Annotated in this window: 59 protein-coding genes (2 of these 59 running past the window's edge); 28 read left to right on the forward strand and 31 right to left on the reverse strand. The window is 68.1% G+C overall.

The features are described from left to right. From ngg to H9Q09_RS03005, 3 genes are all read left to right on the forward strand, one after another. On the forward strand, nucleotides 1-932 hold the 3' portion of the coding sequence (gene ngg / locus H9Q09_RS02995) for an N-acetylglutaminylglutamine synthetase (protein WP_187389848.1). It extends 880 nt beyond the left edge of the window; 932 of the gene's 1,812 nt are visible here — the last part of the coding sequence; its start codon lies beyond the left edge, outside the window; it ends in the stop codon at nucleotides 930-932. After that, entirely contained in the window at nucleotides 932-2,086 is a 1,155-nt protein-coding gene (locus H9Q09_RS03000) for an osmoprotectant NAGGN system M42 family peptidase (protein WP_024349608.1), read from the forward strand. Before ngg ends, H9Q09_RS03000 begins: the two co-directional genes overlap by 1 nt. 102 nt (nucleotides 2,087-2,188) lie before the next feature. After that, a complete protein-coding gene (locus H9Q09_RS03005) occupies nucleotides 2,189-2,623 on the forward strand; it encodes a hypothetical protein (RefSeq protein WP_187389849.1) in 435 nt (144 codons plus the stop codon). A gap of 21 nt (nucleotides 2,624-2,644) precedes the next feature. Here H9Q09_RS03005 and H9Q09_RS03010 read toward each other — a convergent pair whose 3' ends face one another. From H9Q09_RS03010 to H9Q09_RS03020, 3 genes are all read right to left on the reverse strand, one after another. After that, nucleotides 2,645-3,505 carry a polysaccharide deacetylase family protein gene (locus H9Q09_RS03010; RefSeq protein WP_024349606.1) on the reverse strand — a complete coding sequence of 287 codons (861 nt, stop codon included), beginning with the start codon at nucleotides 3,503-3,505 and terminating at the stop codon, nucleotides 2,645-2,647. A gap of 92 nt (nucleotides 3,506-3,597) precedes the next feature. Next, nucleotides 3,598-4,458 carry a formate dehydrogenase accessory sulfurtransferase FdhD gene (gene fdhD / locus H9Q09_RS03015; protein ID WP_187389850.1) on the reverse strand — a complete coding sequence of 287 codons (861 nt, stop codon included), beginning with the start codon at nucleotides 4,456-4,458 and terminating at the stop codon, nucleotides 3,598-3,600. A 105-nt stretch (nucleotides 4,459-4,563) separates the two neighbouring features. Continuing rightward, on the reverse strand, nucleotides 4,564-5,448 hold the full coding sequence (locus tag H9Q09_RS03020; protein ID WP_187389851.1) for a LysR family transcriptional regulator: 885 nt from the start codon (nucleotides 5,446-5,448) through the stop codon (nucleotides 4,564-4,566). Between the two features lie 108 nt (nucleotides 5,449-5,556). On the opposite strand from H9Q09_RS03020, the gene queF reads away from it, so the two are divergent. From queF to H9Q09_RS03040, 4 genes are all read left to right on the forward strand, one after another. Next, nucleotides 5,557-6,018, forward strand: a complete 462-nt coding sequence (gene queF, locus H9Q09_RS03025; protein ID WP_024349603.1) for a preQ(1) synthase — start codon at nucleotides 5,557-5,559, stop codon at nucleotides 6,016-6,018. Between the two features lie 165 nt (nucleotides 6,019-6,183). Then, a complete protein-coding gene (ribB, locus tag H9Q09_RS03030) occupies nucleotides 6,184-7,311 on the forward strand; it encodes a 3,4-dihydroxy-2-butanone-4-phosphate synthase (protein ID WP_187389852.1) in 1,128 nt (375 codons plus the stop codon). Nucleotides 7,312-7,612: 301 nt separating this feature from the next. Next, entirely contained in the window at nucleotides 7,613-7,918 is a 306-nt protein-coding gene (locus H9Q09_RS03035; protein WP_187389853.1) for a hypothetical protein, read from the forward strand. A 72-nt stretch (nucleotides 7,919-7,990) separates the two neighbouring features. Further along, nucleotides 7,991-8,410 carry a hypothetical protein gene (locus H9Q09_RS03040; protein ID WP_024349600.1) on the forward strand — a complete coding sequence of 140 codons (420 nt, stop codon included), beginning with the start codon at nucleotides 7,991-7,993 and terminating at the stop codon, nucleotides 8,408-8,410. Here the strand turns inward: H9Q09_RS03040 and H9Q09_RS03045 are convergent. Next, entirely contained in the window at nucleotides 8,391-9,005 is a 615-nt protein-coding gene (locus tag H9Q09_RS03045) for a hypothetical protein (RefSeq protein WP_187389854.1), read from the reverse strand. The two genes, H9Q09_RS03040 and H9Q09_RS03045, sit on opposite strands and share 20 nt — an antisense overlap. Nucleotides 9,006-9,123: 118 nt before the next feature. Continuing rightward, on the reverse strand, nucleotides 9,124-10,047 hold the full coding sequence (pcaQ, locus tag H9Q09_RS03050; protein WP_187389855.1) for a pca operon transcription factor PcaQ: 924 nt from the start codon (nucleotides 10,045-10,047) through the stop codon (nucleotides 9,124-9,126). 98 nt (nucleotides 10,048-10,145) lie between these two features. Between pcaQ and pcaC the strand changes: the two genes are divergently transcribed. Genes pcaC through pobA form a run of 6 tightly spaced genes read left to right on the forward strand, consistent with a single transcriptional unit; the run spans nucleotide 10,146 to nucleotide 14,733 of the window. Continuing rightward, nucleotides 10,146-10,553, forward strand: a complete 408-nt coding sequence (gene pcaC, locus H9Q09_RS03055; protein ID WP_024349597.1) for a 4-carboxymuconolactone decarboxylase — start codon at nucleotides 10,146-10,148, stop codon at nucleotides 10,551-10,553. Further along, on the forward strand, nucleotides 10,550-11,272 hold the full coding sequence (gene pcaH, locus H9Q09_RS03060) for a protocatechuate 3,4-dioxygenase subunit beta (protein WP_187389856.1): 723 nt from the start codon (nucleotides 10,550-10,552) through the stop codon (nucleotides 11,270-11,272). The genes pcaC and pcaH overlap by 4 nt, the downstream gene beginning before the upstream one ends. Next, entirely contained in the window at nucleotides 11,272-11,898 is a 627-nt protein-coding gene (gene pcaG, locus H9Q09_RS03065) for a protocatechuate 3,4-dioxygenase subunit alpha (protein WP_187389857.1), read from the forward strand. The genes pcaH and pcaG overlap by 1 nt, the downstream gene beginning before the upstream one ends. Before the next feature lie 17 nt (nucleotides 11,899-11,915). Then, nucleotides 11,916-12,773: a CoA transferase subunit A gene (locus H9Q09_RS03070; protein WP_187389858.1), complete on the forward strand. Its 858-nt coding sequence runs from the start codon at nucleotides 11,916-11,918 to the stop codon at nucleotides 12,771-12,773. Further along, nucleotides 12,773-13,555 (forward strand): CoA-transferase subunit beta, encoded by a 783-nt coding sequence (locus H9Q09_RS03075; protein WP_187389859.1) that lies wholly within the window; start codon nucleotides 12,773-12,775, stop codon nucleotides 13,553-13,555. The genes H9Q09_RS03070 and H9Q09_RS03075 overlap by 1 nt, the downstream gene beginning before the upstream one ends. Further along, nucleotides 13,552-14,733 carry a 4-hydroxybenzoate 3-monooxygenase gene (gene pobA / locus H9Q09_RS03080; RefSeq protein WP_187389860.1) on the forward strand — a complete coding sequence of 394 codons (1,182 nt, stop codon included), beginning with the start codon at nucleotides 13,552-13,554 and terminating at the stop codon, nucleotides 14,731-14,733. Before H9Q09_RS03075 ends, pobA begins: the two co-directional genes overlap by 4 nt. 15 nt (nucleotides 14,734-14,748) lie before the next feature. Here pobA and H9Q09_RS03085 read toward each other — a convergent pair whose 3' ends face one another. After that, nucleotides 14,749-15,636 (reverse strand): rhodanese-related sulfurtransferase, encoded by an 888-nt coding sequence (locus tag H9Q09_RS03085; RefSeq protein ID WP_187389861.1) that lies wholly within the window; start codon nucleotides 15,634-15,636, stop codon nucleotides 14,749-14,751. 176 nt (nucleotides 15,637-15,812) lie between these two features. Between H9Q09_RS03085 and H9Q09_RS03090 the strand changes: the two genes are divergently transcribed. The 3 genes from H9Q09_RS03090 to H9Q09_RS03100 all read left to right on the forward strand — a co-directional run bounded on the left by H9Q09_RS03090 (nucleotide 15,813) and on the right by H9Q09_RS03100 (nucleotide 19,530). Beyond that, nucleotides 15,813-17,195 carry a hypothetical protein gene (locus H9Q09_RS03090; protein ID WP_246715981.1) on the forward strand — a complete coding sequence of 461 codons (1,383 nt, stop codon included), beginning with the start codon at nucleotides 15,813-15,815 and terminating at the stop codon, nucleotides 17,193-17,195. A gap of 192 nt (nucleotides 17,196-17,387) precedes the next feature. Next, complete coding sequence (locus H9Q09_RS03095; protein WP_187389862.1) at nucleotides 17,388-18,920, forward strand: YifB family Mg chelatase-like AAA ATPase; 1,533 nt, start codon at nucleotides 17,388-17,390, stop codon at nucleotides 18,918-18,920. Nucleotides 18,921-18,927: 7 nt separating this feature from the next. Further along, nucleotides 18,928-19,530: a class I SAM-dependent methyltransferase gene (locus H9Q09_RS03100; protein ID WP_187389863.1), complete on the forward strand. Its 603-nt coding sequence runs from the start codon at nucleotides 18,928-18,930 to the stop codon at nucleotides 19,528-19,530. Between the two features lie 329 nt (nucleotides 19,531-19,859). Here the strand turns inward: H9Q09_RS03100 and pheT are convergent, their stop codons facing one another. The 5 genes from pheT to rpmI form a co-directional block, all read right to left on the reverse strand. Beyond that, on the reverse strand, nucleotides 19,860-22,274 hold the full coding sequence (gene pheT / locus H9Q09_RS03105) for a phenylalanine--tRNA ligase subunit beta (protein WP_187389864.1): 2,415 nt from the start codon (nucleotides 22,272-22,274) through the stop codon (nucleotides 19,860-19,862). 120 nt (nucleotides 22,275-22,394) lie between these two features. Next, on the reverse strand, nucleotides 22,395-22,808 hold the full coding sequence (locus H9Q09_RS03110) for a hypothetical protein (protein WP_187389865.1): 414 nt from the start codon (nucleotides 22,806-22,808) through the stop codon (nucleotides 22,395-22,397). A gap of 85 nt (nucleotides 22,809-22,893) precedes the next feature. After that, on the reverse strand, nucleotides 22,894-23,979 hold the full coding sequence (pheS, locus tag H9Q09_RS03115; protein ID WP_024349586.1) for a phenylalanine--tRNA ligase subunit alpha: 1,086 nt from the start codon (nucleotides 23,977-23,979) through the stop codon (nucleotides 22,894-22,896). Between the two features lie 157 nt (nucleotides 23,980-24,136). Beyond that, nucleotides 24,137-24,556, reverse strand: a complete 420-nt coding sequence (gene rplT / locus H9Q09_RS03120) for a 50S ribosomal protein L20 (RefSeq protein WP_009210961.1) — start codon at nucleotides 24,554-24,556, stop codon at nucleotides 24,137-24,139. Nucleotides 24,557-24,594: 38 nt separating this feature from the next. After that, on the reverse strand, nucleotides 24,595-24,795 hold the full coding sequence (gene rpmI, locus H9Q09_RS03125; protein WP_009210962.1) for a 50S ribosomal protein L35: 201 nt from the start codon (nucleotides 24,793-24,795) through the stop codon (nucleotides 24,595-24,597). A gap of 251 nt (nucleotides 24,796-25,046) precedes the next feature. Between rpmI and H9Q09_RS03130 the strand changes: the two genes are divergently transcribed. Next, nucleotides 25,047-26,033, forward strand: coding sequence for a hypothetical protein (locus tag H9Q09_RS03130; RefSeq protein ID WP_187389866.1), 987 nt, complete (start codon nucleotides 25,047-25,049; stop codon nucleotides 26,031-26,033). A 116-nt stretch (nucleotides 26,034-26,149) separates the two neighbouring features. On the opposite strand, the gene infC is transcribed toward H9Q09_RS03130, so the two are convergent. Next, nucleotides 26,150-26,689, reverse strand: coding sequence for a translation initiation factor IF-3 (infC, locus tag H9Q09_RS03135; protein WP_024349584.1), 540 nt, complete (start codon nucleotides 26,687-26,689; stop codon nucleotides 26,150-26,152). Between the two features lie 238 nt (nucleotides 26,690-26,927). On the opposite strand from infC, the gene H9Q09_RS03140 reads away from it, so the two are divergent. Next, nucleotides 26,928-27,728, forward strand: a complete 801-nt coding sequence (locus H9Q09_RS03140) for an alpha/beta hydrolase (RefSeq protein WP_187389867.1) — start codon at nucleotides 26,928-26,930, stop codon at nucleotides 27,726-27,728. A 351-nt stretch (nucleotides 27,729-28,079) separates the two neighbouring features. Then, nucleotides 28,080-28,646 (forward strand): transglutaminase-like cysteine peptidase, encoded by a 567-nt coding sequence (locus H9Q09_RS03145; RefSeq protein WP_246715982.1) that lies wholly within the window; start codon nucleotides 28,080-28,082, stop codon nucleotides 28,644-28,646. A 57-nt stretch (nucleotides 28,647-28,703) separates the two neighbouring features. On the opposite strand, the gene yacG is transcribed toward H9Q09_RS03145, so the two are convergent. The 9 genes from yacG to H9Q09_RS03190 form a co-directional block, all read right to left on the reverse strand. Continuing rightward, a complete protein-coding gene (gene yacG / locus H9Q09_RS03150) occupies nucleotides 28,704-28,907 on the reverse strand; it encodes a DNA gyrase inhibitor YacG (RefSeq protein WP_024349581.1) in 204 nt (67 codons plus the stop codon). Then, nucleotides 28,904-29,554: a Maf-like protein gene (locus H9Q09_RS03155; RefSeq protein ID WP_029702811.1), complete on the reverse strand. Its 651-nt coding sequence runs from the start codon at nucleotides 29,552-29,554 to the stop codon at nucleotides 28,904-28,906. Before H9Q09_RS03155 ends, yacG begins: the two co-directional genes overlap by 4 nt. 12 nt (nucleotides 29,555-29,566) lie before the next feature. Continuing rightward, on the reverse strand, nucleotides 29,567-29,785 hold the full coding sequence (gene infA / locus H9Q09_RS03160; protein WP_024349579.1) for a translation initiation factor IF-1: 219 nt from the start codon (nucleotides 29,783-29,785) through the stop codon (nucleotides 29,567-29,569). Between the two features lie 204 nt (nucleotides 29,786-29,989). Next, nucleotides 29,990-31,282: a UDP-N-acetylglucosamine 1-carboxyvinyltransferase gene (gene murA, locus H9Q09_RS03165; RefSeq protein WP_187389869.1), complete on the reverse strand. Its 1,293-nt coding sequence runs from the start codon at nucleotides 31,280-31,282 to the stop codon at nucleotides 29,990-29,992. Nucleotides 31,283-31,383: 101 nt separating this feature from the next. Next, on the reverse strand, nucleotides 31,384-32,781 hold the full coding sequence (lpdA, locus tag H9Q09_RS03170; RefSeq protein ID WP_187389870.1) for a dihydrolipoyl dehydrogenase: 1,398 nt from the start codon (nucleotides 32,779-32,781) through the stop codon (nucleotides 31,384-31,386). Next, complete coding sequence (locus tag H9Q09_RS03175) at nucleotides 32,778-34,169, reverse strand: dihydrolipoamide acetyltransferase family protein (protein ID WP_187389871.1); 1,392 nt, start codon at nucleotides 34,167-34,169, stop codon at nucleotides 32,778-32,780. The genes lpdA and H9Q09_RS03175 overlap by 4 nt, the downstream gene beginning before the upstream one ends. Before the next feature lie 2 nt (nucleotides 34,170-34,171). Beyond that, a complete protein-coding gene (locus H9Q09_RS03180) occupies nucleotides 34,172-35,185 on the reverse strand; it encodes an alpha-ketoacid dehydrogenase subunit beta (RefSeq protein ID WP_024349575.1) in 1,014 nt (337 codons plus the stop codon). A gap of 69 nt (nucleotides 35,186-35,254) precedes the next feature. Then, nucleotides 35,255-36,487 (reverse strand): 3-methyl-2-oxobutanoate dehydrogenase (2-methylpropanoyl-transferring) subunit alpha, encoded by a 1,233-nt coding sequence (locus H9Q09_RS03185; RefSeq protein ID WP_187389872.1) that lies wholly within the window; start codon nucleotides 36,485-36,487, stop codon nucleotides 35,255-35,257. A gap of 117 nt (nucleotides 36,488-36,604) precedes the next feature. Further along, nucleotides 36,605-36,763 carry a hypothetical protein gene (locus H9Q09_RS03190; RefSeq protein ID WP_169513616.1) on the reverse strand — a complete coding sequence of 53 codons (159 nt, stop codon included), beginning with the start codon at nucleotides 36,761-36,763 and terminating at the stop codon, nucleotides 36,605-36,607. Nucleotides 36,764-37,000: 237 nt separating this feature from the next. On the opposite strand from H9Q09_RS03190, the gene H9Q09_RS03195 reads away from it, so the two are divergent. Next, the gene (locus H9Q09_RS03195) at nucleotides 37,001-39,220 is read left to right on the forward strand and encodes a methyl-accepting chemotaxis protein (protein WP_187389873.1); all 2,220 of its coding nucleotides are present in this window, start codon (nucleotides 37,001-37,003) and stop codon (nucleotides 39,218-39,220) included. 150 nt (nucleotides 39,221-39,370) lie between these two features. Here H9Q09_RS03195 and H9Q09_RS03200 read toward each other — a convergent pair whose 3' ends face one another. The 3 genes from H9Q09_RS03200 to betB form a co-directional block, all read right to left on the reverse strand. Then, nucleotides 39,371-40,099, reverse strand: a complete 729-nt coding sequence (locus H9Q09_RS03200) for an anti-sigma factor (protein ID WP_187389874.1) — start codon at nucleotides 40,097-40,099, stop codon at nucleotides 39,371-39,373. After that, nucleotides 40,096-40,629 (reverse strand): sigma-70 family RNA polymerase sigma factor, encoded by a 534-nt coding sequence (locus H9Q09_RS03205; protein WP_348646266.1) that lies wholly within the window; start codon nucleotides 40,627-40,629, stop codon nucleotides 40,096-40,098. Before H9Q09_RS03205 ends, H9Q09_RS03200 begins: the two co-directional genes overlap by 4 nt. Nucleotides 40,630-40,764: 135 nt before the next feature. After that, complete coding sequence (gene betB / locus H9Q09_RS03210) at nucleotides 40,765-42,228, reverse strand: betaine-aldehyde dehydrogenase (protein WP_187389875.1); 1,464 nt, start codon at nucleotides 42,226-42,228, stop codon at nucleotides 40,765-40,767. 293 nt (nucleotides 42,229-42,521) lie between these two features. On the opposite strand from betB, the gene H9Q09_RS03215 reads away from it, so the two are divergent. Further along, the gene (locus H9Q09_RS03215) at nucleotides 42,522-42,953 is read left to right on the forward strand and encodes a glyoxalase superfamily protein (RefSeq protein ID WP_230789837.1); all 432 of its coding nucleotides are present in this window, start codon (nucleotides 42,522-42,524) and stop codon (nucleotides 42,951-42,953) included. Between the two features lie 130 nt (nucleotides 42,954-43,083). Then, nucleotides 43,084-43,449 carry a DUF427 domain-containing protein gene (locus H9Q09_RS03220; RefSeq protein WP_187389877.1) on the forward strand — a complete coding sequence of 122 codons (366 nt, stop codon included), beginning with the start codon at nucleotides 43,084-43,086 and terminating at the stop codon, nucleotides 43,447-43,449. 48 nt (nucleotides 43,450-43,497) lie between these two features. On the opposite strand, the gene H9Q09_RS03225 is transcribed toward H9Q09_RS03220, so the two are convergent. Then, on the reverse strand, nucleotides 43,498-43,785 hold the full coding sequence (locus H9Q09_RS03225; RefSeq protein ID WP_187389878.1) for a SelT/SelW/SelH family protein: 288 nt from the start codon (nucleotides 43,783-43,785) through the stop codon (nucleotides 43,498-43,500). Between the two features lie 99 nt (nucleotides 43,786-43,884). Between H9Q09_RS03225 and H9Q09_RS03230 the strand changes: the two genes are divergently transcribed. The 6 genes from H9Q09_RS03230 to H9Q09_RS03255 all read left to right on the forward strand — a co-directional run bounded on the left by H9Q09_RS03230 (nucleotide 43,885) and on the right by H9Q09_RS03255 (nucleotide 48,170). Continuing rightward, entirely contained in the window at nucleotides 43,885-44,703 is an 819-nt protein-coding gene (locus H9Q09_RS03230; RefSeq protein ID WP_187389879.1) for a potassium channel family protein, read from the forward strand. Between the two features lie 99 nt (nucleotides 44,704-44,802). Next, entirely contained in the window at nucleotides 44,803-45,153 is a 351-nt protein-coding gene (locus tag H9Q09_RS03235) for a metalloregulator ArsR/SmtB family transcription factor (RefSeq protein ID WP_187389880.1), read from the forward strand. Continuing rightward, nucleotides 45,150-45,689 (forward strand): arsenate reductase ArsC, encoded by a 540-nt coding sequence (locus tag H9Q09_RS03240; RefSeq protein WP_024349565.1) that lies wholly within the window; start codon nucleotides 45,150-45,152, stop codon nucleotides 45,687-45,689. The genes H9Q09_RS03235 and H9Q09_RS03240 overlap by 4 nt, the downstream gene beginning before the upstream one ends. Then, on the forward strand, nucleotides 45,686-46,111 hold the full coding sequence (gene arsC / locus H9Q09_RS03245; RefSeq protein ID WP_187389881.1) for an arsenate reductase (glutaredoxin): 426 nt from the start codon (nucleotides 45,686-45,688) through the stop codon (nucleotides 46,109-46,111). The genes H9Q09_RS03240 and arsC overlap by 4 nt, the downstream gene beginning before the upstream one ends. Next, nucleotides 46,101-46,832, forward strand: coding sequence for an arsenical resistance protein ArsH (arsH, locus tag H9Q09_RS03250; protein ID WP_187389882.1), 732 nt, complete (start codon nucleotides 46,101-46,103; stop codon nucleotides 46,830-46,832). Before arsC ends, arsH begins: the two co-directional genes overlap by 11 nt. Before the next feature lie 30 nt (nucleotides 46,833-46,862). After that, entirely contained in the window at nucleotides 46,863-48,170 is a 1,308-nt protein-coding gene (locus tag H9Q09_RS03255; RefSeq protein ID WP_187389883.1) for an arsenic transporter, read from the forward strand. 6 nt (nucleotides 48,171-48,176) lie between these two features. On the opposite strand, the gene gndA is transcribed toward H9Q09_RS03255, so the two are convergent. The 6 genes from gndA to gyrB all read right to left on the reverse strand — a co-directional run. Then, nucleotides 48,177-49,601 carry an NADP-dependent phosphogluconate dehydrogenase gene (gene gndA / locus H9Q09_RS03260; protein ID WP_024349561.1) on the reverse strand — a complete coding sequence of 475 codons (1,425 nt, stop codon included), beginning with the start codon at nucleotides 49,599-49,601 and terminating at the stop codon, nucleotides 48,177-48,179. Between the two features lie 87 nt (nucleotides 49,602-49,688). After that, nucleotides 49,689-50,450, reverse strand: coding sequence for an ABC transporter permease (locus tag H9Q09_RS03265; RefSeq protein ID WP_024349560.1), 762 nt, complete (start codon nucleotides 50,448-50,450; stop codon nucleotides 49,689-49,691). After that, complete coding sequence (locus tag H9Q09_RS03270) at nucleotides 50,447-51,373, reverse strand: ABC transporter ATP-binding protein (RefSeq protein ID WP_187389884.1); 927 nt, start codon at nucleotides 51,371-51,373, stop codon at nucleotides 50,447-50,449. Before H9Q09_RS03270 ends, H9Q09_RS03265 begins: the two co-directional genes overlap by 4 nt. A gap of 262 nt (nucleotides 51,374-51,635) precedes the next feature. After that, nucleotides 51,636-51,794, reverse strand: a complete 159-nt coding sequence (locus tag H9Q09_RS03275; RefSeq protein WP_081651831.1) for a DUF3563 family protein — start codon at nucleotides 51,792-51,794, stop codon at nucleotides 51,636-51,638. A 148-nt stretch (nucleotides 51,795-51,942) separates the two neighbouring features. Next, nucleotides 51,943-52,419, reverse strand: coding sequence for a GreA/GreB family elongation factor (locus tag H9Q09_RS03280; protein WP_187389885.1), 477 nt, complete (start codon nucleotides 52,417-52,419; stop codon nucleotides 51,943-51,945). Between the two features lie 170 nt (nucleotides 52,420-52,589). Then, nucleotides 52,590-53,997, reverse strand: the 3' portion of a protein-coding gene (gyrB, locus tag H9Q09_RS03285) for a DNA topoisomerase (ATP-hydrolyzing) subunit B (protein ID WP_187389886.1). Its footprint extends 1,028 nt past the window's final position; the window shows 1,408 of its 2,436 coding nt (coding positions 1,029-2,436); its start codon lies off the right edge, out of view; the stop codon is at nucleotides 52,590-52,592.

Consider the following 53,997-nt stretch of genomic DNA (forward strand, 5'->3'; position numbering starts at 1 on the left):
GCATCCATGCCGAGGTCACCGACGCGCCGGGCGGCTTCTTCCGCCTGACCCAGGGCGGCCGCACGATCCATTGCCGCGAGAGCCTGTCGGAGCTCACCTCGGCCATCGCCATGTCGATCTGCGACGACAAGTCGGTCACCCGGCGCACGGTCGAGGCGGCCGGCGTCAAGGTGCCCGAACAGATGGACGCCGATGTCGGCGACGAGGCCATTGCCGCCTTCATCGAGACCCATGGCAGCATCGTGGTGAAGCCGGCGCGCGGCGAACAGGGCCGCGGCATCGCCGTCGGCATCGACAATCTGGAGGACGCGAAGACCGCCATCGCGGCGGCCCGCCAGCAATCCGACCGGGTGCTGCTGGAAGCCTGCTTCAACGGCGAGGATCTGCGGCTCATCGTTATCGACTACCGGCTGGTGGCCGCCGCGCTGCGCCGTCCGCCGCACATCACCGGCGACGGCCGCTCCAGCGTGCGCGAGCTGATCGAGCATCTGTCGCGTCGCCGCGCCGCCGCGACCGGCGGCGAAAGCCGCATTCCCGACGACGCCGAGACGGCGCGCTGCGTGAAGAATGCCGGCTACGACATGGATTCCGTCCTGCCCAAGGGCGAATGGATCGCCGTGCGCAAGACGGCCAATCTGCACACCGGCGGCACCATCCACGACGTCACCGGCGAGGTCCATCCGACGCTGGTCCAGGCGGCCATCGCCGCGGCCCGCGCGATCGAGATCCCGGTGACCGGCATCGACCTGATGGTCAAGGATCCGCGCCGTCCCGACTACGTCTTCATCGAGGCCAATGAGCGGCCGGGTCTGGCCAATCACGAGCCGCAGCCGACGGCCGAGCGTTTCATCGACCTCTTGTTTCCCCTGTCGATACCGTTTTCAGTGCGCGCAGCCAGGAACCAGCAGCAGAAATCACGGAAGGACGAATAGTGCCGCGGCTTGCCATCGATGCCCAGTATCTGACGGACCAGCTCAAGGCGCTGCTCACCATCCCCAGTCCGACCGGTTACACGGACACCATCGTGCGCCATGTCGCCAAGGAGCTGGAGCGCCTCGGCCTGACCGCCGAACTGACCCGCCGCGGCGCCATCTCGGCCGTCCGCCAGGGCTCGCGCCGGGCCTCGGCCCGCGCCATCGTCAGCCATCTCGACACGCTCGGCGCCCAGGTGAAGCAGCTCAAGGACAATGGCCGGCTGGAACTGGTGCCGATCGGCATGTGGTCGGCGCGCTTTGCCGAAGGCGCCCGCGCGACGCTGTTCACCGAGGCCGGCACCTATCGCGGCACCATCCTGCCGCTGAAGGCCTCGGGCCATACCTACAACATGGAAATCGACACCATGCCGGTGGGCTGGGACTATGTCGAAATGCGCGTCGACGCCCTGTCGCGCAATCGCGAGGAGCTCGACAAGCTGAAGATCGAGATCGGCGACACGGTCGCCATCGATCCGCAGCCCGAATTCATGGAAAACGGCTTCATCGTCTCGCGCCATCTCGACAACAAGGCCGGCGTCGCGGTGATGCTGGCAGCGATCGAGGCGATGGAGCGCGAGGGCGTCTCGACGCCGGTGGACATCCACTGGCTGTTCACCATCGCCGAGGAGGTGGGCGTCGGCGCCGCCTCAATCCTCACCCCCGACGTCGCCTCGATGATCGCCGTCGACAACGGCACTTCGGCGCCCGGCCAGAACTCGTCGGAATTCGGCGTGACCATCGGCATGTCCGACCAGTCCGGCCCGTTCGACTTCCATCTGACCAAGAAGCTGGTGCGGCTCTGCATCGACGAGGACATCAGCTACCAGAAGGACATCTTCAAGTTCTACCGCTCGGATTCGGCCTCGGCGATCGAGGCCGGCCACGACGTGCGCACCGCCCTCATCACCTTCGGCGTCGATGCCTCGCATGGCTACGAGCGCATCCACATGCACGCCCTGCGCTCGCTGTCGGAGCTGATCACCGCCTATGCCACCTCGCCGGTGGAGATCGAGCGCGACCGCAACCAACATGCCGGCATCAAGGGCTTCACCCGCCAGCCGGCGATCGAGGCGGAACAGGAACTGGCCGAGGATTCCGAACCGGCGGAGTGACCCAGGCGGACAGTCCGGGCGACCGTCAAATCCCCTCCCCTTGCCCCTCGGGCGGGCTAGGATGATCCTGCCCGCACAGGAGCGGCACGACGGGGGAGCAGCGTGACGGCGCAGGCATCGATGGCGGTCGCGATGGAATGGTGGGACGCGTGGATCGCGATCGCGACGCGCCAGCCGGTCATCGCCGCCGCGGGACTGGCGCTGGCGCTGCTGTCGCTGATCCTGACGCGCAGCGTCGTCATCTTCCTGGCGGCGGTGTTCCTCGCCCTGATCGCCGTCCTCGCCACCGCGCCGGTGGACGATCCGCTGCAGCGCCAGGTCCTCGCCTATGGGTGCCTCGCCGTGATCCTCGCGGTCTCGCTGGTCGCCATGGCCCTGCGCGTGCAGCTGCGCGACACGCGGGACCGCTTGCGCCAGTCGCAGGCCCGCGAGGCCGAACTCCAGGATATCTATGACAGCGAGGTGCGGTGGCGCCAGGCCGCCGGCGATCGGCGCGCGACGCTGCCCCCGGGGCAGAGCGAGACATCCGGGGCCTGAGCCCCGGCGCCTCGCCGCCCGTCAGAAGCTCGCGTCGGACAGGAGCATCGGTCCGGACGGACGGCCAGCCGGCACCAGCCGCACCACCTTGAAGCCGCGCTCCTGCAGCGCCTGCAGGAAGTCCGGCAGCATCGCCGCCGTGCGCGACTGGATGTCGTGGAACAGCACGATACCGCGGCCGTGCTTTTCCAGCGACAGCAGGGTGCGGTCGCGCACGATCGACGGCGCGTCGCGGAAATAGTCCTTGGAGTCGATGTCGACGTCGATCGCCACGACGCCCTCGCCCGACAGGCGCTCGCGCAGCGGGCGCGTGTCGGCCAGATAGGGAAAGCGGAAGAACGGTGCCGGACGCCGGCCAATCGGCGCCAGCGCCGCCGAGACGCTGCGCTGGCCGCGGTGGATTTCGGCGATGGCCGCGTCGGCGCTGAGGGTGCGCAGATTGGCGTGCCCCTCGGTGTGGGTGCCGATGGTGTGACCGTGCAGCGCCACGTCCTGGGCGATCTTCGGATAGGCGCGGGCCATCTGGCCGACCATCAGGAAGGTCGCGCCGACGCCGTATTCGTCGAGAGCCCGCAGGATCTTGTGGGTCTTCCCCGGAATCGGGCCGTCATCGAAGGTGAGCACCACCTCCTTGGGTTGCAGAACGATGTCGGAGATGTGGCTGACTTCCAGCGTGCGACCGTTCAACGGCGAGGACGAGACCGGCGCAAAGGACTGGAACAGCGGGAAGGCGCCGTCCGAAGCATCGGGCGCGAAACCGAGCGCGGCGACCGAAGTCGTGGCGGTCGGGCCCTTCATCGCAAGGCTTCTCGCCTCGTTATGGCCGCAGCCGGCAATGAGGGCGAGCGCCAGAATGGCGGCCCCGGCACGAAACAGTTTCATGACAGCGATCCGAGAGTTTCGACGCTCCGGTTGTATCGCGCCATGGTTAACGCCCGGTTGCGCGCCTTCCCGTTTCGATCCACCGGGCGGGGTCAGGCGCTCCGGGGTCGGGCCTCACCACCGGCGCGATGATCAGCTGACGCTGTGTCGGCGCCCGCGATCCGCGTCGGATGGCTGAAGATCTCGAAACCCTCGCCGCGCACCACCGCCACCAGCGTGATGCCCGCGGCCTGCGCCTCCGCGATGGCGAGTTCGGTGGGCGCCGAGATCGCCGCGATCAGGCCGCAGCCCATCACCGCCGCCTTCTGGATCAGCTCCACCGAGACCCGGCTGGTGATGGTCAGGAAGCCGGTCGCGGGATCGATGCCGGCCCCGGCCAGATGCCCGGCCACCTTGTCCAGCGCATTGTGCCGGCCGACATCCTCGCGCAGCACCAACATGTCACCACCCGGCCGGTGAAACGCCGCCGCGTGGACGGCCCGCGTCAGCCGCGTCAGCTCCTGCTGCCGAGCCATATTGGCCACCGCATCGGTCAGTTCGGCGGGCGCGACGGAGAATTCTGCCGCATCAACACTCGGCAGGTCGCGGCCGGCGAGCTCCAGCGATTCCACGCCGCACAGGCCACAGCCCACCGGCCCGGTCATCTGGCGTCGGCGGGCGGTGTAGGTCGCGGCGCGGGCCTCGCTCAGCCATAGCCGGCAGTCGATGCCGAGGTCGCTCTCGACGATCTCCATCCGCTCGATCTCGTCGGGACGGGTGACGATGCGCTCGTTCAACGCCAGGCCGATGCCGAGGTCCCGGATATGGGAGGGCGTCGCCATCATCACCGCATGGGTCGAGCCATTGACCGAGATGGCGACGGCGGTCTCCGCCGGCACCTGGCGCGTCGCCGATGCGAAGGCGCCGTCCCGAAAGACGATGCTCTGCGTGCCCGTCGACGGGTTGCGGGTCATGCCAGATCCTTCTTGCGGCAGGGGCGCCGATCGCCGTCCACGCCGGTCCCCGGCCAAGTGGAGCAGACCGGCGTCGCCGCAAGCACCCTCGTCGCAGCGACGTGTTCAGGCCGCGTCCGGCAGCGCGCTTTCCTCCCAGAAGGCGGTCAGGATCGGCGGACGCGGATCGCGCCGGGCGGTGACCAGACCGATGCGGTAGCTGACGTCGCCATCGGTGATGGGGATCGCCACCATCGGCTCTGCCAGCCCCAGCGTGCCGGCAAAGGGACAGGGCATGATCGTCGCCAGGTCCGCGGCCCGCACCTGCGCCAGGAGCGCGATCATCGAGTTCGATTCCATCACCGCCCGGAATGCTCGCCCCTCGGCCCCCAGATGCCGGTTGAGGATCTGCCGGTTCTGCATGTCGCCCGACAGGAGGCAGAGCGGGATCGCGGCCGCCTCCTCCCAGGTCACGCTGGCCTTGTCGGCCAGGCAGCTGCCGCGGGTCGTCACCAGGCAGTAGCGCTCGGCATAGAGCGGCCTTGTATCCAGCCGGCGCAGGCGCTCGTCGTCGAGATAGGTCAGGGCGACGTCGATCTCGAAATTCTCGACGCCCTGCACGAGCTCGGTCGAGGTGTGCGACATGACCTCGAAGGACACATCGGCATGCCGCGCCAGGAAGGGCGTCGTCAGCCGCGCCACCACCGGCAGCGCCGTCGGCACCGCGCCGATCCGCAGATGGCCGGAAAGGCCGGACCGGACGGTGCGGATCTCCTCGCGCATGGTGCGCAGATCGTCGGTGATCCGCCGCGCCCAGACGAGGACGCGCTCGCCCTCCTCGGTCATGCCCTGGAACCGCGAGCCGCGATTGACCAGCGTCACCTCGAGCCGCTCCTCCAGCTGGCGGAGGCCCGCCGACAGCGTCGGCTGGGTGATGCCCAGCCGTTCGGCGGCGCGGCCGAAATGCTTCTCGCCGGCCAGCATGATGAGATATTCGAGCTTGTCGATCATCGCGGCACCCTATCAATCGCCGGCCCACGCTCCTACATGCAACGGCTTCGCGCCGCCGCTGTCCCCAGGAAGCGGCGCAGTCCTTCCGACGGCTTTACGGACGCTTCCATGGTTTCTCCCGACGATCTCTCCCAACTCGGCCGCGACGCCCGTCCCGCCGCCTCGCCCGAAGAGGCGGTGCTGGAAACGGTGCCCTACACGCGCGGCGACGGCGCCCCGGCCATCGTGCGCTTCACCTGCCCGGAATTCACCTCGCTCTGCCCGGTGACCGGCCAGCCCGACTTCGCCCATCTCGTCATCGACTACGCGCCGGACGAGCGGCTGGTGGAATCGAAGTCGCTGAAGCTGTTCCTGACCAGCTTCCGCAATCACGGCGCCTTCCACGAGGATTGCACGGTCTCGGTCGGCCGGCGCATCGTCGCCGCGACCAAGCCCCTGTGGCTGCGCATCGGCGGCTACTGGTATCCGCGCGGCGGCATCCCGATCGACGTGTTCTGGCAGACCGGCCCGGCCCCCGAGGGCGCCTGGGTCCCGGAGACCGGCGTACCGCCCTATCGCGGTCGCGGCTGACCACTGCGTTCGGGGCGGCCGCATTGATCGCCGGCCACCCCGCGCCTAAAGCATCGAGGAAGCAAGCGCGACGGCGCGGCGACGGCCCTTGTGGTCGGCCGGCCGCGGGTCGCGGAGACGAGGCGGCATGCCGGGGCGCATGACCTGCAATCGGAGCGGACGGACATGACGGACCAGGACACGCAGCTCGACAGCATCGAATCGGCCATCGCGGCCATCGCCGAGGGCGAACTCGTCGTCGTCGTCGACGACACCGACCGCGAGAACGAGGGCGACCTGATCATGGCCGCGTCGAAGGCGACGCCGGAAAAGATGGCCTTCATGATCCGCCACACCAGCGGCATCATCTGCGTGCCGATGACCGCCGACCGCGCCGACCGGCTGAACCTGCCGCCGATGGTCGCCAACAATCTCGACCCGATGCGCACCGCCTTCACCGTGTCCGTCGACTACAAGGTCGGCATGACCACCGGCATCTCCGCCGAGGAACGCACCAACACGGTGCGGGCGCTGGCCAACGACAATTGCTCGGGCTCCGACTTCCTGAAGCCGGGCCACATTTTTCCGCTGATCGCCCGCGATGGCGGCGTCCTCACCCGCTCCGGCCACACCGAGGCGGGCACCGATCTCGCCAAGCTGGCCGGGCTGGAGCCGGCCGGCGTCCTGGCCGAGATCGTCAATGACGACGGCACGGTGAAGCGGCTGCCGGAGCTGCTGGTCTTCGCCCGCGAGCACGGCCTGAAGATCATCTCCATCGAGGACCTGATCTCCCACCGCATCAGGCGCGAATCCTTCGTCACCTGCGTGCGCGAGGAGCCGATGAAGGTGGGCGGCGTGGATGCCATGCTGCGCATCTACGAGACGCCCTTCGACCAGATGCAGCACGTGGTGGCGGTGTTCGGCGACGTGCGCGACGGCGAGAAGGTGCCGACCCGCATCCATCGCGAGCAGCCGGTGCTCGACCTGTTCGGCCGCACGCGGGAGACCAAGACCTGGGTGGAGATCGCCGTCGACCGGCTGAAGAGCCACGGCTCGGGCGTCCTGATGCTGCTGCGCACGCCCAATGTCGACGATTTCGAGACCGGCGAGACGGTCGCCGACCATGCCGACGGCGAACGCCACGGCAGTGCCCTGAAGCGCCAGCAGCGCTGGCGGGAGATCGGCGTCGGCGCACAGATCCTGCGCGATCTCGGCGTGCGCTCGATCTCGGTCGTGGCGACCCATGAGCGCGCCTATGTCGGCCTCACCGGCTTCGGCATCGAGGTCGCCGGGACCATTCTCGTCGAGGACTGAGACAGGGCGGCGTCAACCGCCGGCAGCGCGCCGCGCATGGCGGCTGCCGCTCCGTCTTAACCCGACGGCAACCACAGGTCATACCGCAGAGGAACATGCGGGGATTTCCTCTGCCTTATGAACAACATGGGTCAGATGCGCCGTCCGTCGCGCCATAACAGCACAGATTTTGTCTCAACTTGGCACAACTCGCGCGGCGAAGCAAAAACTTCCCCTAAGTCAGCATAATCCTGTTGATATTCGTCAGATATGATTCAATCCTCCCCTTGCGCTACATCAAAACAACGGAGGCGTTTTTTCCATGCGCAAGGTCCTGCTTAGCATTTCCGCTATCGCTGCGGTGCTCGCGTTTTCGGCGACCGCCGAAGCCAAAACATACAAGCGGCATATCGCCGAAAACAACGAGAAGGCATATTGCGTCGAGTACGTGCCTTCCACCTACATCTACAATACCCGTGGCAAGAAGGTCGTCGGCGAGAGCCGCTCCTGGGTCGGCGACTTCGTCGACGGCGCTACCATCGTCAAGCGCCGCAATCCGGCCGTGTACAAGACCACGCGGAAGCTCGTCGAGCAGGATCACTACACGCTCGTCGAAGGCGCCTGCTGACATCGCACGAAGGGGGAGCGAACCGATGTGCCCGCTCCCCCTTCACCCTTGCCACGGAAGGAGCGGACGCCGATGACCGTCACCGCCAGCTTCACGGCAGCACTCGTCCTGGCCGCCGGCCTGACCATTCCCTTCGGGGAGAAATCTCCCCCCGCCACCGCGCCCGCTCCGCTGCCGGAATACGGGCTCGCCTTCGAATTCGTCGAAGAGGAGCGTGGCTATACGCTGAACGCCCTCGTCCAGGATCGCGCCACCCGCAAGGTGGAGAGCACCACCATCAACCGGTGCGATGCGATCGACATCGAGTCCTTTTCCGAAGGCCTGTTCGGAAGCCCCGTGCGTTGCGACGGGGTGAACTACGTTTTCGAGACCGAGGGCACGGCGATCGTCGTCGAATCCTCCGACACCAAGCCGTCGCGACGGGTCAAGATCCTGCCCCCCGGCCACGCCATCCTGAACGGCATTCCGCTGCTCATGGAGACAGCGCGCTAGAGATCGGGAAGCTCATCCCGTCAAACGCGTCCGGTCGGCGATAGCGGATTTCGCCGTCGATCGTATAGGCCTGCGGCAGTCGGTTCTCCGGCGCGCCGGCGGGCGGCGCTGTGCGCGTCGGCGTCACCATCAATCCGGCATCCCAGAAGCGTTCGAGATCGTCCGCCGTCACCCCGTCCTCGTCGTCGGCAAAGGCGATGGCGAGGCCTTCCGTCCCGGTGACCGTCTGCCGCCAGGGTGTCTGGCCGGCGGCCGGCAGTGGCCAGGCGGGCGCCACGGCGGCGTCGGCCGCGCCATCTGCCGGCGCTTCCCAATCCGCTTCAGCACCGGCGGGCTCCCCGTCCGCGTCCGCGTCGACGGCCGGCTCCCGGGGCACCAGGAATCCCTCATAGGACAGGGCCGCGATGACATAGGGCGGGACATAATAGGCGGCGTTGGTCGGGGTGATCGGCCGCACGATGAGTTCCGGCCCGGTCTCGCAGGCCTCGGCGGTCGGGCCGCCGCCATTGTCGAGCGTCACGTAGCAGCGCGAGGGGATGCTGGTGCATCCGCCGACGATGGCGAGCGTGAACAGGAGTGGCAGAGCTGGTCGCATCGGGTGTCCCTCGCTGCGACCTTCCACATTTATGGTTAGCGGGCCGTTAACGGTGGCTCGCGGCGCCCGGGAAATGACGCCCGGACGCCTGCGTGAGAGACCCGGCCGTGCTGCGGTCTCAGCGGGCCAGCCCGTGCGCGGCCACCGCGGCGCGGATCGCGGCGATGAACAGCCGGAGTGCCGGCGACGGATCGCCCTCCCCGCGCATGGTCAGGCCGACCGGCCCCAGCGTCTCGGCCATGTCGATCGGCAGTTCCGCCAGCATGCCGTCGGCCACGTCCAGCGCCACTACGCCCGACGAGATGAACCAGACCGCATCGGTCTTGCGGACATAGGCCCGGCCGAAACTGTCGACCACGGTCTCGATGCGGTCGCGGCGGCGGGTCAGGCCATGGGCGATGAAGTAGCGCTCGGCGATTGTCCGGATGGCGGCATCGGCATCGGGAAAGATCAGCGGATAGGCGGCGATCGACCCGGGATCGGCAGCGCTCAGCAGCGGATGGCCGGGGCGCACGACGAGACTGACCCGCTCGGAATAGAGCTGGGCGAAGCTGAAGCCGGCCATCGCGTCGGGCTGCCCAAGCCGGCCGATCACCAGGTCGAGGGCGCCGGAGGCGAGCTGCGACAGAAGATAGGCGTTGGGCCCCGAAACGATGCTCAGCCCCGCCTCCGGGGCGGTCCGCGCCATCTCGATCGCCGCATCCGGCACGATGCGCGCGGCGACGCTCGGCAGCGCGCCGATGGTCAGGCGCAGCTGCGATGCGGCCAGCGTCTCGGCGACACCCTCGATGCCCTGGCTGAGCGCGGCAAGGCTGGCCGAGGCATAGGAATGGAACATCCGCCCCACCGGCGTCAGCGTGGCCCCGCCCCGCCCGCGGCTGACGAGGCGCGCGCCCAGCATCTCCTCGAGTTCGGACAGCGTCTTGGAGACGGCGGGCTGCGACACGTTCAGCCGTGCGGCCGCCTTGCCGAGACTGGCGGAGCGGGCTACCTCGATGAAGGTCTTCAGATGTCTCAGACGAACCCGTGGGTCGATTTCCATAATCTCACGGTTATGCGAACTGCGCTGGAATTCATTTTACATGAGTTTTCAGGCGGCTGATAGTGAACGGGTTGAGCTGACGGAGACCGGGAGGAACCATGCAGCAGGACCCCAGCGAGCGCTACCAGGCGGGCATGACGGTGCGCCGTGCCGTGCTCGGCGACGCCCATGTCGATCGCGCCCAGCGCCAGAGCGACGGGTTCGACGCCCCCTTCCAGAGCTTCATCACCGAGGGCGCCTGGGGCACGGTCTGGTCGCGGCCGCATTTCACCCATCGCGAACGCTCCATCGTCACCATCGCGCTGCTGGCCGCGCTCGGCCAGGACGACGAGGTCGCCATGCATGTGCGCGCCACGGCCAATACCGGTGCGACCCGCGAGGACGTTCTGGAAGCGCTGCTGCACGTCGCCGTCTATGCCGGCGTGCCGGCCGCCAACCACGCCATCAAGATCGCCAAGTCGGTCTATGCCGAGATCGACAAGGCCGCGGAGGCAGGCCCGGCATGAGCGGCGGATCCTTCTTCCAGCGCGACCGCAACTGGCACCCGGCCGCCTATACGCCCGGCTACAAGACCAGCGTGACGCGCTCGCCGCAAAAGGCGCCGATCTCGCTCGACAACACCGTCTCGGAGATGACCGGCCCGGTCTTCGGCCATGATCTGATCGGCGAGACCGACAACGACCTCCTGCGCAATTTCGCCCAGGGCGGCGAGCCGATCGGCCAGCGCATCATCGTCCATGGCCGGGTGCTCGACGAGACCGGCAGGGGCGTTCCCGGTGCGCTGCTGGAATTCTGGCAGGCCAATGCGGGCGGGCGCTACCGCCACAAGAAGGAAACCTACCTGGCGCCGCTGGATCCGAATTTTGGCGGCTGCGGACGCACCCTCACCGATGCCGACGGCAGCTACCGCCTGCGCACCATCAAGCCCGGCGCCTATCCCTGGCCGAACGGCGTCAACGACTGGCGGCCGGCCCATATCCATTTCTCGGTCTTCGGCCATGGCTTCGCCCAGCGGCTGATCACCCAGATGTATTTCGAGGGCGACCCGCTGATCTGGCGCTGCCCGATCGTCGCGACGATCCCCGACCGGGCCGCCGTCGAACGGCTGATCGCGCCGCTCGACATGAACAATGCCGTACCGATGGACAGCCGCGCCTATCGCTTCGACATCGTCCTGCGCGGACGCCGGTCGACGCTCTTCGAGAACCGGACGGAGGGCAATTGATGGTCCAGCCGCTTCCCTATTTGAAGGAATCGCCGTCGCAGACCGCCGGCCCCTACGTCCATATCGGCTGCACGCCGAACTACAGCGGCATCGAGGGCGTCTATGCCGAGGATCTCGGCGCCCGCATGGTGGATGCGCAGACGCAAGGCGAGCGCATCCGCATCGTCGGCCGCGTCTTCGACGGAGTCGGCACCGCGCTGAAGGACGCCCTGGTCGAGATCTGGCAGGCCGATGCGCAAGGGCTCTATCCCGGCCCGTCCGAGACCCGCGGCACCGCCGATCCGCATTTTGCCGGCTTCGGCCGCTCGCCCGGCGACATGACCACCGGCGAGTTCGTCTTCGAGACCATCAAGCCGGGCCCGGTGCCGTTCAAGGACGGCCGCCCCCAGGCGCCGCATGTGACGGTCTGGATCGTCGCGCGCGGCATCAATCTCGGGCTTCACACCCGCATGTATTTCGGCGACGAGGAGACGGCCAACGCGGCCGATCCGGTGCTGGCGCGCATCGAGCACCGTGCGCGGGTCCAGACGCTGATCGCGCCGCGCACGCAGGAGGGCGACGTGCCGACCTACCGGTTCGACATCCGCCTGCAGGGCGAGAACGAGACGATCTTCTTCGACATCTGACGGCTGCAAAGATATCCATGGCACAGTTCAAGACACTGAAAGACGCCGTCGCCGACAATCTGCGGCCCGGCGACATCGCGGCCTTCGAGGGCTTCACCCATCTCATCCCCCACGCGGCCGCCCATGAGGTGATCCGCCAGGGGATCGGCGACCTGACCCTCGTGCGGCTGACGCCCGACCTCGTCTACGACCAGCTCGTCGGCTGCGGGCTGGTGAAGAAGATGATCTTCTCCTATCTCGGCAATCCCGGCGTCGGCCTGCTGCGGCGCGTGCGCGACGCGGTGGAGAACGGCGTGCCGCAGCCGCTGGAACTGGAGGAACACTCCCACGCCGCCCTCGCCAATGCCTATGAGGCGGGCGCAGCCGGCCTGCCGATGGCGGTGTTCCGCGGCTACAAGGGCGCCGGGCTGAAGGCCGTCAATGCGAACATCCGCTCGGTCACCTGCCCCTTCACCGGCGAGGAACTGGCTGCCGTTCCCGCGATCCGACCGGATGTCACCTTCATCCATGCCCAGAAGGCCGACCGGAAGGGCAATGTCCTGATCGAGGGCATTCTCGGCGTCCAGAAGGAGGCGGTGCTGGCGGCCAGGCGCGCCGTCATCACCGTGGAGGAGATCGTCGACGACTTCGACGACGCCCATCCGAACCTCACCATCCTGCCGCACTGGACGATCAGCGCGATTGCCCATGTGCCCGGCGGCGCCCATCCGTCCTATGCCCGCGGCTATTACGGCCGCGACAATGCGGCCTATGTCGAATGGGACGAGATCGCCGCGGACATGGACCGGTTCAGGGCCTGGATCGACACCCATGTCATGCAGGCCGGGCCGGAGGATTTCGCCGGCCGCGTCGAGACGCTGAAGGGGAAGATGTGATGGCGAGTGCGGACTTCACGCCCGACGAGATGATGACCATCGCCGCCGCGCGGGCGCTGTCGAACGACGACGTCTGCTTCGTCGGCATCGGTGCGCCCTCGGCCGCCTGCAACGTCGCCCGGCTCACCCATGCGCCGGACATCACGCTGATCTACGAGAGCGGCACCATCGCCACGGCGCCGAGCGTCCTGCCCCTGTCCATCGGCGACGGCGAACTCTGCGAGACCGCGCTCACCACCGTCTCGGTGCCGGAGATGTTCCGCTACTGGCTGCAGGGCGGCCGCATCTCCATCGGCTTCCTGGGCGCGGCGCAGCTCGATCCCTTCGGCAACATCAACACCACGGTGATCGGCGACTACGCCCATCCGAAGACCCGCCTGCCCGGCGGCGGCGGCGCGCCGGAGATCGCCTCGTCCTGCGGCGAGGTGTTCATCACCATGAAGCAGACGAAGCGCGGCATGGTGAAGGCGATCGACTTCTTCACCTCCTTCGGTCACGGCAAGGGCGGCTCGGACCGCCAGGATCTCGGCATCACCACCAGGGGGCCGACGCTGCTGGTCACCGACATGGCGGTCTGGCGGCCGAATCCCGAGACCAAAGAATTCGAGGTCAATTCCATCCATCCCGGCGCCTCGCGCGAGACGATCGCGGCGAGCTGCGACTGGGATGTCGTCTATGCGGCCGATGTCGGCGAGACGCCGCCGCCGACCGAACTGGAGCTCTCCACCCTGCGCGAGATCAAGGCCCGTACCGCGGCCGCACATCGGCGGAACGCCGCGTGACGACCACCCGCACCCGCGTCGTCATCATCGGCGGTGGCCCGGCCGGCCTGCTGCTCGCGCTCATCCTGCACCGCGCCGGCATCGAAAGCGTCGTCCTGGAGCGCAAGAGCCGCGACTACGTCCTGTCGCGCATCCGCGCCGGCGTCCTCGAACAGGGCACCACGGATCTCCTGCGCACTGTCGGCCTCGGCGCGCGAATGGACCGCGAGGGCCTCGTCCATGACGGCTTCGACATCGCCTGGCGCGGCGAGATGCTGCATGTAGACCTGCGCGAACTGACCGGCGGCAAGACCGTCACGGTCTATGGCCAGACCGAGGTGACCCACGATCTCTACGACGCCCTCGACGAGGCCGGCGTGCCGGTCATGCACGAGGTCGAGGACGTCGCGCCGCAGGACATCACCGGCAGCGCGCCCTTCGTCACCTACCGTACGCGCGACGGCGAACAGCGGCTGGAATGCGACTTCATCGCCGGCTGCGACGGCTTCCACGGCGTCTGCCGGCAGGCGATCCCAGCATCCAGCATCGAGACCTTCGAGCGGGTCTATCCCTTCGCCTGGCTCGGTGTCCTGTCCCGCACGCCGCCGATCCAGGAGGAGCTGATCTACGCCAATCACAGCCGCGGCTTCGCGCTGTGCTCGCTGCGCAATCCGCAGCTCTCGCGCTACTACATCCAGTGCGACGCCGACGACGACGTCGCCAACTGGCCGGACGAGCGCTTCTTCGACGAATTGCAGGCCCGGCTGCCCTCCGCGGTCGCCGGCAATCTGGTGCGTGGGCCGTCGATCGAGAAGTCGCTGGCGCCGCTGCGCTCCTTCGTCGCCGAGCCGATGCGCTACGGCCGGATGTTCCTCGCGGGCGATGCCGCCCATATCGTGCCGCCGACCGGCGCCAAGGGGCTGAACCTGGCGGTCTCCGACATCCATTATCTCTCGCGCGCCCTGATCGCCCATTATCTCGACAAGGACGACGGCCTGCTAGAGGCCTATTCCGAAACCGCGCTGGCGCGGGTGTGGAAGGCCGAGCGCTTCTCCTGGTGGTTCACCTCGATGATCCACCGCTTCGAGGAGCACGGCGCCTTTTCGCAGCGGATCCAGGAGGCGGAATTCGACTATCTGGCCGATTCCGAGGCGGCGCAGACATCGCTTGCCGAGAATTATGTGGGGCTGCCCTTCTGACGGCCGGCAGGCCGCTCAGCCGCGTCCCGTCTCCCGCATGATCTGGCGCTGGCGCTCGCGCAGCGATGCGGCCTTCTCCTCGGTCAGCCGGTCGATGCAATGGGCGCAGGAGACCCCCTCCTCGAAGGCCGGGTCGGCGCGCTCTTCCGGCGACAGCGGCTGGCCGCAGCCATAGCAGGCGGTCCAGTCCGTCCGGGCCAGCCCGTGGCCGACGGCGACGCGGCCGTCGAAGACGTAGCAGTCGCCCTCCCAGCGGCTGTCTTCCTGCGACACGTCCTCGAGATATTGCAGGATGCCGCCCTTGAGGTGGAAGACGCTCTCGAACCCCTTGGACAGCATGTAGGCCGAGGCCTTCTCGCAGCGGATGCCGCCGGTGCAGAACATCGCCACCTTGCGGTGCTCGGCCGGATCGAGCGCGGTCTCCACATAGGCCTTGAAGTCGGTGAAGCTGTCGATCGCCGGATCCACCGCCCCGGCAAAGCCGCCGACCTTGGTCTCGTAGCGATTGCGGGTGTCGAGGACGAGCACCTCCGGATCGTCGATCAGGGCGTTCCAGTCGGAAGGGGCGACATAGGTGCCGACGCGCCGGGAGGGATCGGCCTCGGGGGCCCGCATGGTGATGATCTCCGGCCGGATGCGCACCTTGGTGCGGGCAAAGGGCCAGTCCTCGGCGGCCGAGAATTTCAGCTCGCCGCGCCCGATGCCGCAGCGCCGGTCGAGATGCGCGACCATCGTCTCCACGCCGTCCTGCGGGCCCGCCAGCGTGCCGTTGATCCCCTCCGGGGCGATGAGGATCGTGCCGCGCGTGCCGGTGTCGGCGCACAAGGCGGCGAGCTCGGCCTTCAGCGCGGGAAGGTCGTCGAGCGTGACAAAACGATAGAAGGTGGCGACGGTCAGGGACATGGCGCGTCATACCGCCGGTCTGCCCGCCTGACAAACCCTCTCAGCCCCGCGCCGCTCACCGATCCCCAGGCGACGATCCGGTGCAAATCTCGCCGGCGAGACGTGACGCGCCGCCCGGGAATGCTAAGACAGAGAGAGTTTCCCGCCGCCTCGTCCCTCCGCGGAGTTCGCAAGCGTTGATCGACCGTCTCATCGGTGTCGTTCTGATCGTCACGGGCGTCGCCATCCTTCTGCGCGAATGGGTGGGCAGCGCGGGCGCCGGGCTGGTCGCGGCCGGCGGCATCCTCGTCTTCCTGGTTCTCGCCACGCCGCGGGCGCCCTGGTCGCGCCAGGCCTTCGTGGCGCTCGGCTTCGGCCTCGTCGCCATCGCCCTCTTCACCCGTGCCGACTGGCTCGCCATCACGGTGAAGGGGCTCGAACAGGGCGGGTTCATCGCGGCCTTCTTCATCGCGCTCGCCTCGCTGCGCGGCCCCGCCGCCGCCTCGCCGGCCATCGAACGGTGCGGGCAGTATCTCGCCAGCCAGCCGCCCGGCAAACGCTATCTGGCGCTGACCACGGGCGGCCATCTCTTCGCGCTGATCCTCAGCTACGGCGCGATCTCGCTTCTGGGCGGGCTGACCGAAAGCATCGCCAGCCGCGAGCCCAACGCCGAGATCCGCGAGATCCGCAACCGGCGCATGCTGCTGGCGATCCAGCGCGGCTTCGTTGCCTCGCTCACCTGGTCGCCGCTGGCCTTCGCCATGGCGATCTCCACCTCGGTCATTCCCGGCTCGTCATGGAGCGGGGCAGCCGTCTTCGCGATCTTCAACGCGGCCCTCGTCACCTTCATCGGCTGGGCGCTCGACACCTATTTCAAGCCGAAGCTGACCCAGCCGGCGCCAGCACGGCGCGACCCGATCGGCGGCTGGCGCGACCTGAAGCCGCTCCTGGCGCTGCTCGTCCTGCTCTTTTCGGGCGTCGCGGTGCTCGAGCTTCTGACCGGGCTGCGGGTGATTGCCGTGGTGATGCTGCTGGTGCCGACCATCGCCATCGGCTGGATCGTCATCCAGTCCCGCGGCGAGAGCGGAACGGCGGCGCGCACCGCGACGCAGCTGAAGCGGCTGGCCCTCATCGACATCCCCTCCTTCCAGTCCGAGCTGATCCTTCTGGTCATGGCCGGCTTCATCGGCGCCACCGGCGGCGAGTTGCTGCAGCCGGTGATCGCCGATCAGGCCCTGGCGCTGGACGCCATCCCGGTCTCGGTGATCCTCGTCGCCATCGTCTGGATCATCCCGCTGCTCGGCCAGCTCGGCATGAACCCGATCCTGTCGGTGTCGCTGCTGGCGCCCCTGCTGCCGTCGGCGGCAGCCATGGGCGTGTCGCCGAATGTCGTGGTCGTCGCGCTGACCGCCGGCTGGGCGCTCACCGGCGCCTCCTCGCCCTTCACGGCGACGACGCTGCTGATCGGCCGGCTCGGCCATACCAGCGCCTTCCGCGTCGGGGTGGTCTGGAACGGCGGCTTCATGGCGGCGGGCCTGCTGGCCCTGTCGGCCACCGTCTTCCTCATGGCGCAGCTTTGAGTCGCACGCGGCGCGCGACATCCGCTTGACGCGTTAACGATGGCTTAACCATCGAGCCGTCGCTGGACCGCGACTCACTCTGGCGCCGATTTGTTTCTGTCCTGTTCTTGTTTCATTCCGATTTCCATGCTTACCTAACGTCGCTTTCCGGCGAAATGAGTGGGCCGGAGTTCATCACGAGGGGTGGTGGCGATGGTATCGCGGGTCAAGACGGTGGCGTTTCAGGGCATCGAGGCGATTCCCGTCGACGTGCAGGTGATGGTAGCGCCGGGCAAGGTCGGCATCCAGATCGTCGGCCTGCCGGACAAGGCGGTGGCAGAGAGCCGCGAGCGCGTCCAGGCGGCCCTGCATGCCTCCGGCCTGTCGATGCCGCCGAAGAAGGTGACCGTCAATCTCGCCCCCGCCGACCTTCCCAAGGAGGGCAGCCATTACGACCTGCCGATCGCCCTCGGCCTGATGGCGGCACTCGGCGCGATTCCGTCCGACGCGCTGGCCGGCTATGTCGTTCTCGGCGAACTCTCCCTCGACGGCATGACCACCGCGGTCGCGGGGGCCCTGCCGGCGGCGATGGGCGCCAATGCCATTGGCCTCGGCCTGATCTGCCCGGCCGAGAGCGGCGCGGAGGCGGCCTGGGCGAGCCAGGACATGGACATCGTCGCTGCCCGCAGCCTGATCCAGATCGCCAATCATTTCCGCGGCACGCAGATCATCGCGCGGCCGGAGCCGGCCATCCGGGCCGCGCCGTCCGACCTGCCGGACCTTGCCGAGATCAAGGGCCAGATCGTCGCCAAGCGGGCGCTGGAGATCAGCGCGGCGGGCGGCCACAACCTCCTGATGGTCGGCCCGCCCGGTTCGGGCAAGTCGATGCTGGCGCAGCGCCTGCCGTCGATCCTGCCGGCGCTGACGCCGCGCGAACTCCTCGAAGTGTCGATGATCGCCTCGATCGCCGGGGAATTGTCCGGCGGCAAGCTGTCGGATCGCCGGCCGTTCCGGGCCCCGCATCATTCGGCCTCCATGGCGGCGATGGTCGGCGGGGGCCTGCGGGCGCGGCCCGGCGAGGTCTCGCTCGCCCATCGCGGCATCCTGTTCCTAGACGAATTCCCCGAATTCTCGCCGGTCGTGCTGGATTCCCTGCGCCAGCCGCTGGAGGCCGGCGAAAGCGTCATCGCCCGGGCCAATCACCGGGTGACCTACCCGGCCAAGATGCAGCTCGTCGCCGCGATGAATCCCTGCCGATGCGGCATGGCCGGCGAGCCGGGCCGCAGCTGTGCCCGCGGCACGCGCTGCGCCGCCGACTACCAGGCCCGCATCTCCGGGCCGCTGATGGACCGGATCGACATCCGCGTCGACGTGCCGGCGGTGACGGCCGCCGACCTGATCAAGCCGCAACCGGCGGAATCCTCGGCCGACGTCATGGCGCGCGTCGCCGCTGCGCACGCCCTGCAGACGGAGCGCTACGAGAGCCTCGGCCTGCCCGGCTCGACCCGCAACTCCCATTGTCCGGCCGCCCTGATCGAAAGCGTCGCCGAGCCCGACCGGGAGGGCCGGACACTGCTGCAGGAGGCGGCCGAGCAGATGCGCTTCTCCGCCCGCGCCTATCACCGCATCCTCAAGGTCGCGCGCACCCTCGCCGATCTCGACGGTGACGACATGGTCCGGCGGATCCATCTGGCCGAGGCGATCTCCTACCGCATGGCCGGCGAGCGGCTGGCCGCCGCGGCATGACGGCAAGATGAGCGCGGAGCTTCACCCCGCCGTTGCGGGCTACGACCTCATCGCCGACCGCTTCGAGGCCGCGCGCCGGCTGAAGCCGTGGGAGCCGCCCTTCTATGCGCAACTGGCGGCGGCGCTTCCGGCCGGGGCGCGGCTCCTGGATTGCGGCTGCGGCACCGGTCACGCGGGGCTGGCGCATCTGCTGGAGGCCGGTGTTTCGATCACCGCCCTCGACGGCTCGGCGGCCATGCTGGCGCATTTCCAGCGGGCCTACCCGCAGGTGCGGACCATCCTGTGCGACATGCGGGCCTATCTTCCGGCCGTGTCCTTCGATGCAATCGTCGCCTGGGACAGCTTCTTTCATCTGGACCATGGCGACCAGACGGCGATGCTGGGCCGCTTCGCGGCCTGGCTGCGCCCCGGCGGCTGGCTGCTGTTCACCAGCGGGCCGTCCCATTCGAGCGTCCGCGACACGATGTTCGACGTGCCCTTCGCCTATGCCAGCTACTCGGATGCCGGTTACCGGGTGCTCCTGGCGGAGGCCGGCTTCGCCGTGCGCATGGCCGTCTTCGACGAGCCGCAGGGTGCGATCCACAAGGTCTGGATGGCGCAGAAGAATTGACGCAGTCCGAGGTTTGTTCGGACAGGAAACCAGCCGTCGCTCGGCCATCGACACCTGCGACGCAGCTGCACGCCACAGCCGCGACCACAAAGCCGCCACGCCATCAGGCGGCCCACTTAGCCGACCGCCGCCCGGTGGCGGACGCCGCGCGCTTGCGCTCTGGGACGTTGTGATCCCCTCGACAGGCTGCGCACTCCATCAATGCGCGTCATCCTCGGGTTCAACCCGAGGGCCCACGCCTCAGCGCCGATGCGGCCCGCTGCGCAGCAGCACACACGCCATTGTGCCGCAGCAACGCGCGCCTTCGGCCCGCCCGACGCTGCGGACCGTTACGCCCGCAGCGTGCCGCCGGTGGCCTTTTCGACCTGGGCGACGATCTTGGCGGACACCGCCTCCAGATCCTCTTCGGTCAGGGTCCGCTCGACCGGATTGAGGGTGACTTCCAGCGCCACCGACTTGCGGTTCTCGCCGAGCGCGGCGCCGGTGAAGACGTCGAAGACGCGGACCTCGCCCACCAGTTTGCGGTCGGCGCCCTCGGCGGCGCGCACCAGCTTCAGCGCGTCCACGTCGCTATCGACGACGAAGGCGAAGTCGCGGCGCACCGGCTGGAAGGCCGAGAGTGACAGCACCGGCTTGGTGCGGGTCGCCTTGCGCTTGGGCGTCGGGATCGCGTCGAGGAACACCTCGAAACCGCAATGGGGCCCGGAGGAATCCAGCGTCTTCAGCGTCTTCGGATGGAATTCGCCGAACTCCGCCAGCACCACCTTCGGCCCCAGCTTGATCCGGCCGGAGCGGCCCGGATGGTACCAATCGCTCGCCGGCGCCTCGATCATCAGCCGGTCGACCGGCGCGCCGGCCGCCTCCAGCGCCGCGATGGCGTCGGCCTTGGCGTCGTACACCGAGACGGCGGAGGCATTGCCGTTCCACGACCGGCCGCCGCCGGACATGATGGCGGTGCCGCGGCGCAGGCCGCCGGCGACGCGCAACTGGCCGTCCGGCTCGTCCGAGCGGTAGATCGCCGCCACCTCGAACAGCGCCGTGTCGCCATGGCCGCGGGCGGCGTTGCGCGCCGCCGCCGTGATCAGGCCCGGAAGCAGCGACGGCCGCATGTCCGACATGTCGGCCGAGATCGGGTTCTCCAGCTTCAGCGCGGCCGCGCCGCCGCCGAAGGCCGCGGCGTGGCTCTCGGCGATGAAGCTGTAGCTCACCGTCTCCACCATGCCGCGGGCGGCCAGCGCCCGGCGCGCGGCGCGGTCGCGGATCTGCGGCACGGTGAGGATGCGCCCACCGACGGCACCGGCCGAGGGCAGCGGCTGCGGCGCGATCGTGTCGACGCCGACGAGGCGCATGACTTCCTCGACGAGATCGGCCTTGCCGTCGATGTCCGGCCGCCAGCTCGGGCTGACGACGCTGGCGGTCTCGCCTTCCGGCGACACGGCAAAGCCGAGGCTTTCCAGGATGGCGACCTGCCGGTCGCGGTCCACCTGGATGCCGGTCAGGCGCTCGGTCTCGGTGAAGGGCAGGACGATGGGCGCCGGCGCCGGCGTTGTGCTCTCGACGACGACGCGGCGCGATGGCGTGCCGCCGCACAGATCGAGGACAAGGCGCGTCGCCAGATCGAGGCCCGGCTCCATGAAGTCGGGATCGACGCCGCGCTCGAAGCGGTAGCGTGCATCGGTGATGATGCCGAGGCTGCGGCCGGTGCGGGCGATGGCGCGCGGGTCCCACAGCGCCGATTCGATCAGGACGTCGGTCGTCGCCGCATCGCAGCCCGAATGCTCGCCGCCCATGATGCCGGCGATGGATTCGACGCCGTTGACGTCGGCAATGACGCACATGCCGGCCGACAGGGTGTAGGTCCGCTCGTCGAGGGCCAGCACCTCCTCGCCGTCGCGGGCATCGCGCACAACGAGGTCGCCGGCGACCTTGGCGGCGTCGAAGACGTGCAGCGGGCGGCCGCGGTCGAAGGTGACGTAATTGGTGATGTCGACGAGCGCGTTGATCGGGCGCAGGCCGATCGCCTTCAGCCGCTTCTGCATCCATTCCGGCGAGGCGCCGTTGGCGACGCCCGACACCTTGCGCAGGGCAAAGCCGGTGCAGGTCGCGCTCTCCACCGACAGGGCGACCGGGCAGTCGCCCTCGCCCTCGATGCGCTCGGGCGCGGCGGTCTTCAGCGTGCCCATGCCGGAGGCGGCGAGATCGCGGGCGATGCCGGCGACACCGGTGGCGTCGGGCCGGTTCGGCGTCAGATTGATCTCGATGACCGGGTCGGCGAGGTCGGCATAATCGGCAAAGCGCGTGCCCACCGGCGCGTCCGCCGCGAGATCGATGATGCCGTCATGGCTGTCGGACAGCTCAAGCTCGCGCTCCGAGCACATCATGCCGTGGGATTCGACGCCCCGGATGCGGCCGATCGACAGGGTGGTGTCGATGCCCGGCACATAGGTGCCCGGCGTCGCCAGAACGCCGACCATCCCCGCCCGCGCATTGGGCGCGCCGCAGACCACCTGCAGCGGCTTGCCGTCATTGACCTCGGGGCCCGCGTCGACGCTCAGCACCTGCAGCTTGTCGGCGTCCGGGTGGCGCTCGGCGCTCAGCACCCGCGCGATGCGGAAGGGCGCGAAGACGGCGCGGTCGTCGACGGCCTCGACCTCGAGGCCGATCATGGTCAGGCGTTCGCATATCTCGGCCAGCGAGGCGTCGGTGTCGAGATGGTCCTTGAGCCAGGAAAGCGTGAATTTCATCGGTTCGATTCAGTCTCGTTGCGGACGGGCCGATCGGCCGTGGGAAATGCGCCGGATGGCTGCGGGGCCGCGGCGCGCGTGTCTTCGCCGAGGCGCCCGCGGGCGCTCCGGCCACGGAGCTCAGAAATCGTCGCGCCGCTTCGTCCCGGCGATGTCGTCGGCGACACCCTGCGCCAGCGCCGTGGCATGGACGAAGCGATAGGTCAGCAGGGCGACGATGGCAAAGACCACATAGAGGACGAGCAGCGTGCCCCAGGGCAGCAGCGAATCGAAGCCGAAGCGGTCGAGGATCGCCGGCAGGCCGACACCGGTGAAGAACGACGCCAGCGCCGCCGGGGTCTGGGACATGGAGCGGTAGTAGAAGGCGAAGAGGCCGACCGTCACCAGCGCCACGACGATGCGGCCGGGCGAGGCCAGGAGCGCAAAGAAGCTCGTATCGGCAAACAGCCAGCTGGCGAAGTCGAGCGCCAGAAGGCCGATGACCGCGCCGGCCACGACGGCAATCACTTCGAGGACGGTCATGCGTGCCGACATGGCGAAGGCTCCTGCTTGCGGGTGGACAGTCAACTCGGAACGACGCGCCGCAGGTCCGAGAAAGACACGGCGGCGGTCATCAATGTCACGTCGACAGGCCGCCGAACAGGGTCGGCATGTCGAGCGGGCGGAAGCCGTAATGCTCCAGCCAGCGCACGTCGGAATCGAAGAAGGCGCGCAGATCCGGCATGCCGTATTTCAGCATGGCGATGCGGTCGATGCCCATGCCCCAGGCAAAGCCCTGATACTCGTCCGGGTCGAGCCCGCCATGGCGCAGCACGTTCGGATGCACCATGCCGCAGCCCAGGATCTCCATCCAGTCCGAGCCCTCGCCGAAGCGCACTTCGCCCGGGTTCGACCGGTCGCACTGGATGTCGACCTCGAGGCTCGGCTCGGTGAAGGGGAAGTAGGACGGCCGGAACCGCATGTTCAGCGACGGCACCTCGAAGAACGCCTTGCAGAACTCCTCCAGCACCCATTTCATGTTCGCCACATTGGCGGTCTTGTCGATGACGAGACCCTCGACCTGGTGGAACATCGGCGAATGGGTCGCGTCGGAATCCTGCCGGTAGGTGCGGCCGGGAATGACGATGCGCAGCGGCGGCTTTGTCGTTTCCATGGTGCGGATCTGCACCGGCGAGGTGTGGGTGCGCAGCACCTTGCGCTCGCCCGCAGCGTCCGGCTTCAGGAAGAAGGTGTCGTGCATCTCGCGGGCCGGATGGCCCTCGGGAAAGTTCAGCGCCGTAAAATTGTAATGGTCGGTCTCGATGTCCGGCCCTTCGGCGATGGCGAAACCCATGTCGGCGAAGATCGCGGTGATCTCGTCGATGACCTGGCTGATCGGGTGAATGCGGCCGCGGGCGGCGGGGCTGGGGCGCACCGGCAGGGTCACGTCGACCCGCTCGGCGGCCAGGCGCACGGCGATCGCGGCGTCGGCGAGTTCCTCGCGGCGGGCATTGATCAGCGCCTGGGCGCGATCGCGCAGGCCGTTCAGCTTCGGTCCTTCGACGCGGCGCTCGTCGGGGCTCATCTTGCCGAGACCCTTCAGGAGCTCGGAGATGCGGCCCTTCTTGCCGAGCTCGGCGACGCGGATCGCCTCAAGCTGCGCCTCGTCGGCGGCGGCCGCGACCTGTTCGGAGAGATGGGCTTCCAGTGCCTGAAGATCGCTCATCCGTTGCTCCCATACTGCTTGCGAAGGCCGGACGACCGTGCGCCGAAGATCCCCGCGCGACACGCGCCCGGACCGCGGCCCGATCGGACCCGCCGACATGAAAAGGCCCGCGCGGCAGTGCGGCGCGGGCCCGTAAGCGTCAAGAGTTGCGCTGGCCTCAGGCCGCGCGCGTCTCGCCAACGGCGCGCTCGTAGGCACCGTCAAATTCGCTTTCCTTGAGGTAGGCAAGCGCCGACTTGGCCTGCTCGCACAGCGCACCGAAAGCCTCGGGCTCGTGGATGGCGATGTCGGACAGGACCTTGCGGTCGACCTCGATGCCGGCCTTGTTCAGGCCGTCGATGAAGCGGCCATAGGTCATGCCATGCTCGCGGACGGCGGCGTTGATGCGCTGGATCCACAGGGCGCGGAAATTCCGCTTCTTCACCCGGCGATCGCGGGTCGCATACTGCTTCGACCGGTCGACGGCGGCCTTGGCGGCGCGGATGGTGTTCTTGCGGCGACCGTAGAAACCGGCGGCCTGCTTCAGAATCTTCTTGTGCTTGGCGTGGGACGTAACGCCCCGTTTCACTCGTGCCATGATCTAAACTCCTGAATTCTCTAAAAAGCCCGGGCCGCTTAGCGGTTGTAGGGCATGTAGATCTTGACGATCCGCTCGTCGGGCTTGGACAGGATCATCGTGCCGCGCGCATCGCGCAGGAAGTCGTTGGAGCGTTTGATCATGCCGTGGCGCTTGCCGGCGGCGCCTGCCTTGACGCGGCCATTGGCCGTCATCCGGAAGCGCTTCTTGGCGCTGGCCTTGGTCTTCATCTTGGGCATTTTGCTCTCCTTGGTGAGGATCGCGACAATCCGCGGGCAATCGGAACTCCCGATTGCCGGGTCGCCTCTGTGACGATGTCGCGACAGCATTGAGAACCGCCACGGCATGCCCTGCCGGCCGGTTCGCATCTGAACGTCGCACTTATAGGCAAATCCGCGTCGCCGCGCAAGACGCCGCAACGGGGTTCCTCACAGCCCCGCAGCCGGCCGGGACAGCCGGCGAGGCGCCGTCCTCTCCCTACGGAATATTCTTGACTCGGGCTATTTCCTCACTGAGTTACTTGCCAGATCCCGGACACGATGGAATCATCCGGTGGGCATGGAAATGGACGGCAATGACCCTCATACGGTTTCCGCACGGTATCGACACGCTGCGCAAACAACTCCCATGTGCCGCTTTCAGCCGGGAAAACTGGGCCGGGGTCACACAGGCCATCGACGCGATGTTCGCCGGCGCGCGGACGACGCTCCTTCGGGTGGCGACGCAATGCACCGAGCGCCTCGAACTCGCCTTGCCGTTCGGTGGCCAACAGGCCGTCTTCCGCTTCGGTGAAACCGGCCCGCCCCCCGGCACGCCGAACCTCGTTGCGGGGGCGGTGTTCGACAGCCGCCAGATCGAACCTTTCGGAATGCCCCGATCACAGACCGCCTGGGCGACCGGACTGGTCCTCCACCACGGCGCGCCATGGACCTGGCTCCTCCTCGTCGAAAGCCCCGAAACCCCGACAGAACGGAATGCGACGGCCATCCACACGCTGCTGCGGCGCAATGCCGACGATCTGCGGCGCACCTTCCTGGTGTCCCACTGCCTCGGCACCCCGGACGAGCCGGACCGGGAGACGATCGAGGCAAGCTGGGACCCGCTGCCCTTCGGGATCGCGCTTCTGTCCGACCGCCGCACCATCCTTGCCGCCAACACGGCCGCGGAGGACATGATCTCGACGCGCCGCTTCTTCGTGCCGCCCGGTGACACCGATACCCTGCGCCCCGCGACAATGCGGGATCGGCGCCAGCTCTATCGCGCGGTCGAACGCGTCGTCGGCGGCGACAGCGACAGCGAGGCCCTCGGCCTTCACGGCCTGCGCCACGGCGCCCCCTTGCCGATTACGCTTCTGCCCTGCGGCCATGGCAACGGACTCGAACCGTGCGGGGCACCGCCGCCAAGGCGTCTCGACCGGCTGATCGCCGTCATCGGCAAGAGCCAGCACGATCTGAGCGCCGGCTGCTGTGGCGGCTGAACCCCGCACGGCACGCGTCGACGACATACGGGTCCAATTCCAGACCCCACAAAGAAAAAGCCGGCGCCCCCGAGGGATGCCGGCTTTTCTGCATGTTTACCGATCGACGATCGATCTCAGCCGCGCGGGGCGAGAACCATCATCATCTGCCGGCCTTCGAGCTTGGGCTCGGCCTCGACCTTGGCGATCTCGCCGGTCTCTTCGCGAACCCGGTTGAGCAGACGCATGCCCAGTTCCTGGTGCGCCATTTCGCGCCCCCGGAAGCGCAGGGTGACCTTCACCTTGTCGCCCTCGTCGAAGAAGCGGCGGACCGACTTCATCTTGGTCTCGTAATCGTGCTCGTCGATGTTCGGCCGCATCTTGATCTCTTTGACCTCGATGGTCTTCTGGCGCCTGCGCGCCTCGGCCGACTTCTTCTGGGTCTCGTATTTCAGCTTGCCCAGGTCGAGAATCTTGCAGACAGGCGGGTTGGCCGTCGGCACGATCTCGACGAGATCGAGGCCGGCTTCCTCAGCCATGGCAAGCGCTTCAGAGGTCGCGGTCGGGCCGCGGTTTTCACCGTCGGCGTCGATCAACTGGACCTGAGGAACGCGAATATCCTTGTTGGAACGCGGTCCCGTGTTCTGGGTCGGTGGTGCACGGAATGGTCTGCGAATGGTCGTTGACTCCTGTTGTTGACGACGCAAGACGGCTCTGGGACAACACGCGGCGTCGGATCGGGTTCCTCGAACGAACGGCGGAACCGATCAACGATCACCCACGATGCGGGTCCTTCAGTGGGGCGTATATAGCATCGGCGGGGCCAATTGGCACGCCCCGCGGGTCGAGAAAATGCGCCGGGGGCCCCAGACGGGCGCGTCGGGCGCCGTAGAGTCACCAGAACGGATCATCTTCATGCGCGCCGAACCCTCTGCCGACACGCCCCGGACCCTGACCGTCGGCACCGACGCACGGCGCATCGCCTACCGCACCCAGGCCGGCGCGGGCCCCACCCTCGTCTGGCTCGGCGGCTACCGTTCCGACATGCGCGGCACGAAGGCAGAGTATCTCGCCGAACTGGCGCAGCGCGAGGGCCTCGGCTTCTGCCGGCTCGACTATTCCGGCCATGGCGAATCCGGCGGTCGCTTCGAGGACGGCACGATCAGCCGCTGGGTCGAGGACGCGAAGTCGGTCATCGATGCCGCGGTCGACGGGCCGGCCATCCTCGTCGGCTCGTCCATGGGGGCATGGGTCGCCCTGCGGCTGACCCAGATGGCGCGGGACGCCGGCGACCGCAAACGGATCGCCGGGCTGCTGCTGCTGGCCCCGGCCCCCGACTTCACCGAAAAGCTGATGATGCCGAAGCTCGACGCCGCACAGCGCGAGGCTTTGGCGCGCGACGGCGTGCTGACCAAGCCGTCGGACTATTCGCCGGAGCCCGACCTCTACACCCGCGCCCTGTTCGAGGACGGCCGGGACAATCTCGTGATGACCGACCTGATCGAGACGGGCTGCCCGGTAACCATCATCCAGGGCATGGCCGACAAGGACGTGCCGTTCTCCCATGCGATGGAGCTGGTCACCCATTTGCCCTTCTCCGGAACGATCATGACACTGGTCAAGGACGGCGATCACCGACTGTCCCGGCCGCAGGATCTGGCCCTGATCGGCCGCGCGGCGACCGATCTCGTGACCGCGTTCCGCGACGGCGCGTAAAGGTTCCACCGATTCTGCACCCGCGAAGGCGTTCGCCTCCGGGCTGTTGTGAATTTGTCACAAAGCCAGCGGCCGGATCGAGAAAGCCCCATGGTTTCCGTCGATTAGCCTGCTACGGGTCGCACCCAAACGCCTGTTCGTGCTGTCGTTTCCATCCGGAAATCGGCTGCAGCTTGTGCGTGGCTGGAAAATGATGCGCCGCAGCAACGCCGGTCGCGTTGACAGTTTTCCGCATCCCCAACACCATCGAGACCAGAGAGGGTTGTTCGTCCGAGCGGGGTACGGATGGGGTCTATACGCGCGATTGGCGCCACGATACTGCTTTGCCTGACAGTACAGACCGGATCGGTCATGGCGGAAGCACGCGGGCCGTTCATGGTGGTCGGGGTCACCACGACGCCGCCGGTCGGACACCGGCTGTTCTGCCATACCCATCCCGACGAATGCCGCCCTGACAGCGACCGCGTGGCCGGCCAGACCGTCGAGCCGGTCAAGCTGACGCCCGAGCTGATCAGCGCGGTGGCCGAGACCAATGCCGAGATCAACCGCCGCATCACCGCCAAGTCGGATCACGAGCTCTACGGGGTCGAGGAGCGCTGGACCTATCCCCCGGAGAGCAACGAGGGCGACTGCGAGGACTACGCCCTGTTGAAGCGCAAGATCCTGCACGAGCGCACGGGGATCGATCTGGGCAATCTGCTCCTCACCGTCGTGCGCAAGCGCGATGGCGAAGGCCATGCCATCCTGACGCTCAGGACCCAGCGCGGCGAGTTCATCCTCGACAATCTCGATCGCCGGGTCGTGGCCTGGCGCGACACGCCCTACCGCTTCCTGAAGCGCCAGAGCGTCGCCGATCCCGGCCGCTGGAACCGCGTCGAGGACGGCAATGCCGTGCTGGTGGGGTCGGTCAAGGACTAGGGATCGCCGGCCCGTTCCGTCTGGCTTCGGCCATCGTCACAACGACGCGCGCCGCCGTCAGTTCTCTTCGCCGGTGTCCGGCGCCGAGGGCTCTTCCTCGGTCCCGGGAATGACGTAGCTGCCGCTCAGCCAGCGATTGAGGTCGATCGCCTTGCAGCGCGGCGAGCAGAACGGATAGCTCGCCCGGTCCGACGGATTGCCGCATTCGGGGCATTGCCGCTTGGGACGAAGCGGCGTCACCTTCGCACCGATCGCGTTCATGCCGTTTCCGTCTGGCCCGCTGCGGCCTTCCACCGGTTGTGGATGTCGTAGCCTTCGCCGGCGAGCAGCGCGAGCGTCTCGTAGAGCGGCAGGCCGACGACGCTGGTGTAGGAGCCGATCAGGCGCACGACGAAGCTGCCGGCCAGACCCTGGATGGCATAGCCACCGGCCTTGCCGCGCCATTCGTCCGAGGCGATGTAGCAATCGATGTCCTCGCGCGACAGCCGCTTGAAGCGGACGCGCGTCTCGATCAGGCGCTGGCGCAGCGAGCCGCTCGGGCCGACCAGCGCAACGCCGGTATAGACCCGGTGCGTGCGCCCCGACAGCGTGCGCAGATTGGCGATCGCGTCGTCGGCCAGTTCGGCCTTGGGCATGATCTGCCGGCCCACCGACACCACGGTGTCGGCCGCCAGCACGAAGCGCGGACCGGGCACGTCGAGCTCGCGCAGCGCGCGCACCGCCAGTTCGGCCTTCGCCTTGGCCAGGCGCTTCGCCAGCGAACGCGGATGCTCGTTGCGCAGCGGCGACTCGTCCATGTCGGCCGGCAGCAGGCGGTCCGGCTCGATACCGGCCTGCGCAAGCAGCTCCAGCCGCCGGGGCGAACCCGAGGCGAGAACGAGCACGGGGCGCGCCGCTTTGGTACTCATGCCCTTGCCGACTTACTTGAAGCGGTAGGTGATGCGACCCTTGGTCAGGTCGTAGGGCGTCATCTCGACGAGCACCTTGTCGCCGGTCAGGACGCGGATGCGGTTCTTGCGCATACGGCCCGCCGTATGGGCGATGATCTCGTGCTCGTTCTCGAGTTTGATCCGGAAGGTCGCGTTGGGTAACAGCTCTGTCACCGTGCCCGGAAACTCGAGAACTTCTTCTTTTGCCATATGATGTCGTGCCTTGATCGTGTGTGAGGGCGCGAAGCGTCAGGCTTCGCGACGAGACGAACCGCCGCACTGATGCGGCGACGGAATGGGGATCGGTGCCTTAGATCGGGGCAAACGCGAAAAAAAGCAATATGCGCCGGTCGAGGACGACCGCCAAGGGGCGCGCCGACGGCGTCGGATCGACCCTCGCCCGGCCCCCGATCCTCAACCGGCCGAGACGCGTTCGATGTCGGCGCCGCAGGCGCTCAGCTTTTCTTCCAGCCGCTCGAAGCCGCGATCCAGATGATAGACGCGGTTGATCGTCGTCTCGCCCTCGGCGACGAGGCCGGCGATCACCAGCGACACGGAGGCGCGCAGATCGGTCGCCATGACCGGCGCGCCGACGAGGCGGTTGACGCCCTCGATCGTCGCGACCTGGCCGGACAGGGTGATCCTAGCGCCGAGGCGGACCAGTTCCTGCACATGCATGAAGCGGTTCTCGAAGATCGTCTCGGTGATGTGCGAGGTGCCCTCGGCGCGGGTCATCAGCGCCATCATCTGCGCCTGCAGATCGGTCGGGAAGCCCGGATAGGGGTCGGTGACAACGTCCACCGGTGCGATGCCGCCGCCATTGCGATAGACCCGGATACCGTCCTCGACCGGATCGACGGTGACGCCGGCGCCCTTCAGGCTGCCGAGCGCGGTCTGCAGGAGCTGGGCATTGGTGCCGGTCAGGGTCACGTCGCCGCCGGTCATCGCCACGGCCATGGCATAGGTGCCGGTCTCGATCCGGTCGGGCAGCACCCGGTGGCGCGCGCCCGACAGGGCCGGCACGCCCTCGATGGTGATGGTGCCGGTGCCGGCGCCCTCGATCCTGGCGCCCATGGCCGAGAGGCAGGTGGCGAGGTCGACGACTTCCGGCTCGCGCGCCGCATTTTCCAGAACCGTCTGGCCCTTGGCGAGCGTCGCGGCCATCATCAGCACGTGGGTCGCGCCGACCGAGACCTTCGGGAAGACATAGCGCGCGCCGACGAGGCCGCCCTTGGCCTCGGCCACGGCATAGCCGGCATCGATGTCGATGGTCGCGCCCAGCGCCCGCAGGCCGTCGATGAACAGGTCGACCGGTCGCGTGCCGATGGCGCAGCCGCCCGGCAGCGAGACCTTGGCCTTGTGCATGCGCGCCAGAAGCGGGCCGATCACCCAGAAGCTCGCCCGCATCTTGGAGACGAGCTCGTAGGGCGCGGTGGTGTCGACGATGTTGCGCGCGTCGAAATGAATGGTGCGGCCGAGGCCCGGCTGCTGGCGGAAGCGCTTGCCGATCACCGAATAGTCGACGCCGTGATTGCCGAGAATGCGGATCAGCTGCTCGACATCGGCGAGATGCGGCACGTTTTCCAGCGTCAGCGTGTCGTCGGTGAGCAGCGACGCGATCATCAGCGGCAACGCCGCGTTCTTGGCGCCCGAGATGGGTATCGTCCCGTTGAGCTCGTTGCCGCCGCGAATGCGAATGCGATCCATGATGTCCGGCCTTGCCTGCTATCGTCCCGAAGGCGGGTCTCTACACCAGCCGGCACCCGGTATCAAACAGCGGCACGCAGAGCCGGCCCGCCCGGGCCCGCTCAGATGTGGATGGCGTGGCCCAGCGCCTTGAAGGCCGCCTCCTGAAAGCCTTCCCCTTGAGTCGGATGGGCGTGGATGGTCCCGGCGATGTCTTCGAGGCAGGCGCCCATCTCCAGCGCCAGCGCAAAGGCGGCCGACAATTCGGAGATGCCGGCGCCGACGGCCTGGATGCCGAGCACCAGGTGATTGTCGGCGCGCGCCACCACCCGCACGAAGCCGTCGTCGCGGGCAAGGGTCATCGCCCGGCCATTGGCCTGGAAGGGGAAGAGCCCGATCTTGGTCTCATGGCCCTGCCGCTTCGCCTCTTCTGGCGACAAGCCGACGGTGACGATCTCCGGATCGGTGAAACAGATCGCCGGGATGGCGCGCTTGTCCCAGGCGAGCCGCGCGCCGGCGACGATCTCGGCGACCATCTCGCCCTCGGCCATCGCCTTGTGGGCCAGCATCGGCTCGCCGCAGACATCGCCGATGGCATAGACGCCGCGCATGGCGGTGCGGCGCTGTTCGTCGACCCGCAGGAAGGGCCCGTCCATCTCCAGCACCAGTTCCTCGCGGCCCCAGCCGTCGGTCAAGGGCCTGCGCCCGACCGTGACGAGCACCTGGTCGGCGGCAAGCCGGCGCTCGCTGCCATCGGCGCCTTCCACGACGAGGTCGCCCCCCTCGCCGGCCAGCCCCATGGCTTTTGCCTCGGTCAGGATCTCGACGCCGAGCGCCTCGAGCCGCGCGCGCACCGGCCGGACGAGCTCGGCATCGTAGAGCGGCAGGATCTGCGCCGTCGCCTCGACGATGGTGACCGTCGATCCGGCCTTGGCGAAGGCGGTGCCCAGCTCGACACCGATATAGCCGCCGCCGACCACCACCAGGCGCTCCGGCGGCGCGTCGAGACTCAGCGCCTCGGCCGAGGAGATCACCTTGCCGCCGAAGGGCAGCGAGGGCAGTTCGACCGGCACCGAGCCGGTGGCGATGACGACATTCTCGGCGGCGATGCGCTGGGTGCCCGTCTCGCCCGTCACCTCGACCGTCTTGCCGTCGAGAAAGCGGGCGCGGCCGGAAACGAGCTTCACCTTGGCCCGCTTCAGGAGGCCGGTGACGCCGTTGTTCAGGCGGTTGACGATGCCGTCCTTCCAGTCGACGACCTCGCCCCAGTTGAGGCTCGGCTCGGCCGCACGGATGCCGGGGATCGCGGCGCCGCGGGCGGCTTCGCGCAGCAGGAAATATTCGTCGGCGGCGTGGATCAGCGCCTTGGACGGGATGCAGCCGATATTCAGGCAGGTGCCGCCGGGCTTGCGGTCGTCGACGATCACCGTGTCGAGGCCGAGCTGGCCGGCGCGGATCGCGGCGACATAGCCGCCGGGGCCGGCGCCGATCACCAGGAGCTGGCAGGAAATGTCGGTCATGGCCGCTCCTCGACGAAGATCATCGCGGGGGTTTCCAGAAGTGCCTTGATGCGCTGGACGAAGCGGGCGGCGTCCCAGCCGTCGATCACCCGGTGGTCGAAGCTGGAGGAGAGATTCATGCGCCGGCGCGGCACGAAGCGGGTGCCGTCCCAGACCGGACGGATTTCGATCTTGTTGACGCCGACGATGGCGACTTCCGGATGGTTGATCACCGGCGTCGTGACGATGCCGCCCATGGCTCCGAGGGAGGTGATGGTGATGGTCGAGCCGGACAGCTCCTCGCGCTTGGCGGTGCCGGACTTCGCCGCCTCGCCGAGCCGGCCCAGTTCGCCGGCGCAGTTCCACAGGTCGCGCGCCTCGGCATGGCGGACCACCGGCACGACCAGCCCGGCGCCGGTCTGGGCCGCGATGCCGATATGGACGCCGCCATGCTGGTGCAGGATGTTGGCCTCGTCGTCATAGAGCGCGTTCAGCGCCGGCTGCTCGCGGATGGCGATGACCATGGCCCGCATCAGGAAGGGCAGAAGCGTCAGTTTCGGCCGGTCCTCGCGGCGGTCGCGGTTCATCGCGGCACGCAGATCCTCCAGCGCCTCGACGTCGATCTCCTCGACATAGGTGATGTGGGCGATGCGGCTCTTGGCCAGCGCCATCTTCTCGGCGATGCGCCGCCTGAGGCCGACCACCTTGATCTCGGTGACCGAACTGTCGGGCTGCAGCCCGCCGCCCGCGGACGGCTCGGTACCGCCGCCGTCCAGATAGGCGTCGAGATCGTCCTGACCGATCCGACCCGCCGGACCGCTGCCGGCGACGCGGCGCAGATCGATGCCGGCTTCCATGGCCCGGCGCCGCACCGCCGGCGAGGCCAGCGGCCGCTCGCCCGGCTTGCGCGCCGGCGAGGTGGACGTGGGCCGCTGCGCCTTGGGCCGTGCCGGTGTCGACCGGGACGCCCCAGAGGAACCGCCACCCAACGGCTTTGCCGGCTTATCTGCGGACGCTTCGTTCGCTTTGGCGGCATCGTCGTCGCCGGTCGCGGCCTTGCGGTCGGAAGGTCCCGGCGCCCGCTCGGCCGAGGGCGAACGCGGGGCGTCGTCGCTTGTCGCGACCAATTCGTCGGGGTTCTCGTCGGGCTCGTTGGTGCCGCCCTCCCCGTCGACGGTGAGCTTCACCAGCGGCGATCCGACGGCCAGCGTCTCGCCGATCTCGCCGCCCATCCAGGCGACGGTGCCGTCCACCGGCGAGGGAATGTCGACCGTCGCCTTGTCGGTCATCACGGCGGCAAGGACCGCGTCCTCGCGCACCACATCGCCGATCTTCACGTGCCATTCGACGAGTTCGGCTTCGGCGACGCCCTCGCCCACATCCGGCAGCTTGATCGTGTAGGTGCCCATGATCAGCCCTCCATGACCTGTCTGAGGGCCGCCCCGACCCGCGCCGGACCGGGGAAATAGTCCCATTCCTGGGCGTGCGGATAGGGCGTGTCCCAGCCGGCGACCCTGAGGATCGGCGCCTCGAGGTGATAGAAGCAATTCTCCTCGACGAGGGCGCAGAGCTCGGCGCCGAAGCCCGAGGTCAGGGTCGCCTCGTGGACGACGACGCAGCGGCCGGTCTTCTCCACCGATTGCCGGATTAGGTCGAGATCGAGGGGCACGAGGGTGCGCAGGTCGAGGATCTCGGCATCGACGCCGACCATCTCGGCCGCCGCGATGGCGACATGCACCATGGTGCCATAGGCCAGCACGGTGACCCCGGCGCCCTCGCGGCGCACCACGCCCTTGCCGAGCGGCACGGTGTAGCGCCCCTCGGGCACCTCGCCCAGCGGATGCTTCGACCAAGGCGTGACCGGCCGGTCGTGATGGCCGTCGAAGGGGCCGTTATAGAGCCGCTTGGGCTCCAGGAAGATCACCGGGTCGTTGTCCTCGATGGCGGCGATCAGCAGGCCCTTGGCGTCGTAGGGGTTGGACGGCACCACCGTCTTCAGGCCGGCGACATGGGTGAACAGCGCCTCGGGCGACTGGGAGTGGGTCTGGCCGCCGAAAATGCCGCCGCCGGTCGGCATGCGCACCACCATCGGCGCGGTGAAATCGCTGGCCGAGCGATAGCGCAGCCTGGCCGCCTCCGAGACGATCTGGTCGTAGGCCGGATAGACATAGTCGGCGAACTGCATCTCGACGACCGGCCGCAAGCCATAGGCCGCCATGCCGATGGCGGTGCCGACGATGCCGCTCTCGTTGATCGGAGCGTCGAAGCAGCGGTTCTTGCCGAAGCGCTCCTGCAGCCCGGCCGTGCAGCGGAAGACGCCGCCGAAATAGCCGACGTCCTCGCCGAAGACGACGACATTGTCGTCCTCCGCCATCTTCACCGCATGGGCGTCGCGGATCGCCTCGATCATGGTCATGCGCGCCATGGCGTCAGCAACCTTTCCTGCGTTCGCCGCCGGGGCCTGCTCGGCCGCTCCGCCCTGCCGTGCGCATCGTCAGTACCCCGCCTGCTGGCGCTGGCGGCGCAGATGCGGCGGCATCTCCTCGTAGACGCCCTCGAACATGTCGCGCACCGAGGGCCGCGGGCCGGTGTGGAGCGTGCCGTGGGTCTCGGCCTCGCGCTGGGCGGCGAGGATCTCGGCGTCGATCTCGGCCTCGGCCTGGACGTGGCGCTCCTCGCTCCAGACTTCCCTGAGAATCAGATGGTTCTTCAGCCGCTTGACCGGATCGCCGAGGGGCCAGGCGTCGCTCTCCTCCTTCGGGCGATAGGCGGACGGATCGTCCGAGGTGGAATGGGCGGCAGCGCGATAGGTCACCCATTCGATCAGCGTCGGGCCGAGATTGCGGCGGGCCCGCTCGACGGCCCATTTGGACGCCGCGTGGACGGCCAGATAGTCGTTACCGTCGACCCGCAGCGAGGGAATGCCGAAGCCGAGACCGCGCGCGGCAAAGGTGCCGGAGCCGCCGCGGGCGATGCCCTGATAGGTCGAGATGGCCCATTGGTTGTTGACGATGTTCAGGACCACCGGCGCCTTGTAGGTCGAGGCGAAGACCATGGCCGAGTGGAAGTCGCTCTCAGCCGTCGAGCCGTCGCCGATCCAGGCCGCGGCGATGCGGTGATCGCCCTTGATCGCCGAGGCCATCGCCCAGCCGACGCCTTGCACGAACTGGGTCGCCAGATTGCCCGAGATCGAGAAGAAGCCGTGTTCCTTGGACGAATACATGATCGGCAGCTGCCGGCCCTTCAGCGGGTCGCGGCGGTTGGAATAGATCTGGCACATCATGTCGACGAGCGGATAATCGTCGGCGATCAGCAGCCCCTGCTGGCGATAGGTCGGAAAGTTCATGTCGCCGGGGCCGAGCGCCTTGCGGAAGGCGCAGGCGATCGCCTCCTCGCCGAGGCACTGCATGTAGAACGAGGTCTTGCCCTGGCGCTGGGCCATCAGCATGCGGCGGTCGAAGGCGCGCACCCGCATCATCGTCTTCAGCCCGGCGAGAACTTCCTCGTCGCTCAGCGTGCCGGCCCATTCGCCGACCGCCTCGCCGGAACGGTTGAGGACGCGGATGATCGAATAGGCGAGATCGCGGATCTCGGCGGGATCGACGTCGACCGGCGGGCGGCGCACCGTGCCGGCCCGGGCGATCTTCACGCCGCTGAAATCGGGGGTGCCGCCGGGCCGGACCTCGGGCTCGGGCACATGCAGGCTGAGCGGCTGATCGTCCGGCAAGGTCCACCCCCTTCGTCGCGATACATGCGCGACGTTGCGACCGCGCCGAGGCATCCGTCAAGGTGGCGTGTGGGGACGGCCGCGTTTGTCTGCCGGGGGTCTGCCGGCGCGGCGTAACTATTGCGGCCGGATCAGCACCGTTGCCATGAAGGCGAAGATGCCCAAAAGCGCCAGCTTCCAGAAATCGCCGCGCTTGCGCAGACCCGGCACGCCGAAGGGCCGGATCAGATGCGCGATCATCAAAAGCAGGAAGATGACGGAAAAGAGCTTGCTCATCGGGGCAGCGTTACCGCATCGGCCGACCCCGCGCCATGGCTGATCGACCGGCTTACAAAGACCGCGAACAGCGCTCGCCGCGCCAACCTTGCGTCAGGCTCGGGGCAAATCGAAAGCAACTGCGGCGCGTTCGCACATTGTTAAGTGCTGTTGATCAAATTCCTGTGTGCCGATGATCATTTCCCGACGCCGCGACACTACCGGCAGGCGTCAGACCCGCGAAAGAAGTTCGAGACGATGAAGACCAAGGCCGAGGTCGCACGACCGCTCTGGATCCGCATTACCGCCTACGGGTTTGCCGCCGTCCTGTTTGCCAGCTGCATGATCGGCGGCCTCGCCTGGTATCGCCAGGCGGTGATGAACGACGCCAATGTCCATGCCGAGATGGCCAATGATCTGTCCTTCGTGATGGCCGACATCGAGGCCCAGAAGCGCGCCGCCTCGGCCCTTGCGCTGGCGCTGGCTGCCGATCCCGGCGTCGCCGACCTCGTGATGGCGAACGACCGCGATGCGCTGCTGGCGCGCTACGGCGGTAATTACGAAGAGATCGTCGAAAAGGGCGCGATGCAGCTCATCACCTTCAGCCAGGCCGACACCACCGTCGTGGCGCGCATCCACGAGCCCGGCAAGTTCGGCGACAAGCTCGCCGGTCGGCGCAAGATGGTGGAAGCGGCGATCGCCGGCGGCCAGATGACAGCCGGCATCGAGCCGGGCCGCACCGCCGTCAGCATGTTCGCCTCGGCTCCGGTGATCCGCAACGGCGTCGTCGTCGGTATCGTCGATATCGGCACCAAGCTGACCGAGCAGTATTTCGCGCGCCTTGCCGAGAGCCGCAACGCCGCGCTCACCGTCAAGATCTTCACCGACGAGGGCTTCGTCACCCAGGCTTCGACCATGGCGTCGGAAGGCCTGCTCGACCTGTCGGAAGTGCAGACGGTCTATGGCGGCACCACGGTGGAGAAGATCGCCGATGTCGGCAATGTCAGCTACGCGGCCACCGCGATCCCGCTGACGAACTATTCCGGCACCAATATCGGCGTCCTGGAAGTTGCCTCCGACGTCAGCGCCATGGCCGCGGGCCGCAGCGCCGCGCTCTGGTCCACCATCGTCGGCACGCTGGTCGTCTCGCTCCTGTCGCTTCTCGGCTTCATGCTGTTCGCCCGTTCCCTCGGCGGCGCCATCCAGCGCCTGACCGCGACCATGGGCACGCTGGCGACCGGCGACCATTCGGTCGAGGTCCGCGGCCAGGAACGCGCCGACGAGATCGGCGCCATGGCCCGCGCCGTGCAGGTCTTCAAGCAGACCGCCATCGACCAGGAGCGTCTGGAGGAGGAAGCCGAGGCCACCCGCATCAGCCAGGACGAGGCCAAGAAGCGCCAGGCCGCCCTCGACAATGCCAAGGCCGAAGACCTGCGGGCCTTTGTCGGTGTCGTCGAAGTGGGCTTCGAGCGCCTGTCGGCCGGTGACCTGACCGTGCGCATGCAGGACAAGGTGGCCGAGGAATTCGAGCCGATCCGGGCCAAGTTCAACGCCAGCGTCGCCTCTCTGGAGGAGGCGATCGGCCATGTCGTGACCTCCATCGCCTCGATCCGCACCGGTCTCGGCGAGATCAACACGGCGTCGAACGATCTGGCGCATCGCACCGAGCAGCAGGCCGCCAGCCTCGAAGAAACCGTCGCGGCGCTCGGCGAAGTCACCCAGGCGGTCAACGAGACCGCCGAGGGCGCCGGCAAGGCCCAGCAGGTGGCGTCCGGTGCCCGCGAAAAGGCCCAGAAGGGCGGCGAGGTCGTCGGCAAGGCGGTCGCGGCCATGGGCCAGATCGAACAGTCCTCCGAGAAGATCAACTCGATCATTTCCGTCATCGACGAGATCGCCTTCCAGACCAACCTCCTGGCCCTGAATGCCGGCGTCGAGGCGGCGCGGGCCGGCGAGGCGGGCAAGGGCTTCGCCGTCGTCGCCCAGGAAGTGCGCGGCCTCGCCCAGCGCTCGGCGGAAGCCGCCAAGGAGATCAAGACCCTGATCGCGACGTCCCGCGAGCAGGTCGGCACCGGCGTCGAGTTGGTCACCGCCTCCGGCAAGTCGCTGGAGGAGATCGTCACGGAAGTCAGCGCCATGGCCGAACTCATCTCGACCATTGCCTCCTCGGCCCGCGAACAGGCGACGAGCCTGCGCGAAGTTTCGGGTGCGGCCGACCAGATGGACAAGGTGACCCAGCAGAACGCCGCCATGGTCGAGGAAGCCACCGCGGCCAGCCAGACGCTGGCCAACGAGACCGACGAACTGGCCCATGCCATGGCCAAGTTCAGCACCAGTGCCGGCAATGCCGGTGCGCGCCGCAGCGAAGGCCGGGCGCAGCCGCATCGCCACGGGGCGCCGTCGCGCGGCGTCACGCAGCTGCGGACCATCGACGGCGGTGCGGCACCGAAGCCGGTCGCCGACAGCTGGGACGAGTTCTGAGAAACAATAGCCGGGCGCGTTCGCGCGTGCCCGGCCACCGGACCGACTGACCGAGCCGGGAAACCGGCGATCCAAGACGCTTCCGATCACATGCAGACAGGCCGGCCGATCTCTCGCGAGGTCGGCCGGCCTGTTTGTTTCGTCAGGCGATCAGATCGAATGCAGCGGGCCGGAGGCGACCACGGGGCCCGTCGGCAGGCCGGTGGGCGAACCACCCTCCGGCTCCATCGACACCGCGAGCGCGGCATCGGTGGCGCCATATTCGGGATCGCTGAGAACCAGCCGCAGGGGATGGGTCATGTCGATCAGGCCGAGCGAACGCGGCGCACCGCCGGCCGGCGGTACCAGCCAGAGCTCGGGCACCCGGCCCGCCTCCTGCGCAGCGACCACGGGGATCAGCGTCGCCTCGGCGGTGCCGGTATCGATCACCACCGTCAGGAGCGGGGTGCCGTCATCGGCGCTGAGCGTCGCGGTCAGCGTCCCGCCCGGCGCCTGGGGCGGCGCGGCGATGTCGCGGCCGGCGACCAGGATGAGCATGGCCAGGCTGGTGACGGCGAGCCCCATGCCGCCAAGCCCCAGCCATTGCCAGATCGGCGAAACCCTGCGGCCGCGCGGCGCCGCCGGGGTCGCGGCACGGCGCGTCATCCAGTCGATCTCGCCGGCAATGCGGGACCAGACGCTGGCGGGCGGCACCACCGCCGGCACCGTCTGCGCCAGCGGCCCGAGGCGCTCCGCCCAGGCATCGATCTCACGCGCGAAGGCGGCATCCGTCGCCGCCCGGCGCTCGACCGCACGACGCTCCGCGCCATCCAGGACGCCGAGCACATACTCGGCGGCCAGATCCGCATCGTCCCGTTCGTGGTCTTGCGCCGCGGTCATTGCGACAGGCATCCCTTCAGTTTCTGCAGCCCGCGCCGGATCAGGCTCTTCATCGTGCCGAGCGGCACCCCGGCATGGCCGGCCAGCGTTTCATAGGTGGCGCCGCCGAAAAAGGCCGCGGTGATCGCGCTGCGGGCGCGCTCTTCCAGCGTGTCCAGGCATGCGGCGAGCTGCTGCCCCTCTTGCGCGCGATGCAGCAGCTCGAAGGCGTCGGGCGTAGCGTCGGCAAGATCCAGCGCGGCGTCCACCGGCCGGTCGGCGCGGCGGGGGCCAACCTGGCGCAGCCGGTCGATCGACCGGTTGCGGGCGATCGTCGCCAGCCAGGTGATCGGGCTGGCCCGCCCCGCATCGAAGCTCTCGGCCTTGCGCCATATGATCAGATACACATCCTGCAACACGTCCTCGGCTTCCTCGCGGTCCCCCAAGATACGCAGGCAGATGCCGAAAAGCTTCGCCGATGTCAGATCATAGACGGCCTGCAGGGCCCCGCGGTCGCCCGCGGCGACGGCACGCAGGCGTTCCACCAGCACTGCCCGGCCTTCCTCCGCACTTGTCGCCATCAGGGCCGGGTTCTCGCTGCTTCGCCGCACATGCAGACAGCCGAACAATGGCGGCGGGCGAAAGTCAACGCCTGCGCCCTGACGGTCCCGTGACCGGCCTTTCCCTCAGTAGGGCGCCTCGCTGGTGCCCATCTCGACATAGACCGACTTGACCTGGCTGTAATGCTCCAGCGCCGCGCGGCCGTTCTCGCGGCCGATGCCGGAGCGCTTGAAGCCGCCGAAGGGCATTTCCACCGGGGTCAGATTGTAGGCGTTGATCCAGCACGTGCCGGCCTGCAGCTTCGCCACGACGCGGTGGCCGCGCTGGATGTCGCGGGTGTAGACGCCCGCCGCCAGCCCGAATTCGCTGGCATTGGCGCGGGCGATCGCCTCCTCCTCGTCGTCGAAATCGAGGACGCACATGACCGGGCCGAAGATCTCCTCGCCGGCGATCCGCATGTCGTCGGTGACGTCGGTGAAGACCGTCGGCTCGACGAAGACGCCGTCGGGAAAGCCGTCGACCTTTGCGCTGCCGCCGCCGCAGGCGACCGTCGCGCCTTCCTGCCGGCCGATCTCCAGATAGGAGAGCACCTTCTCGTACTGGGCGCGCGAGACCAGCGGGCCGAGATCGGTGGTCACCCGCATCGGGTCGCCGAGGGTGATCGCCCTGGTGCGCGCCACCAGCTTCTCGACGAAGGCGGCCCGCACCGAGCGCTCGACGAAGACGCGGGTGCCGTTCGAGCAGATCTGGCCGGTGGAGTAGAAATTGCCGAGGATCGCGCCGGAGACCGCCGCATCGAGATCGGCATCGGCAAAGACCACGATCGGCGACTTGCCGCCGAGCTCCAGGGTCACATGCTTGGTAGTCTGCGACGCCGCCTGCATCACCCGCGCGCCGGTCGGCACCGAGCCGGTGACCGACACCTTGGCGATCTGCGGATGGCCGGCGAGCGCCGCGCCGACCGGGCCCATGCCCTGCACGACGTTGAAGACGCCGGCCGGCACGCCCGCCTCGGACAGGATCTCGGCGAGTTTCAGCGCCGTCAGCGGCGTCACTTCAGAGGGCTTGAAGATCATCGCATTGCCGCAGGCCAGCGCCGGGGCGGCCTTCCAGGAGGCGATCTGGATCGGGTAATTCCAGGCGCCGATGCCGGCGCAGATGCCCAGCGGCTCGCGCCGCGTATAGGCGAAAGAGCCGCCGAGATCGATGTAGTCGCCGGTGATGTCGGCGGCGAGCGCACCGAAATATTCCAGCGCGTCGGCGCCCGAGGCGGCGTCCGCCACCAGCGTCTCGGACAGCGCCTTGCCGGTGTCGAGCGTCTCCAGCTCCGACAGCGCCTCGTTGCGGTCGCGCATGATCGCCGCGGCACGGCGCAGGATGCGGCCGCGCTCGGCGCCGGTCATCGCCGCCCAGACGGCCTGCCCCTTCTTGGCCGCGGCGATGGCGCGCTCGATCAGGGCCGGGGTGGCGGCATGCAGTTCGGCGATGGTCTCGCCGGTGGCCGGATAGATGCTGGCGAAGGCTTCGCCGCTCTCGTCCTCGACATAGCCGCCGTCAATGTAATGGGATCCGTTGGGCTGGGCGCGCATGGCTTCGTCCTCTTCCTGCGTTGCCGCTTCTGTAACGCCGCCGGCCGCCGCGCGCCACCATGACCCGTCCCGCGGGTGCCGCCGGCATCGCCGCGCTTGACGTTGCGGCCGCGACCCTCCATCTGTGCTGCGGGCCGAGGGAGCCTGCCGCTCGCGGGCAAAAGCCGTGGTGAATTCCCTTTCCGATCATCCGTGACGCCATTTCACGTTGGCATGCGGCCTGACGGCAATCGCGAGCCCCGACTTCAAGACGCCGCATGCGACGACCTCGAAAGGTTCAGCAGATGACCGGCATGCCCCACACCCCGACCGCCACCGACTACAAGGCCCAGGCGAGACGCCTGCGCGCCGGACTGGCCGATACGGGACACGACCTCAGCCACAGCGCCGCCCTGGAGCTGGTCGCGCGCCAGCACGGCGTGCGCGACTGGAACACGCTGAATGCGCTGGCCGCACGTGGCCGCTCTGTCGCCGATCTCACCATCGGCTCGACGGTGGCCGGCCGCTATCTCGGCCACGACTTCACCGGCGAACTCGTCGCGCTGCACGCTCTGTCGAAGAGCGGGCGCTACCGGGCCTCGATCCAGTTCGACACACCGGTGGACGTCGTCGCCTTCGACAGTTTCTCGGCGTTCCGGCGCCGGGTGACCGTCACCGTGGATGCGACCGGCGCAACGACCGAGAAGACCTCGGACGGCCGGCCGCATCTGCAACTCGCGCTCTAGGGCGCGGCCGAAACTCCGTGCCGGGCGCCCGTCCCGGCACGGATGCCGATACGGACGCTTCGCCGCAGCCGCGGAACGGCCCTGCCGCGGGCCCCTTTTCCTTGCCGATCCCTGCAATTGGAGAAGCCCGATGACCACAGACACCGAACAGCGTACCCGCGAGCGAATCCGGATCGAGCCGGCCGCCGGCTCCGTCGTGGTGAATTTCCACGGCGCCATCCTCGCCTCCACCGACAAGGCGCTGGTGCTGCACGAGACCGGCTACGATCCGGTCTACTACATCCCCAAGGACCGGGTGGAGATGGCCTATCTGCGCGAGAGCGGCCGGCGCACGACCTGCCCGTTCAAGGGCGAGGCCCGCTACTGGTCGATCACCGCCGAGGCGCAGGCCGCCGACGACGCGGTCTGGGCCTATGACACGCCCCATGCCGGCGTCGCCGAGATCGCCGGCCATGTCGCCTTTGATCCGAAGAAGGTGACCGTCGCCGTCAGCTGACCCGCCGGGCCGTCCGAGCTGCGCGGGGCCGGCAGCGGCCCCGCCCCGTCAGCGGTCGCTGTGGCCGAGGTCGCGGGCCGGATCGAGCCGGTCGCGCACCCGCTGCTTCAGGATCTTGGCCTCGGGAAAGCCGCCATCGGCCTTGCGCTCCCAGATCGTCTCGCCCTCATAGCGGATCTCGAAGACCCCGCCGGTGCCCGGTACCAGCGCCACCTCGCCCAGATCCGGGCCGAAGGTCGACAGCAGCTCCTGCGCCATCCAGGCCGCCCGCAGCAGCCACTGGCACTGGGTGCAATAGGTGATCGCGATCCTCGGGGCCGCCACGTCGTCGCTCATTGCCTGTACTCCTGAAGCCTGCCGCGCTACCTCGGACATCGGAACGGCACTCCGGCCGATCCGCGCGACGCACCCTCCCGGACCCAACGATCGGCCGCAATGCTGCAATCCGCCCGTCCTGCACATGGCTGGCACCGCCGCCGGCTCAAGACCCGGATCGCCCGTGCCCGGGTCCGCCTGCGCCGCCTCTATCACGGTCATACCCGAAATGCCCTGCGCTTCCAGATGGCGGTGCTGTCGGTGGACATGGCGATCATCGCCTTCTTCGTCTTCAGCCCGATCCTGCGCGAAAATCCGTCCTTCCTCTTCGTCGATTATTCGGTCGCCGCGATTCTCGCCGCCGACGTCTCGGCGCGGTGCTTTGCCGCCCGCAACCCGCTCAGATGGCTGCGCCAGCCCTTCGTGCTCCTGGATCTGGTGATCCTGGCGACGCTGCTGTTTCCCTACACGCTGATCAATTTCGGCTTCCTGCGAATCGTCCGGCTGTGGTCGATCTCCCAGAGCGGCGTCCTGTGGCGGCCATTGCGGCGCTGGGGCCACCGGGACTGGGAGCAGCTCGCCCGGGCGATGGTCAATCTGATCACCTTCCTGTTCCTGGCGACGGGCTTCGTCTACACGACCTTCTTTCGGAAAGGTTCGGGCCTCGAGGGCTATCTCGACGCCCTCTATTTCACCGTCGCCTCGGTGACGACGACGGGCTACGGCGACATCACCCTGCCGGGCAGCTGGGGCAAGCTGACCTCGGTGGTCATCATGATCATCGGCATCTCGCTGTTCGTGCGGCTGGCGCAGGCGATCTTCCGGCCGCACAAGGTCGACTATCCCTGCCCCAATTGCGGCCTGCAGCGCCACGACCCCGACGCCGTTCACTGCAAGGCCTGCGGCCAGCTCCTGAAGATCCCCGACCCCGGCGACTGACCGAACGGCCGCCGCGAGACGACGCCGCTGCGGGCACCACGCGGCGGGCGGCTGCATGGGCGCGCTTGCATGCTACAAATATCCTTGTAGTATTGCAGCATGGATGAAGACAGAGCCGTCGCGGCGCTTGCCGCCCTCGCCCATGCCGACCGCCTCGCCGCCTTCCGTGCCCTCGTGCAGGCCGGCCCCAAGGGACTGCCGTCCGGCGTGATCGCCGAGCGTCTCGGCGCGGCTCCCACCCGGATGAGCTTTCACCTCGCCGCCCTCGAGCGCGGCGGGCTGATCGGCTCGCGGCGGGACGGACGGCGCATCCTCTATGCCGTCCGCTACAACGAGATGCGCGGCCTGCTGGGCTTCCTCACCGAGGATTGCTGCGGCGGCCGGCCCGAGCTTTGCGGCGACCTTGCCGCGCTGGTGCCCGCCTGCGGGACAGAGGAGGCCTGCCGATGACCCGGTCCGATCCGTTCAACGTGCTGTTCCTGTGTACGGGCAATTCCGCCCGCTCGATCCTCGCCGAAGCCATCCTGCGCAAGGAGGGCGGCGGGCGCTTCAACGCCTTTTCGGCGGGCAGCTTCCCGAGGCCCGACGTCCACCCGATGAGCCTCGAGCTCCTGGCCGAGCATGGCTATCCGACCGAGGGGCTGCGGTCGAAGACCTGGGACGAGTTCGCCGAGCCGGGCGCGCCGAAGATGGATTTCGTCTTCACGGTCTGCGACGACGCGGCCGGCGAATCCTGCCCGGTCTGGCCGGGCCAGCCGATGACCGGGCATTGGGGCATCGAGGATCCGGCGGCGGAAACACGCGGCGGAATGTGGCAGCGCGCTGCCTTTCTGCGTGCGCTGCATTACATGCGCAATCGCATCGCCGTCTTCACGGCGTTGCCGATTGAAACGCTCGAGCGCAGCAGCCTGACCGCCGAGATCCGTGCCATTGGCCGGTTGGAGGGGACGACGGCGACCGCTCCCCAGCCAGCAGAGGCCCCATGACCGTCACGATCTATCACAATCCCGACTGCGGCACCTCGCGCAACACCCTCGCCATGATCCGCCAGTCCGGCGAGGAGCCGCAGGTCATCGAATATCTGAGGAACCCGCCCAGCCGCGAGACGCTGATCGAGCTCCTCGACATGATGAAAATGAAGCCGCGCGACCTGCTGCGCGAAAAGGGCACGCCCTATGCCGAGCTCGGGCTCGACGACCCGAAGCTGTCGGACGAGGAGATTCTCGCCGCGATGATGCAACACCCGATCCTGATCAACCGGCCGATCGTGGTGACCGACAAGGGCGCCCGACTGTGCCGTCCGTCGGAGACCGTTCTGGAGATCCTGCCGGATCCCGAGATCGGCCTGTTCACCAAGGAGGACGGCGAAGTGGTGATCGAAGGAAGCGAACACTACCATGACGGATGAGCCTGCAACGCCCTTCGACCTGCCGAACATCGCCGCCGACCAGCTGGAACGGCCCGATGTCGCGGCGCTGGCCGGGCCGGACGGTCCGGCCCACGCGCCGCGGATCCTTGTTCTCTACGGCTCGATCCGCGAGCGCTCCTATTCGCGCCTTGTCTCCGAGGAATCGGGCCGGCTGCTGCGCTGGTTCGGCTGCGAGGTGAAGACCTTCGATCCGCGCGACCTGCCGCTGCCCGACGGTGCCGAGCCCTCCCATCCGAAGGTGAAGGAGCTGCGCGATCTCGCCATGTGGGCCGAGGGCATGGTCTGGGTCAGCCCGGAGCGTCACGGCGCGATGACGGCGATCATGAAGGCGCAGATCGACTGGCTGCCGCTGTCGCTCGGCGGCGTGCGGCCGACCCAGGGCAAGACGCTGGCCGTCATGCAGGTATCGGGCGGCTCGCAATCCTTCAACGCGGTCAACCAGATGCGTATTCTCGGCCGCTGGATGCGCATGGTCACGATCCCCAACCAGTCGTCGGTGGCCAAGGCCTTCAACGAGTTCGACGAGGCCGGACGGATGAAGCCGTCCGCCTATTACAACCGCATCGTCGACGTGTGCGAGGAACTGGTGAAGTTCACCCATCTCGTGCGCGGCCGGTCGGACTATCTGACCGATCGCTATTCCGAACGCGTGGAGAGCGCGGAAGCCGTCTCCCTCAGGGTCAACCAGCGCTCGATCTGAGCTTTCTCCCTCCCCGTCCCGGACATTGCCATGCTCGCCTTCGCGATCTTCCTCGCCACCCTGATCCTCGTCATCTGGCAGCCGAAGGGCCTCGGCATCGGCTGGAGCGCGCTGGGCGGCGCGGCGGTCGCGCTGGCCGTGGGAGTGGTCGATCTTGCCGATCTCGGCGTCGTCTGGGACATCGTCTGGGACGCGACCTTCACCTTTGTCGGGCTGATCGTCATCTCGCTGATCCTCGACGAGGCGGGCTTCTTCCACTGGGCCGCGCTGCACGTTGCGCGCTGGGGCGGCGGCAACGGACGGCGGCTGTTCCCGCTTGTCGTGCTGCTCGGCGCGGTGATTGCCGCCTTCTTCGCCAATGACGGCGCGGCGCTGCTTCTGACGCCGATCGTGCTGGCGATCCTGGTGCGGCTCGATTTCCGCCCCGAGGCCGCGCTGGCCTTCATCGTCGCCACCGGCTTCGTCGCCGACACGACCAGCCTGCCGTTGGTCATCTCCAACCTCGTGAACATCGTCTCGGCGAATTATTTCGACATCAGCTTCAACCGCTACGCGCTGGTCATGGTGCCGGTCGATCTCGTCGCCCTGGCGGCGACGCTGACGGTGCTGTGGGTCTATTACGGCCGTGCGATCCCGGCGGCCTATCCGGTGGAGGAGCTGGAAGCGCCGCGCTCGGCGATCCGCGACCCGCTGGTGTTCCGCGCCGCCTTCCCGCTGCTCGGCTTGCTGCTGGTCGCCTATTTCGTCACCGGCCCGTTTGACGTGCCGATCGCCTTCGTCACCGGTGCCGCGGCCTTGCTGCTGCTGGCCATTGCCGGCCGCTGGATCGGCAAGGACGCGGCGGTGGTGCCGATCGGCCGGGTCCTGCGCAATGCGCCCTGGCAGATCGTCCTGTTCTCGGTGGGCATGTATCTGGTGGTCTACGGCCTCGGCAATGCCGGCCTGACGGATCTGGCCGCCGGCCTCCTGGTCTGGCTCGGCCAGCAGGGCAATCTCGTGGCGACCGTGGGCAGCGGCTTTGCCGCCGCCATCCTCGCCTCGGTGATGAACAACATGCCGGCGACGCTGGTCGGGGCGCTGGCCATCGACCGGGCCGAGGTCGCGCCGCTGACCCAGGAGCTGATGATCTACGCCAATGTGATCGGCAACGATCTCGGGCCGAAATTCACCCCGATCGGCAGCCTCGCCACGCTGCTCTGGCTGCATGTCCTGGCCACCAAGGGACATCGCATCACCTGGGGCCAGTACATGAAGGTCGGGCTGGTCATCACGCCGCCGGTGCTCCTGGCGACGCTCCTCGCGCTGGTCGTCTGGCTGCCGCTGGTGAACGGCAGCTAGGCCGGATTAGACCGCCGGCCAGCGATGGTGGAAGACACCGTCGCGGTCGAGCCGGTGGAAGGTGTGGGCCCCGAACAGGTCGCGCTGCGCCTGGGTCAGATTGGTGGTGCCCCGCGCCCGGCGATAATCGTCGAAATAGGCGAGCGCCGCCGACAGCGCCGGCACCGGGATGCCGGCCATGGACGCCTTGGCGACGACCTTGCGCAGCGCCGTCTGCCCCGCCTCGACCCGGCCGATGAAGGCCGGCGACTGCAACAGATTGACCACGCCGCCGGTCTCGTAGGCGCCGGCGATGTCGTCGAGGAACTGCGAGCGGATGATGCAGCCGGCGCGCCAGATCTCGGCGATGGTGCCGAGCGGCAGGTTCCAGCCGAACTCCTCCGAGGCCGAGGCCATGGTGGCATAGCCCTGGGCGTAGGCGATGATCTTGGCCGTCTCCAGCGCCTGCTCCAGCTCGGCGATGCCGGCGGCCTCGCCGGAGAAGTCCGCCGCCTCGGTGGCGATGCCGGCATAAAGGCGGCTCGCCTCGGCCCGCTCGGACCGGCGCGAGGAGACGCCACGCGCCGAAACCGCGGCCTCGATGGTCGTGGCGCCGACGCCCAGCTTCTGCGCCTCGATGACCGCCCAGCGGCCGGTGCCCTTCTGGCCGGCCTCGTCGACGATCAGGTCGACCAGCGGCTTGCCCGTCTCCGGGTCCTTCTCGGCGAGATTCACCGCGGTGATCTCGATCAGATAGGAGGACAGGCCGCCCTTGTTCCACTCGGCGAAGATCGCCGCCATGGCGTCCGCCTGCATCCCCATGCCGTCGCGCATGATGCCGTAGATCTCGGCGATCATCTGCATGTCGGCATATTCGATACCGTTGTGGATGGTCTTGACGAAATGGCCGGCACCGTCCGGGCCGAGCCATGCGACGCAGGGCGCGCCCTCGTATTTCGCCGCGATCTTGGTCAGGATCGGCTCGAGCTGCGGATAGGTGTCCTTCGCCCCGCCGACCATGATCGAGGGGCCGTGGCGCGCACCGAGCTCGCCGCCCGACACGCCCATGCCGACGAAGTTGAGGCCGGTGCCCTCGACATCCCGCGAGCGGCGGACCGTGTCGTTGAAATCGGCATTGCCGGCATCGATCATCACGTCGCCCGGCGACAGCAGCGGCGCCACCTCGGCCATCTCGTCATCAACGATCTTGCCGGCCGGGACCATGAACAGCACCAGCCGCGGGCTCTTCAGCGAGGCGACGAATTCCTTCAGCGTCGAGGCCGGCACGACATTGTCGCCGATGCCCGGATTGTCGTCGCGCAGGGCGAAGCCCTTCTCGACGGTGCGGTTGAAGACCGCCACCCTGAAGCCCTTCTCGGCGATGTTGAGCGCGAGATTGGCGCCCATCGTCCCGAGACCATAGACCCCGATATCGGCAGGCCGATCAACCATCTGACTTCTCCTGTCTTCCCCCGCCCCGGGCGATGCGCCACGCCGGACGGTCCGTCGAATTGCGTTCCGCGGCGGTCGCCGCGCGTGTCAGCTCTTCAGCCGCCAGCCGGTGCGGAAGATCCAGCCGATGACCAGCAGGCTGGCCACCAGAAAGACCAGCGTCATGGCAAGGCTGACCCCGATCGACACGTCCGACGTGCCGTAGAAGGCCCAGCGAAAGCCGCTGATCAGATAGACGACCGGATTGACCAGGCTGACGTCCTGCCAGAACTCCGGCAGCATCTTGATGGAATAGAAGCTGCCTCCTAGAAAGGCCAGTGGGGTGATGATCAGGAGCGGCACGAGCTGCAATTTCTCGAAGCCGTCGGCCCAGATGCCGATGATGAAGCCGAACAGCGAGAAGGTGATCGCCGTCAGGACGAGGAAAGAGAGCATCCAGATCGGATGTTCGATCCGCAGATCGACGAAGAACCAGGCCGTGGCGAGGATGATCAGGCCGAGCATGGCCGATTTGGTCGCCGCCGCGCCGACATAGCCGAGCACGATCTCGAAGGCCGAGATCGGCGCCGACAGGATCTCGTAGATCGTGCCGACGAATTTGGGGAAATAGATGCCGAAGGCGGCATTGGTCAGGCTCTGCTGCAACAGCGACAGCATGATCAGGCCGGGCACGATGAAGGCGCCGTAGGAGACGCCGTCGATCTCCTCGATGCGCGAGCCGATGGCCGCGCCGAAGACGACGAAATAGAGCGAGGTCGAGATGACCGGCGAGATCACGCTCTGCATGATGGTCCGCCAGGTGCGGGCCATCTCGAACTTGTAGATTGCGCGGACCGCAGCGAAATTCATGCCTCGTCCCTCACCAGGTTCACGAAGATTTCCTCCAGCGTGGACTGTTTGGTCGACAGGTCGCGGAAGCGGATGCCGGCGTCCGACAGGCGGCTCATCAAGGTGGCGATGCCGGTGCGCTCGGCCGTGGTGTCGTAGCTGTAGGTCAGGCTCTCGCCGTCCGGCGCCAGCGCGATGTCGTAGTCGTCGAGCCCGTCCGGCAGGCGCTGGATCGGCTCCTGCAGATGCAGGGTCAGTTCCTTGTGGCCGAGCTTGCGCATCAGCTCGGCCTTGTCCTCGACCAGGATCAGCTCGCCGCGGGAGATGACGCCGATGCGGTCGGCCATCATCTCGGCTTCCTCGATATAGTGGGTGGTCAGGATGATGGTGACGCCGGATTCGCGCAGCTTGCGCACGACCTCCCACATCTCGCGGCGCAGGCCGACATCGACGCCGGCCGTCGGCTCGTCGAGGAACAGCACCTCCGGTTCGTGCGACAGCGCCTTGGCGATCAGGACGCGGCGCTTCATGCCGCCCGACAGGGTCATGATCTTGCTGTCGCGCTTGTCCCACAGCGACAGGTCGCGCAGCACCTTCTCGATATGGGCGGGGTTGCGCTTCTTGCCGAACAGCCCGCGCGAGAAGGAGACGGTCGCCCAGACGCTCTCGAAGGCGTCGGTGGTCAGCTCCTGGGGAACGAGGCCGATCATCGAGCGGGCGGCGCGGAAGTCGCGGTCGATGTCGTGGCCGCCGACCGAGATCGAGCCCTCGGTCAGGCCGGCAATGCCGCAGATGATCGAAATCAGCGTCGTCTTGCCGGCGCCGTTGGGGCCGAGCAGCGCGAAGATCTCGCCCTTGTCGATGGACAGGTCGATGTTCTTCAGCGCCTGGAAGCCGCCCGCATAGGTCTTCGAGACGTTCTGGACGGAGAGGATCGGTGCCATGGAGAGATGCTACCGCTGCAGGAGACGGCCGGAGCGAGCGAATGTCGCCGGGCATTTCACCCGACATAGCCGTTCGGCCAGCTTTGGCCAGAGGCAGTCGGACGGACGGATCGTCAACCGGCATACCCGCAGACGAGAACGCCCGCAAACGGCGGGGCAGCGGGAAGCTGGCGCGTCGTTTGCGGGCGGTGAATCCGGCCCGTCGCGCGCAGGCCGTGCCTGCGCCGGGCAGATCGAGGCGGGAGAAGCCTCCCGCGCCCTGTCAGAAGGGGTAGCTGCGTGCCGAGAAACGGCCCTGGTCGACCTCGCGGAGACGGCGCTCCAGGTCGGACATGGACACGGACTGGTCCAGATAGGCCCGAACCCGCTCCTGCTCGCGGTTGCGGCGGAAGGCGCCGCGGATCTTGTCGGTGATGTTCATGATCGGTCTCCTTTCCGCCCTTAGATGGAAGCTTTGCCGCAATGCAGCAATGCCGCGCGATGCAAGGCAGCCATGCCGTGGCGGCACGGCGGCGGAAAGGATTCGTTAACGATCCCCGGCCCGCAGCCTCAGCCAGCCGGGATGCGGCTCAGGCGGCTTCCTCGGAAATCGCGACGATCTCGGCGTCGGCCGTGCCGGCGCGCACGACGTCGCCGACGGTCCGGCCGATCAGGCTGCGCGCCAGCGGCGACAGATAGGAGATCAGCCCGGCGGACGGATCGGCCTCGTCGATCCCGACAATGGTGAATTGCTGGGTGCGACCGTCCTCGCGCTCGATCGACACGACGCTGCCGAACTGCGCCGTGCCGCCGGTGTCGCGCGGCCGGATCAGTTCGGCGGTGGCGCGGCGGGCATTCCAGTAGCGCAGGTCGCGGTTGATGTTGGCGATGGCGATCTTGTCGTCGGCCAGCCGAGCCGCCTCCTTGCGCTCGTTCAGCGCGGCGATCTCGGCATCGATCAGCGACAGCCCGCGCGGCGTGACGAGATTGGGCTCGGTGCCCAGATCGCGATCCGGCAGCACCTCGACCTGGTCGTCATTGGGTTCCTTGACGAAAGCGACACTCATCGGACGACATCCTGTTGTTGTACAAGGGATGTAGGGTCGCCGACGACGCGCTCAACCGGCCCGGCAAGGCGGGTGCATCCGACGAACGGACGCCCGCCCCGCAGAGCGGTCTGTTCCGTGGAAGCCATCCGACACGAAACGCGACCGGTGCAACACCGGTCGCGGACGCTTCAGATATCCAGATTGGCGACCTGCAGCGCGTGTTCCTGGATGAACTCGCGGCGTGGCTCGACCTCGTCGCCCATCAGTCGCGAGAACAGCTGATCGGCGTCGGTGGCGTCGTTGATCTTGACCATCACCAGGGTGCGGGCTTCCGGGTCCAGCGTGGTCTCCCAGAGCTGCTCCGGGTTCATCTCGCCCAGGCCCTTGTAGCGCTGCAGGGTCAGGCCCTTGCGACCGACCTCGAAGACCGCGGTCAGAAGCTCCAGCGGGCCGGTGAGCTCGCGCTCGGTGTCGCGCCGGCGCAGCACCGGCAGGCCCTGGTAGATCTCGGCCAGCCGTCCCGCGAGGCGGTTCAGCTGCAGGCCGTCGCCGGAATTGATCAGCGCCGCGTCGATCGTCTGCACCTCGGAGACGCCACGCACGGTGCGCATCAGGCGATAGCCGCCGTCGACCGCCTCGCCGGACCAGCCGCGCTCGGTCTCCTCAGCCACGTCGTCCAGCCGCTCGGCGATCCGCTGGGCCATCTGCGGGCCCTTGGCCGCGTCGTCGGCCATCTCCGGCGACAGCGCGCCGACGACGGCGGCCTGCTCGATGACGCTGCGGTCGTAGCGCGAATGCAGGCTGCTCATCACCTGGCGCACCTGCAGCGCGTCCTCGACGACGCCGCGCAGGTCGCGGCCGGTGCGCACTTCGCCATGGGCGAGCGTCAGCCCGGCATCGTCGAGACCACCCTCGATCAGATAGTTCTCGAGCGCCTTCTCGTCCTTCAGATACTGGCTCTGCTTGCCCCGCGTCACCTTATAGAGCGGCGGCTGGGCGATGTAGATGTAGCCGCGCTCGATCAGTTCCGGCATCTGCCGGAAGAAGAAGGTCAGCAGCAGGGTGCGGATATGGGCGCCGTCGACGTCGGCGTCCGTCATGATGATGATCTTGTGGTAGCGCAGCTTCTCGATGTTGAACTCGTCCTTGCCGATGGACGTGCCCAACGCCGTGATCAGCGTGCCGATCTGGTCGGAGCCCAGCATGCGGTCGAAGCGGGCGCGCTCGACATTCAGGATCTTGCCGCGCAGGGGCAGGATCGCCTGGTTCTTGCGCGAGCGCGCGCCCTTGGCCGAGCCACCGGCCGAGTCGCCCTCGACGATGAAGATCTCGGATTTCGCCGGATCGCGCTCCTGGCAGTCGGCCAGCTTGCCGGGCAGCGAGGTGATGTCCAGCGCGCCCTTGCGCCGGGTCAGGTCGCGGGCCTTGCGGGCGGCCTCGCGGGCCGAGGCGGCTTCCACCACCTTGGCGATGACCACCTTGCCCTCCTGCGGATGCTCCTCGAACCAGGTCGCCAGGGTCTCGTTGACCAGGCTTTCCACGACGGGGCGCACTTCCGAGGAGACCAGCTTGTCCTTGGTCTGCGACGAGAATTTC

It is taken from the genome of Aurantimonas sp. DM33-3, assembly GCF_014334315.1.
Lineage (GTDB): Bacteria > Pseudomonadota > Alphaproteobacteria > Rhizobiales > Rhizobiaceae > Aurantimonas > Aurantimonas coralicida.

What these genes read in the sequence shown, in the direction of transcription:
- H9Q09_RS03010 (WP_024349606.1), bottom strand. Translation starts at nt 3,505, where the DNA reads ATGAAACTGTTTCGTGCCGGGGCCGCCATTCTGGCGCTCGCCCTCATT.
- fdhD (WP_187389850.1), bottom strand. Translation starts at nt 4,458, where the DNA reads ATGACCCGCAACCCGTCGACGGGCACGCAGAGCATCGTCTTTCGGGAC.
- H9Q09_RS03020 (WP_187389851.1), bottom strand. Translation starts at nt 5,448, where the DNA reads ATGATCGACAAGCTCGAATATCTCATCATGCTGGCCGGCGAGAAGCAT.
- queF (WP_024349603.1), top strand. Translation starts at nt 5,557, where the DNA reads ATGGTTTCTCCCGACGATCTCTCCCAACTCGGCCGCGACGCCCGTCCC.
- ribB (WP_187389852.1), top strand. Translation starts at nt 6,184, where the DNA reads ATGACGGACCAGGACACGCAGCTCGACAGCATCGAATCGGCCATCGCG.
- H9Q09_RS03035 (WP_187389853.1), top strand. Translation starts at nt 7,613, where the DNA reads ATGCGCAAGGTCCTGCTTAGCATTTCCGCTATCGCTGCGGTGCTCGCG.
- H9Q09_RS03040 (WP_024349600.1), top strand. Translation starts at nt 7,991, where the DNA reads ATGACCGTCACCGCCAGCTTCACGGCAGCACTCGTCCTGGCCGCCGGC.
- H9Q09_RS03045 (WP_187389854.1), bottom strand. Translation starts at nt 9,005, where the DNA reads ATGCGACCAGCTCTGCCACTCCTGTTCACGCTCGCCATCGTCGGCGGA.
- pcaQ (WP_187389855.1), bottom strand. Translation starts at nt 10,047, where the DNA reads ATGGAAATCGACCCACGGGTTCGTCTGAGACATCTGAAGACCTTCATC.
- pcaC (WP_024349597.1), top strand. Translation starts at nt 10,146, where the DNA reads ATGCAGCAGGACCCCAGCGAGCGCTACCAGGCGGGCATGACGGTGCGC.
- pcaH (WP_187389856.1), top strand. Translation starts at nt 10,550, where the DNA reads ATGAGCGGCGGATCCTTCTTCCAGCGCGACCGCAACTGGCACCCGGCC.
- pcaG (WP_187389857.1), top strand. Translation starts at nt 11,272, where the DNA reads ATGGTCCAGCCGCTTCCCTATTTGAAGGAATCGCCGTCGCAGACCGCC.
- H9Q09_RS03070 (WP_187389858.1), top strand. Translation starts at nt 11,916, where the DNA reads ATGGCACAGTTCAAGACACTGAAAGACGCCGTCGCCGACAATCTGCGG.
- H9Q09_RS03075 (WP_187389859.1), top strand. Translation starts at nt 12,773, where the DNA reads ATGGCGAGTGCGGACTTCACGCCCGACGAGATGATGACCATCGCCGCC.
- H9Q09_RS03085 (WP_187389861.1), bottom strand. Translation starts at nt 15,636, where the DNA reads ATGTCCCTGACCGTCGCCACCTTCTATCGTTTTGTCACGCTCGACGAC.
- H9Q09_RS03095 (WP_187389862.1), top strand. Translation starts at nt 17,388, where the DNA reads ATGGTATCGCGGGTCAAGACGGTGGCGTTTCAGGGCATCGAGGCGATT.
- H9Q09_RS03100 (WP_187389863.1), top strand. Translation starts at nt 18,928, where the DNA reads ATGAGCGCGGAGCTTCACCCCGCCGTTGCGGGCTACGACCTCATCGCC.
- pheT (WP_187389864.1), bottom strand. Translation starts at nt 22,274, where the DNA reads ATGAAATTCACGCTTTCCTGGCTCAAGGACCATCTCGACACCGACGCC.
- H9Q09_RS03110 (WP_187389865.1), bottom strand. Translation starts at nt 22,808, where the DNA reads ATGTCGGCACGCATGACCGTCCTCGAAGTGATTGCCGTCGTGGCCGGC.
- pheS (WP_024349586.1), bottom strand. Translation starts at nt 23,979, where the DNA reads ATGAGCGATCTTCAGGCACTGGAAGCCCATCTCTCCGAACAGGTCGCG.
- rplT (WP_009210961.1), bottom strand. Translation starts at nt 24,556, where the DNA reads ATGGCACGAGTGAAACGGGGCGTTACGTCCCACGCCAAGCACAAGAAG.
- rpmI (WP_009210962.1), bottom strand. Translation starts at nt 24,795, where the DNA reads ATGCCCAAGATGAAGACCAAGGCCAGCGCCAAGAAGCGCTTCCGGATG.
- H9Q09_RS03140 (WP_187389867.1), top strand. Translation starts at nt 26,928, where the DNA reads ATGCGCGCCGAACCCTCTGCCGACACGCCCCGGACCCTGACCGTCGGC.
- H9Q09_RS03145 (WP_246715982.1), top strand. Translation starts at nt 28,080, where the DNA reads ATGGCGGAAGCACGCGGGCCGTTCATGGTGGTCGGGGTCACCACGACG.
- yacG (WP_024349581.1), bottom strand. Translation starts at nt 28,907, where the DNA reads ATGAACGCGATCGGTGCGAAGGTGACGCCGCTTCGTCCCAAGCGGCAA.
- H9Q09_RS03155 (WP_029702811.1), bottom strand. Translation starts at nt 29,554, where the DNA reads ATGAGTACCAAAGCGGCGCGCCCCGTGCTCGTTCTCGCCTCGGGTTCG.
- infA (WP_024349579.1), bottom strand. Translation starts at nt 29,785, where the DNA reads ATGGCAAAAGAAGAAGTTCTCGAGTTTCCGGGCACGGTGACAGAGCTG.
- murA (WP_187389869.1), bottom strand. Translation starts at nt 31,282, where the DNA reads ATGGATCGCATTCGCATTCGCGGCGGCAACGAGCTCAACGGGACGATA.
- lpdA (WP_187389870.1), bottom strand. Translation starts at nt 32,781, where the DNA reads ATGACCGACATTTCCTGCCAGCTCCTGGTGATCGGCGCCGGCCCCGGC.
- H9Q09_RS03175 (WP_187389871.1), bottom strand. Translation starts at nt 34,169, where the DNA reads ATGGGCACCTACACGATCAAGCTGCCGGATGTGGGCGAGGGCGTCGCC.
- H9Q09_RS03180 (WP_024349575.1), bottom strand. Translation starts at nt 35,185, where the DNA reads ATGGCGCGCATGACCATGATCGAGGCGATCCGCGACGCCCATGCGGTG.
- H9Q09_RS03190 (WP_169513616.1), bottom strand. Translation starts at nt 36,763, where the DNA reads ATGAGCAAGCTCTTTTCCGTCATCTTCCTGCTTTTGATGATCGCGCAT.
- H9Q09_RS03195 (WP_187389873.1), top strand. Translation starts at nt 37,001, where the DNA reads ATGAAGACCAAGGCCGAGGTCGCACGACCGCTCTGGATCCGCATTACC.
- H9Q09_RS03200 (WP_187389874.1), bottom strand. Translation starts at nt 40,099, where the DNA reads ATGACCGCGGCGCAAGACCACGAACGGGACGATGCGGATCTGGCCGCC.
- betB (WP_187389875.1), bottom strand. Translation starts at nt 42,228, where the DNA reads ATGCGCGCCCAGCCCAACGGATCCCATTACATTGACGGCGGCTATGTC.
- H9Q09_RS03215 (WP_230789837.1), top strand. Translation starts at nt 42,522, where the DNA reads ATGCCCCACACCCCGACCGCCACCGACTACAAGGCCCAGGCGAGACGC.
- H9Q09_RS03220 (WP_187389877.1), top strand. Translation starts at nt 43,084, where the DNA reads ATGACCACAGACACCGAACAGCGTACCCGCGAGCGAATCCGGATCGAG.
- H9Q09_RS03225 (WP_187389878.1), bottom strand. Translation starts at nt 43,785, where the DNA reads ATGAGCGACGACGTGGCGGCCCCGAGGATCGCGATCACCTATTGCACC.
- H9Q09_RS03230 (WP_187389879.1), top strand. Translation starts at nt 43,885, where the DNA reads ATGCTGCAATCCGCCCGTCCTGCACATGGCTGGCACCGCCGCCGGCTC.
- H9Q09_RS03235 (WP_187389880.1), top strand. Translation starts at nt 44,803, where the DNA reads ATGGATGAAGACAGAGCCGTCGCGGCGCTTGCCGCCCTCGCCCATGCC.
- H9Q09_RS03240 (WP_024349565.1), top strand. Translation starts at nt 45,150, where the DNA reads ATGACCCGGTCCGATCCGTTCAACGTGCTGTTCCTGTGTACGGGCAAT.
- arsC (WP_187389881.1), top strand. Translation starts at nt 45,686, where the DNA reads ATGACCGTCACGATCTATCACAATCCCGACTGCGGCACCTCGCGCAAC.
- arsH (WP_187389882.1), top strand. Translation starts at nt 46,101, where the DNA reads ATGACGGATGAGCCTGCAACGCCCTTCGACCTGCCGAACATCGCCGCC.
- H9Q09_RS03255 (WP_187389883.1), top strand. Translation starts at nt 46,863, where the DNA reads ATGCTCGCCTTCGCGATCTTCCTCGCCACCCTGATCCTCGTCATCTGG.
- gndA (WP_024349561.1), bottom strand. Translation starts at nt 49,601, where the DNA reads ATGGTTGATCGGCCTGCCGATATCGGGGTCTATGGTCTCGGGACGATG.
- H9Q09_RS03265 (WP_024349560.1), bottom strand. Translation starts at nt 50,450, where the DNA reads ATGAATTTCGCTGCGGTCCGCGCAATCTACAAGTTCGAGATGGCCCGC.
- H9Q09_RS03270 (WP_187389884.1), bottom strand. Translation starts at nt 51,373, where the DNA reads ATGGCACCGATCCTCTCCGTCCAGAACGTCTCGAAGACCTATGCGGGC.
- H9Q09_RS03275 (WP_081651831.1), bottom strand. Translation starts at nt 51,794, where the DNA reads ATGAACATCACCGACAAGATCCGCGGCGCCTTCCGCCGCAACCGCGAG.
- H9Q09_RS03280 (WP_187389885.1), bottom strand. Translation starts at nt 52,419, where the DNA reads ATGAGTGTCGCTTTCGTCAAGGAACCCAATGACGACCAGGTCGAGGTG.